The sequence below is a fragment of the Planktothrix prolifica NIVA-CYA 540 genome, assembly GCF_963864145.1.
Lineage (GTDB): Bacteria > Cyanobacteriota > Cyanobacteriia > Cyanobacteriales > Microcoleaceae > Planktothrix > Planktothrix agardhii.
The window spans coordinates 2686971-2737068 of record NZ_CAWLTW010000001.1 but is presented as its reverse complement, the minus strand read 5'-3'; the positions used below and the strand labels follow the sequence as shown (position 1 = coordinate 2737068).

The 50098-nt window shown below is 38.5% G+C and carries 45 protein-coding genes and 4 pseudogenes; 15 read left to right on the top strand and 34 right to left on the bottom strand.

The features are described from left to right. Positions 1-194: 194 nt before the first annotated feature. The 3 genes from pyrR to AC559H_RS12490 all read right to left on the bottom strand — a co-directional run bounded on the left by pyrR (position 195) and on the right by AC559H_RS12490 (position 2288). Complete coding sequence (pyrR, locus tag AC559H_RS12500) at positions 195-734, bottom strand: bifunctional pyr operon transcriptional regulator/uracil phosphoribosyltransferase PyrR (RefSeq protein WP_026785894.1); 540 nt, start codon at positions 732-734, stop codon at positions 195-197. Between the two features lie 48 nt (positions 735-782). Further along, entirely contained in the window at positions 783-1781 is a 999-nt protein-coding gene (cbiB, locus tag AC559H_RS12495; protein WP_026795653.1) for an adenosylcobinamide-phosphate synthase CbiB, read from the bottom strand. 63 nt (positions 1782-1844) lie between these two features. Beyond that, positions 1845-2288, bottom strand: coding sequence for an Rrf2 family transcriptional regulator (locus AC559H_RS12490; protein ID WP_026795654.1), 444 nt, complete (start codon positions 2286-2288; stop codon positions 1845-1847). Between the two features lie 467 nt (positions 2289-2755). On the opposite strand from AC559H_RS12490, the gene AC559H_RS12485 reads away from it, so the two are divergent. Beyond that, positions 2756-3157 carry an AbrB family transcriptional regulator gene (locus AC559H_RS12485; RefSeq protein WP_026785897.1) on the top strand — a complete coding sequence of 134 codons (402 nt, stop codon included), beginning with the start codon at positions 2756-2758 and terminating at the stop codon, positions 3155-3157. 210 nt (positions 3158-3367) lie between these two features. Next, complete coding sequence (locus tag AC559H_RS12480) at positions 3368-5296, top strand: serine/threonine-protein kinase (protein ID WP_026795655.1); 1929 nt, start codon at positions 3368-3370, stop codon at positions 5294-5296. 66 nt (positions 5297-5362) lie between these two features. On the opposite strand, the gene AC559H_RS12475 is transcribed toward AC559H_RS12480, so the two are convergent. From AC559H_RS12475 to AC559H_RS12460, 4 genes are all read right to left on the bottom strand, one after another. After that, a complete protein-coding gene (locus tag AC559H_RS12475; protein ID WP_026795656.1) occupies positions 5363-6145 on the bottom strand; it encodes an ABC transporter permease in 783 nt (260 codons plus the stop codon). A gap of 102 nt (positions 6146-6247) precedes the next feature. Continuing rightward, positions 6248-7378, bottom strand: a complete 1131-nt coding sequence (locus tag AC559H_RS12470) for a histidinol-phosphate transaminase (protein WP_026795657.1) — start codon at positions 7376-7378, stop codon at positions 6248-6250. 194 nt (positions 7379-7572) lie between these two features. Then, entirely contained in the window at positions 7573-7848 is a 276-nt protein-coding gene (locus AC559H_RS12465) for an Rpn/YhgA-type helix-turn-helix domain-containing protein (RefSeq protein ID WP_071783044.1), read from the bottom strand. A gap of 62 nt (positions 7849-7910) precedes the next feature. Further along, positions 7911-8783: an Rpn family recombination-promoting nuclease/putative transposase gene (locus AC559H_RS12460; protein WP_026795659.1), complete on the bottom strand. Its 873-nt coding sequence runs from the start codon at positions 8781-8783 to the stop codon at positions 7911-7913. Between the two features lie 116 nt (positions 8784-8899). On the opposite strand from AC559H_RS12460, the pseudogene AC559H_RS12455 reads away from it, so the two are divergent. Together AC559H_RS12455 and AC559H_RS12450 are read left to right on the top strand one after the other, a co-directional pair. Continuing rightward, positions 8900-9151, top strand: a pseudogene (locus AC559H_RS12455) (type II toxin-antitoxin system RelE/ParE family toxin); the annotation flags it as partial. Next, the gene (locus AC559H_RS12450) at positions 9135-9488 is read left to right on the top strand and encodes a helix-turn-helix domain-containing transcriptional regulator (protein WP_036833529.1); all 354 of its coding nucleotides are present in this window, start codon (positions 9135-9137) and stop codon (positions 9486-9488) included. The pseudogene AC559H_RS12455 and the gene AC559H_RS12450, both read left to right, overlap by 17 nt. A gap of 49 nt (positions 9489-9537) precedes the next feature. Here AC559H_RS12450 and AC559H_RS12445 read toward each other — a convergent pair whose 3' ends face one another. Then, positions 9538-10380, bottom strand: a complete 843-nt coding sequence (locus tag AC559H_RS12445) for a Tab2/Atab2 family RNA-binding protein (protein ID WP_026795661.1) — start codon at positions 10378-10380, stop codon at positions 9538-9540. A gap of 201 nt (positions 10381-10581) precedes the next feature. Here AC559H_RS12445 and AC559H_RS12440 point away from each other — a divergent pair, with 201 nt between their 5' ends. The 3 genes from AC559H_RS12440 to AC559H_RS12430 all read left to right on the top strand — a co-directional run bounded on the left by AC559H_RS12440 (position 10582) and on the right by AC559H_RS12430 (position 15206). Beyond that, positions 10582-11865: a valine--pyruvate transaminase gene (locus AC559H_RS12440; RefSeq protein ID WP_026795662.1), complete on the top strand. Its 1284-nt coding sequence runs from the start codon at positions 10582-10584 to the stop codon at positions 11863-11865. A gap of 90 nt (positions 11866-11955) precedes the next feature. Then, entirely contained in the window at positions 11956-12420 is a 465-nt protein-coding gene (locus tag AC559H_RS12435) for a hypothetical protein (RefSeq protein WP_026795663.1), read from the top strand. Then, complete coding sequence (locus tag AC559H_RS12430; RefSeq protein WP_026795664.1) at positions 12420-15206, top strand: ParA family protein; 2787 nt, start codon at positions 12420-12422, stop codon at positions 15204-15206. Before AC559H_RS12435 ends, AC559H_RS12430 begins: the two co-directional genes overlap by 1 nt. Before the next feature lie 44 nt (positions 15207-15250). Here AC559H_RS12430 and AC559H_RS12425 read toward each other — a convergent pair whose 3' ends face one another. The 11 genes from AC559H_RS12425 to AC559H_RS12375 form a co-directional block, all read right to left on the bottom strand. After that, on the bottom strand, positions 15251-17536 hold the full coding sequence (locus AC559H_RS12425; RefSeq protein WP_026795665.1) for a caspase family protein: 2286 nt from the start codon (positions 17534-17536) through the stop codon (positions 15251-15253). Between the two features lie 165 nt (positions 17537-17701). Continuing rightward, positions 17702-18877 (bottom strand): sulfate adenylyltransferase, encoded by a 1176-nt coding sequence (sat, locus tag AC559H_RS12420; RefSeq protein ID WP_026795666.1) that lies wholly within the window; start codon positions 18875-18877, stop codon positions 17702-17704. Between the two features lie 153 nt (positions 18878-19030). Next, entirely contained in the window at positions 19031-20275 is a 1245-nt protein-coding gene (gene fabF, locus AC559H_RS12415; protein ID WP_026785908.1) for a beta-ketoacyl-ACP synthase II, read from the bottom strand. Positions 20276-20336: 61 nt separating this feature from the next. After that, on the bottom strand, positions 20337-20561 hold the full coding sequence (locus AC559H_RS12410) for a hypothetical protein (protein WP_026785909.1): 225 nt from the start codon (positions 20559-20561) through the stop codon (positions 20337-20339). A gap of 136 nt (positions 20562-20697) precedes the next feature. Further along, on the bottom strand, positions 20698-20991 hold the full coding sequence (locus AC559H_RS12405; RefSeq protein ID WP_036833536.1) for a hypothetical protein: 294 nt from the start codon (positions 20989-20991) through the stop codon (positions 20698-20700). Further along, positions 20985-21596 (bottom strand): RRXRR domain-containing protein, encoded by a 612-nt coding sequence (locus AC559H_RS12400; protein WP_237746360.1) that lies wholly within the window; start codon positions 21594-21596, stop codon positions 20985-20987. The genes AC559H_RS12405 and AC559H_RS12400 overlap by 7 nt, the downstream gene beginning before the upstream one ends. A 198-nt stretch (positions 21597-21794) precedes the next feature. Then, a complete protein-coding gene (locus AC559H_RS12395) occupies positions 21795-22040 on the bottom strand; it encodes an acyl carrier protein (protein WP_026785910.1) in 246 nt (81 codons plus the stop codon). A gap of 364 nt (positions 22041-22404) precedes the next feature. Next, complete coding sequence (locus AC559H_RS12390) at positions 22405-22875, bottom strand: hypothetical protein (protein WP_026795667.1); 471 nt, start codon at positions 22873-22875, stop codon at positions 22405-22407. Beyond that, positions 22850-24073 (bottom strand): urease accessory protein UreH domain-containing protein, encoded by a 1224-nt coding sequence (locus AC559H_RS12385; protein ID WP_330949767.1) that lies wholly within the window; start codon positions 24071-24073, stop codon positions 22850-22852. The genes AC559H_RS12390 and AC559H_RS12385 overlap by 26 nt, the downstream gene beginning before the upstream one ends. 8 nt (positions 24074-24081) lie before the next feature. Next, complete coding sequence (locus AC559H_RS12380) at positions 24082-24801, bottom strand: class I SAM-dependent methyltransferase (protein WP_026795669.1); 720 nt, start codon at positions 24799-24801, stop codon at positions 24082-24084. A 92-nt stretch (positions 24802-24893) separates the two neighbouring features. Next, complete coding sequence (locus tag AC559H_RS12375; protein ID WP_026785914.1) at positions 24894-25091, bottom strand: hypothetical protein; 198 nt, start codon at positions 25089-25091, stop codon at positions 24894-24896. 229 nt (positions 25092-25320) lie between these two features. On the opposite strand from AC559H_RS12375, the gene AC559H_RS12370 reads away from it, so the two are divergent. Further along, positions 25321-27852, top strand: coding sequence for a mannose-1-phosphate guanyltransferase (locus AC559H_RS12370; RefSeq protein ID WP_026795670.1), 2532 nt, complete (start codon positions 25321-25323; stop codon positions 27850-27852). Here AC559H_RS12370 and AC559H_RS12365 read toward each other — a convergent pair. From AC559H_RS12365 to AC559H_RS12350, 4 genes and pseudogenes are all read right to left on the bottom strand, one after another. Further along, positions 27849-28697: an RNA-guided endonuclease InsQ/TnpB family protein gene (locus AC559H_RS12365; RefSeq protein ID WP_237746359.1), complete on the bottom strand. Its 849-nt coding sequence runs from the start codon at positions 28695-28697 to the stop codon at positions 27849-27851. The two genes, AC559H_RS12370 and AC559H_RS12365, sit on opposite strands and share 4 nt — an antisense overlap. A gap of 25 nt (positions 28698-28722) precedes the next feature. Then, positions 28723-29028 (bottom strand): annotated as a pseudogene (locus tag AC559H_RS12360) (transposase family protein); the annotation flags it as partial. 330 nt (positions 29029-29358) lie between these two features. Further along, positions 29359-30159 (bottom strand): annotated as a pseudogene (locus tag AC559H_RS12355) (ISAs1-like element ISPlr1 family transposase); the annotation flags it as partial. A 29-nt stretch (positions 30160-30188) separates the two neighbouring features. Next, positions 30189-30581, bottom strand: a pseudogene (locus tag AC559H_RS12350) (transposase); the annotation flags it as partial. A 232-nt stretch (positions 30582-30813) separates the two neighbouring features. Here AC559H_RS12350 and AC559H_RS12345 point away from each other — a divergent pair. The 5 genes from AC559H_RS12345 (at position 30814) to AC559H_RS12325 (ending at position 36765) form a co-directional block, all read left to right on the top strand. Then, positions 30814-31422 (top strand): single-stranded DNA-binding protein, encoded by a 609-nt coding sequence (locus AC559H_RS12345; RefSeq protein WP_026798185.1) that lies wholly within the window; start codon positions 30814-30816, stop codon positions 31420-31422. Positions 31423-31878: 456 nt separating this feature from the next. After that, positions 31879-32190: an RNA-binding regulator gene (gene rbp, locus AC559H_RS12340; RefSeq protein ID WP_026785916.1), complete on the top strand. Its 312-nt coding sequence runs from the start codon at positions 31879-31881 to the stop codon at positions 32188-32190. A gap of 370 nt (positions 32191-32560) precedes the next feature. Then, positions 32561-32908, top strand: a complete 348-nt coding sequence (gene rbp / locus AC559H_RS12335) for an RNA-binding regulator (RefSeq protein ID WP_026795672.1) — start codon at positions 32561-32563, stop codon at positions 32906-32908. A gap of 378 nt (positions 32909-33286) precedes the next feature. Further along, positions 33287-33619: an RNA-binding regulator gene (rbp, locus tag AC559H_RS12330; RefSeq protein ID WP_026795673.1), complete on the top strand. Its 333-nt coding sequence runs from the start codon at positions 33287-33289 to the stop codon at positions 33617-33619. 329 nt (positions 33620-33948) lie between these two features. Beyond that, a complete protein-coding gene (locus AC559H_RS12325; protein WP_026795674.1) occupies positions 33949-36765 on the top strand; it encodes a TIGR02921 family PEP-CTERM protein in 2817 nt (938 codons plus the stop codon). Positions 36766-36803: 38 nt separating this feature from the next. On the opposite strand, the gene AC559H_RS12320 is transcribed toward AC559H_RS12325, so the two are convergent. Continuing rightward, a complete protein-coding gene (locus AC559H_RS12320; protein ID WP_026795675.1) occupies positions 36804-37511 on the bottom strand; it encodes a hypothetical protein in 708 nt (235 codons plus the stop codon). A 235-nt stretch (positions 37512-37746) separates the two neighbouring features. Further along, complete coding sequence (locus AC559H_RS12315; RefSeq protein ID WP_051319810.1) at positions 37747-38406, bottom strand: hypothetical protein; 660 nt, start codon at positions 38404-38406, stop codon at positions 37747-37749. Positions 38407-38615: 209 nt separating this feature from the next. On the opposite strand from AC559H_RS12315, the gene AC559H_RS12310 reads away from it, so the two are divergent. Further along, positions 38616-39230 carry a Uma2 family endonuclease gene (locus tag AC559H_RS12310; protein ID WP_026795676.1) on the top strand — a complete coding sequence of 205 codons (615 nt, stop codon included), beginning with the start codon at positions 38616-38618 and terminating at the stop codon, positions 39228-39230. Between the two features lie 24 nt (positions 39231-39254). On the opposite strand, the gene AC559H_RS12305 is transcribed toward AC559H_RS12310, so the two are convergent. The 9 genes from AC559H_RS12305 to AC559H_RS12265 all read right to left on the bottom strand — a co-directional run bounded on the left by AC559H_RS12305 (position 39255) and on the right by AC559H_RS12265 (position 48920). Beyond that, positions 39255-42797 carry a DEAD/DEAH box helicase family protein gene (locus AC559H_RS12305; protein WP_026795677.1) on the bottom strand — a complete coding sequence of 1181 codons (3543 nt, stop codon included), beginning with the start codon at positions 42795-42797 and terminating at the stop codon, positions 39255-39257. Positions 42798-42872: 75 nt separating this feature from the next. Continuing rightward, positions 42873-43019 (bottom strand): hypothetical protein, encoded by a 147-nt coding sequence (locus AC559H_RS12300; protein ID WP_155806178.1) that lies wholly within the window; start codon positions 43017-43019, stop codon positions 42873-42875. A gap of 37 nt (positions 43020-43056) precedes the next feature. Next, positions 43057-43374 carry a DUF2281 domain-containing protein gene (locus AC559H_RS12295; protein ID WP_202806336.1) on the bottom strand — a complete coding sequence of 106 codons (318 nt, stop codon included), beginning with the start codon at positions 43372-43374 and terminating at the stop codon, positions 43057-43059. 82 nt (positions 43375-43456) lie between these two features. Then, complete coding sequence (locus AC559H_RS12290) at positions 43457-44641, bottom strand: restriction endonuclease subunit S (protein WP_036833774.1); 1185 nt, start codon at positions 44639-44641, stop codon at positions 43457-43459. Between the two features lie 17 nt (positions 44642-44658). Further along, the gene (locus AC559H_RS12285; protein ID WP_026795679.1) at positions 44659-45069 is read right to left on the bottom strand and encodes a type II toxin-antitoxin system VapC family toxin; all 411 of its coding nucleotides are present in this window, start codon (positions 45067-45069) and stop codon (positions 44659-44661) included. A gap of 3 nt (positions 45070-45072) precedes the next feature. Further along, a complete protein-coding gene (locus tag AC559H_RS12280; protein ID WP_026795680.1) occupies positions 45073-45306 on the bottom strand; it encodes a hypothetical protein in 234 nt (77 codons plus the stop codon). Positions 45307-45417: 111 nt separating this feature from the next. After that, positions 45418-45750: a nucleotidyltransferase family protein gene (locus tag AC559H_RS12275; protein ID WP_026795681.1), complete on the bottom strand. Its 333-nt coding sequence runs from the start codon at positions 45748-45750 to the stop codon at positions 45418-45420. A 61-nt stretch (positions 45751-45811) separates the two neighbouring features. Further along, positions 45812-47323, bottom strand: a complete 1512-nt coding sequence (locus AC559H_RS12270) for a type I restriction-modification system subunit M (RefSeq protein WP_026795682.1) — start codon at positions 47321-47323, stop codon at positions 45812-45814. 124 nt (positions 47324-47447) lie between these two features. Continuing rightward, a complete protein-coding gene (locus AC559H_RS12265) occupies positions 47448-48920 on the bottom strand; it encodes a DUF3370 domain-containing protein (RefSeq protein WP_026785936.1) in 1473 nt (490 codons plus the stop codon). 41 nt (positions 48921-48961) lie between these two features. Here AC559H_RS12265 and alaS point away from each other — a divergent pair. After that, positions 48962-50098: alanine--tRNA ligase (alaS, locus tag AC559H_RS12260; RefSeq protein ID WP_040957878.1), on the top strand; the 1137-nt coding region annotated here is incomplete at its 3' end.

Below are 50098 nucleotides of genomic sequence, written 5' to 3'. Positions count from 1 at the left end.
CGGGGGTTTGGGGGGGCTGTTCTATATTAAAAAAATTTGTTGTTGCTGCTAAAGCCCTGACTAAGAGCGCTGAAGCGCAACAACTACTAAGAGAGCTCAAGCGCAACAACAAATATGGAGCGCTCAAGCGCAACAACTACTAAGAGCGCTGAAGCGCAACAACGGCGGAATAACGTTTTTTTCGGAGATTTTTTCTAAGAAATCGGAGATAATAATTCAACGGCATCCCGCCCATCCAGATCTTCTAAATAGACCTTCACCTGTTCTTCCTTGGCGGTGGGGAGCTTTTTACCTGTAAAATCAGGATGAATCGGAAGTTGGCGATGGCCGCGATCCACCAGAACCGCTAACCCAATGGTTTCAGGACGTCCATAATCGATCACCGCGTTCAGAGCCGCCCGAATTGTTCTGCCTTTATAAATCACATCATCCACTAAAACCACGGTTTTTCCTGTCAAGTCAAAGGGAATCTTAGTTTTTTCTGGAGTTCGCATTCCCACTTGGTCTAAATCATCTCGATAAAACGTAATATCTAATGCCCCCACCGGAACCCGCAACTGTTCCAAGACTTCAATTTGATTAGCCAAAAGTTCCGCTAATAGAACCCCACGGGTATAGATTCCGAGTAAAACTATATTGTCTAAATTCCCATATTTTTCAACAATTTGTGAAGCCATCCGGGTGACGGTTCGTCGGATTTCAGCCGCAGACAGAATTTCAACAATTTTTGTCATTTTAGATTAAAAATTAACAATCTTGATTTTTTTTTAAGCACTTAGGGATTAATTTCCCATGTTGAAAAGGATAAATCCCCCTGTAAATAATCCTAACGTGATTAAAAAACTATATCGAGTCAGTTGTAATGCTTGTTTAATGGTAGTTGATGTAATCGGTTGTTGAGGATCTCCCAAGAAAGGTTTCTGTTTAATCACCCCCCGATAGGAATTTTCTCCCCCTACTTGTACCCCCAGGGCGGCGGCATAAGCGCATTCACTCCATCCCGCATTGGGACTCGGATCAAAAACAGCATCCCGTTGACAAATGCTGAAAACATAACCAGGTTTTCCTGATAATATAGCGATCATGATCACCGTTAATCGACAGGGAAGCCAAGTTAAAACATCCTCTAATTTGGCACTAAACCATCCTATATCCCCATAGGGTGCTTCTCGATAACCGACCATAGAATCGAGGGTACTAGCGGCTTTGTAGGCAAAAGTAAGAGGGACACTACCGACCCCAGGTAATACCGCACCAATTAAGGCATAAAATAAAGGAGCCATGACGCCATCGGTGGCATTTTCTGTGACGGTTTCTAAAACCGCTCTAAGGATTTCTGACTCCGATAGGGTTTCGGTATCTCGACCTACATAACGACTTAATCGTTGACGAGCCGTAACTAAATCTCCTTGATCAATCCAATATAAAACATCCTCGGCGGAATCCCTTAAACTCCGACCCGCAAAACAACTGGCCAGGAGAATACTTTCTACCGCAATGGTCAAAATTTCAGGCCCCGAAAATTTGACAACTAGCACCCGTACCCCCTCTCTAATTAACGCCACTGTCAAAGCACTACCCAATACCACAATTAGGGTCAGAAATACCCCCGCCACCCGCAGAATTCTCGGTTGATCAAAGTATTTAAAGAAAATTTGAGTATAGTAAGTGATTATCCACCCCATCACCTGCACCGGATGTAACCAATTTTTGGGATCTCCAATCAGATAATCACCCACAGCAGCAATCAATATAATGATTAGGGAATTAAAATCCGTCATGGACAATTGATAAATAGAAAAGGACAATCAATCTGGAACTCAACTTCTAGGGTGCAAAATTCCCTAAACCACAAAACTTGTTTCTTCCCCCTGGGCGGCTTGCCAACTGCGAGCATCATAATAGAGATCTTCGAGGGAAATCCCATAGAGTGCCTCTTTCAGCTTTTGGTGTAACCGATTCCATAGGGTAAAAGTTACCCAGTCTTCTGCTTGTTCAATATCCGCTTGATGGCGGGGTAAAGGTTCAATAGTTTCTCCCACTGCTTCTAATATTTGTCCTAGGGAGATTTGGGCTGGAGATTTTGCCAATTGATAGCCTCCTTGAGCACCTCGAACTGATTCAACTAACCCCGATCGTCGCATCTCGATCAGGAGTTTTTCCAGATAGGGTGCAGGAATATTTTGACGTCGTGCGATCGCATTCACAGAAGTCGGCTCCATCCCCCGTTGTAAGGATAGATCAAGCAAGGCTTTAACGCTATAGTGTCCCCGTGTCGTTAACTTCATTCTGGGTAATAAAATAGATAACTTGGCAATGGAGTTTTAAAGGCTAAAGATGGTCTTGAGGTGATTCTACCAAGTTGAGCATACCTAAACGGAATTCACCACAACTCTAACCGATCGCGCAGCAAGATCCCCCTCAAGAGTTTAGTCTGGAGTTGATAACTTCTGATCAGTCTGAACAGGAGATTTTGGGATTTAAAGGGGAGTTTGAGTTGATGCGATAGGGATTAATACTATTCCCGAAAAGCTGATAGCTGAACCCGATCCTGAGTTGTTGGATGTCCCACCCTTCCACTCAACTGCTTGACTTGAATTAGATCTGATAAAAAATTTAAAAAATAGGTGAATAATTTCCTTAATTAGTGTAATATAGTTTCTCAAGCAAGGATCTAGCTAAACAATCTGGGTGATAGATCACCCACCCACGATAAAAGTCAAGACCTTTTGTAAAACATTTACAGGCACAGTTAATGGTTAAAAAGAAAAGTTCTGATCCTCAACCTCAGCCTCTAACTGGGGAAGCTTTACTCGATAAAGTCAAAGGACTTGAACATCTGAGCAAAGAGGAAAAGGCTAGAGAATGTGGTTACTACACCCTAACTAAGAATAATGTTGAGCGTGTCAACATGATGAAATTCCTCAATGCTTTAATTGATGCTGAGGGAATTGAGTTAGATGGCAAACAACAAGGAAACGGCCGGGGTGGACGCTCTGCTAGTTATAGAATTAGTGTGCAATCAAATGGAAACTTGTTGATTGGTGCAGCCTATACAAAACAAATGGATTTAACGGCTGGCGATGAGTTTGAAATTTCTCTCGGACGTAAGCATATTCACCTCAAACAAGTTGAAGTTGGAGACGACGAAGAATAATCCCAGGGATATTGTTTTTAATAAATCCTGAGACTAAATTTGAACGTAAAAACCCTTTAGACTGGCAATGGCTATTTTTGAGTCGCTGCCAGCTATTCTTGTATTAAAATAACCACAAAGGTACTAAGACACAAAGAAAGATGATCAAGGGGACTATTACGGATCTAATGGCATACTCTACAATTGGATGGGAATACTAGAAGTTTTTCTATGGCTTATTGTTTGAATTCCGAATGTGCTCAACCCTATAATTCTGATCAGAGTCAATTTTGTTTAACCTGTGGAAATAAACTACGGTTAAAAGACCGATATCAAGCTATTGATATCATTGGACAAGGGGGATTTGGCAAAACATTTTTAGCCGTTGATGACGATAAACCTTCTAAACCGCGCTGTGTCATTAAACAATTTTTTCCCCAATCTCAAGATGCTGATACCTGGCAAAAAGCATCGGAATTATTTGCACAAGAGGCAATTAGGTTAGATGAATTAGGTAAACACCCTCACATTCCTGAGCTTTTAGCTTATATTACGATTAATCAACAACAATTTTTAATCCAAGAATTCATAGAAGGGGAAAATTTAGCTAAAATTCTAGTTCAGGAAGGGGCATTTAATTCAACTCAGATTCAATATCTTTTAATCTGTTTACTTCCTCTATTAGATTTTATCCATCATAAAAATGTAATTCACAGGGATATTAAACCCGCTAATATTATTCGTCGTCCTAATGGAACGTTTGTTTTAGTGGATTTTGGTTCGGCTAAATTTACCCAAAAAACCGCATTTACCGTCACCGGAACAATTATCGGCACTTCTGATTATATTGCCCCCGAACAGGCGAAGGGAAAGGGTATTTTTGCCAGTGATATTTATAGTTTAGGAGTGACTTGTCTGCATTTATTAACCCAAGTGGAACCGATAGATTTATTTGATGATGAGGAGGGAATTTGGGTTTGGCGAGAACATTTAAAACATCCGGTGAGTGAGGAATTAGGGTTGATTTTGGATAAAATGATTGAAAGTGCCATTAAACGACGCTATCAGTCAGCTAGGGATATTTTAACAGATTTAAACAATTATTTATCTAATTTTGGGGAAGTATTAGCAATTGATAATTTAGAGATATCAGAAAGCGATAATTTAGGAATATTAGAAAGCGAGACGCTTGCACTACCTTTGAATCATCAAGCTCAAAACTGGCAATGTGTTAAAACATTAATTGCCCATACTTGGGTAATTTATGGGGTTGCAATTACTCCTGATGGTAAAAATATTGTGAGTTGTAGTGAAGACCAAACCATAAAAATTTGGAATTTAAAAACAGGAGAATTAGAGAAAACTTTAATAGGACATACGGGAGCAGTCAGAGCAATTGCTATTAGTTCTGATGGTCAAATGATTGTTAGTGGAAGTTATGATAAAACGGTGAGACTTTGGAGTTTAGAGACTAGAGAAGAAATTAGTATTTTAACTAAAAGTCTTAATGGTATTTTTACAGCATTAGCTATTCAATCTAATAATAAAAATAATCTTGCCTTATTAACTAATGATAAAGAAGTAAGAGGTCGTAAAATCTATGAAAATATTTATATTATATTTCAGAAATTGGGTGAAAAATCATTGTTAGTAACCAATAAGTGGAATGATACAAAAGATGAACAAGCAATAATTTTCGCTCCTATTGGTAACACTGTAGCAAGTAGCTATTTTAGCAGTATAGCAATATGGAATATTCAGACCAGAAAACTCACGCGCTTAATTAAAGGACACTCAGATAATGTTTTATCTCTTGCTTTTACTGTCGATACTCAAATATTAGCAAGTGGAAGCGAAGATAATACGATTAAAATTTGGCAACCGGGAACAGGAAATATTATCAGAACATTAGAAGGACATACAGGAAGTGTACATTCTGTTGCTATTACTTCAGATAATAAAATATTAGTCAGTGGGAGTGAAGACCAAACGATTAAACTATGGGAAATAGAAACAGGAGAAGAAATTTGTACCTTAACCGGACATACAGGTATTATTTATTCCATTGCCATTAGTCCCGATAATCAAACAATAGTTAGCGGGAGTCAAGATGGAACAATTAAAATATGGCGTCCGTTGTTGCGCTTAAGCGCATCTTAAAGAGGCGTTCACGCCTCACTACTAAGGCGCTTACCTCTACTTGGTAAGTTTCAATCGTACTTAAAATTAACTCGATGCACTGGTATAAAATTTTAAGGCAAATTGCCAAAATCTAGCCGAAATAAATAATAATCCCAGGGCTAAAAATCCTGAACCCATCACCCAGGATATATTAGTTCTTCCTAGTATTGATTCTGCTGGAATTGTTGTTAAAAAAGCTACAGGAATAATAAAGGTAAAAAAGAAACGATAAGCCATAGGATAAGCCACCATTGGATATCTTCCGGCTTCTAATAATCCCTGCAATACTTCCGTCACATTATAAATTTTCACAAACCAAATACTGGTCGCGCCCAAGATAAACCATAAACTATATAAACTCATCATACCAAAAGATAAAGGTAATAAACTTGCTAAATAATCTCTCCAGGTTAAGCCTAGTTTACTCCCTTGATAAGCAACAATTGAACACCCAAAAATTAGGTCAGGTGTTCCCCAAGGCGACACCATACGAGTCGATAGCCAAAATTGACTACTCAGGGGTTTAAGTAATACAAAATCTAAGGTTCCATCTTGAACATGAGTCACAATTCTGTTTAAATTGGGAACTAATATTGTGGTTGAAAATCCTTGTAATATTGTAAATATTCCCAAAACAACTAAGGCTTCTTCCCAACTCCATCCTTCAAAACTGTAACCCGTTCTATAAAATAAAAATAGGCTAAAAATACTGCCAATTAAACTTCCTAAACTTGTGATAGCAGAAATCAGAAAGTTAATCCGATATTCTAGTTCTGCTGCGATCGCAGTTTCCCAAAATAACATTAAAATCTTAAAATAGCGTTGCATAATTAATACAAAATCAACAATAAATTCATTGTAGGGGCGGGTTCACCCAAATGTTAAACTAATCACATTAATCTGTATAAACCCACCCCAACTCATTGTTTACTATAGAATAGAAAATAATCGTTTAATGGTACGTTGATTTTCGTCAGGACGACCAACGGTAATTCTTAGTCCTCCTCCGGTGTGACGAACTAATGTTCCTTTGGTTTTTAATTGCTGCATAATTTGGTTTAAGGCTTGATCAGAATTTTGTTCATCAGTGAGTCTAATATAAATAAAATTAGCATCACTTCGCCAAATTTTTAATTGTTTATTTTCAGTTAAAGCATTAATTAAATTAGTCCTTTCCGCTAAAATTTCAGGGATAACTGTGAGTAAATCTTGACGGTTATTTAAGGCTAATAAAGCGGCGGTTTGTGTGAAACTGGGAAGGTTATAGGGAAGCCTAACTTTTTCTAAAGCGGTGATTAATTCAGGATGGGCGATCGCATATCCAACCCGCAAGGAAGCTAAACGAAATGCCTTAGAAAATGTGCGTAAAATCACCCAATTGGGATGCTGTTTTAACTCCTCAACTACGCTGGTTTGACTAAACTCAAAATAGGCTTCATCAATTACCACTAAAATCTGTTCTGGTAACTGACGCAACCAGTCTAATTCATTATCCGTTAAAGCATTAGCTGTAGGGGAATTAGGATGAACTACAAATACAACTCGAATCGGAGGGTTTTGTGTTGTTTCAATCGCAGTTTTAGCCGCGTTTAAATCCATCTCAAAGGTATCTTTATCCCGTCCTATACTAACAACCGAAATCCCCAAAGTTTGGGCAATAATTCCATACATTGAAAAGGTAGGATTAGCCACTAAAATTGAGCCTTCTCCCCCTAAACAAGTGGCAATTAAGATAGATCGAATTAACTCGTCTGACCCATTACCAACGGAAATTTGCTCAGGATTGACAAAGGCTTCAGAATTAGAAATAATCTCGTTAATATAATTAGCGATCGCTATTTTTAAAGGAAAATGACTCCCATCAGGATAACGATTAGTTTCAATTTCATGTTGATATGTCCAAGCCAGCTTTTGTTTTAATTCTTCAGGTAAATCATAGGGACATTCATTAGTATCTAAACGGTCTAATATTTGAGTCTCGATCGGACTGCCAGAATTCCCTCCTGGGTGGGGAGCATAGGCTTGAAGTTGGTTGAGATCGTTGCGAAGAAAAGACAGCATGGTGTTGAGGTAATCGTAATTTTTTCTGAAGTTTAGACAAAATCTATTATCCCTTAATTTAGACTAAAATAACATCCAAAAAACAATATTTTTAGATGTCATTTTAGCTGAACTATTCGTTATCCTGATTCAAGAAAATAAATTTGCATTTTGTTCACCTCCATTCATTAATCATTAATACTGTTAAAGCTAATTTACAAAGATTGAATCTTTTCAAGACTTAATCCAGTTACCTGAACAACTTGCTCTAAACTCAAACCTATTCGCAATAAATTTAAAGCAATTTCTTCCTTCGCTTCCTGTTTCCCTTCCAATTTTGCTTCCAATCTCCCTTCCAATCTCCCTTCTTGTAGAATTTCTTGATAGATGACAGAATTTCGCATGAGATTACTCCTTAAAAGTCTTTTTACGGTATCTTTATTTAAAACTAAACCCGCCAAAATTGCCGAAGCAGCAAGGAGATTATTCAAAAATCGGGTTTCTTGAACAATACATAAATTCTCGATATCACTGACCCCAATACTAAAGCATTTTACAAAGATTGAATCTCTTCAACACTTAATCCAGTTACCTGAACAACTTGCTCTAAACTCAAACCTATTCGCAATAAATTTAAAGCAATTTCTTCCTTTGCTTCCAATTTTCCTTCTAGTTTTCCTTCTAGTTTTCCTTCTAGTTTTCCTTCTAGTTTTCCTTCTAGTTTTCCTTCCAATTTACCTTCTAACTTTCCTTCTAATTTACCTTCTAGTTTTCCTTCCAATTTTCCTTCCAATTTTCCTTCTTGTAGAATTTCTTGATAAATGACTGAATTTCGCATAAGATCACTCCTTAAAAGTCTTTTCACTGTATCTTTATTTAAAACTAAACCCGCCAAAATTGCCGAAGCAGCAACAAGATTACTTTGAACTTGTTGATCAGTAATTCCCTCAATTACTTCAGCAACTTGACTTAATATCATGGTCGGATCATCGGTCTGACTCAGTACCGCAAAAGGTAACAATCCCGTTACATTCAAAAACTGTTCCGGCGGTTGTTCCCAAAGACGAATCACCTCAAACTGATGAAACGTATTCTCCAGACGAAAACTATTTTCTTGGACTAAAAGAGAATTAGTTCGACCCAGATAAATCACCACCTGACGCATGACTTTGTTGGGAAAACGACGATAGACCCTTACTCGATAATCTAACATCCTAAAGGGGATTTTTGCATCAGGTTCGGTTTGAAATTCTGTGTGCAGAACCAGATCATCCGATTGCAGTAAGATTAAAGAATCAGCCCGAATTGGTTCCAATGATAACTCTTGGGGACTCAACTCAGTTAACGCAACGGTAGAACCCAACAACCAACTTGCCAAATCTTCAGAAAAATTTTCTGCAAGAAACTTGCAAATACTGTCAAACACCCCTAATTATTCCTCCCCAATGATCTGACATATTCATTTTACAATGAACAATTTATAATATAAAGGGAAAAGTGATTTTTCTAATTAAATCTATAGATTCTTAAGAAAGGAAAGGAAAAGCAATTATCAAATCCAGGCTTAAACGAGTTGTACAAGGAAACTTGGGAGATTATCGTTCTGTAGGTGAAGGAGTATATGAGTTAAGAATTCAGTTTGGTTCGGGTTATCGAATTTATTTTTGTCAGTTCGGTGTAACGATTATTTTACTCCTTTGTGGTGGAGATAAAAGCACTCAAGAAGAAGATATTCGCACCGCTAAAACTTACTGGGAAGACTATAGGAGGCGGTTTAATGCAATCTCTAACTAGAAATTATCAAGACTATTTAATTGAATCTCTCAAAGATCAATCTGAAGCCGCATTATATCTTTGGGCGATTTTACAAGAAAAAGATCCTGAACCTGAATTATTATTATCTGCCCTTCAAGATGTTGCAATGGCACTAGGACAAGAAAAAATGTCTCCAGAACAACTTCAAGAACATTTATCGCGTTTGAATCAATTTCTCGACCAACCAGGAAGCCAAGCAATTTATCGTTTATCCAGTTGGCTACAATCTTTAGGACTAACTTTAACCGTTATAGTTAATTCTGAACCGAATTCTACATTAGAATCTGTTGCTGAAACTGTAGAAGTTAGACTATAAAATTTTAGAAACCGAGTTTCTTCAAGAAATTCGGTTTCCACTATTAATTTTATTTTTTTATTTCTCCTTTTAATAGCCAAAAACCAGTAAAAGTTATCCCAGAATCATCCGGTTGAACTAATAGAAAATGTAATCCTTTTGCTAACTGTTTTCTGACTTCAAAGGTTTTAGCAGAATCCATAACTTCCGCATCTTCAAAGGTTGCCATCACCCAACGATCAACCAAACCCGATTCTAGGATTAATCCATTAGGAGAACCCGGAATATAATTGAAAGCAAAGGGTCGAATTTCCTCTAGCCATCGGGCTAATTGCATTGATTTTTTACCTCCATTAATAATAATCCCAGGAATCGTTACTACAGAAGCTAACCCTATATTTAGGGGTAAAAAATTATCTGGAATTTGTACAATTGGAATCGGACGGTCGGCAAAAAATTCTTGTAAATTTCCGGCAGAAATACTTGCAAATTTCCAACTATCACCCCATAATTTATCGGGTAATGGTAAAGGTGGCATTTGTTCTAATTTCACAGGATTATAGGGTTCTCCTGTATAATATTCTGACTGAGAATATTGTGTTGAACGTTCAGTTAACCATTGTTTTAATGCCTTGGTATTTCGACAGGGTTCTACTACAATTCCTAATCCTTTGCCAGCCGTTTCTAATAAACTTAAAGACTGGGGACGAAACACTTGGATTTTATCAGGTTTTTGAGTAACAATTACTTGTTGCAACTGTTCTATTAACCAAGTTGAATTTGCTTGCGACTGAGGACACATCGCTATAAACTCAACCTGGCGAGTTTCGTCACAGACTAACAACTCCCATAGGGGTTGTCCGCTTCCATCCTTGAGGGGACGACGATAAAAATCAGCTTGCCAAATTACCATAGACACAAAAAATCCTAATATTCTGGTTGAAAACTATTCTATATTTTCAATTCTAAGGTTAAGATTGATCAAATGAGGATTAACCGATGTCAGATTCCACCACTAAAGTTGTGGGTATCGGATTTCGGGTTATAATTATAGCTCCTACCTACTATCTCCTAATTATAGGGGGATGATGTTAATTAATTTGGTTATAAAACTATGAATCCTGCTTTGACACAATTTGGCGAACGGATGTCTCATTTAACGGGAGTTCGTGCGATTATGAAAGATATTATTGAAACTTTAAGATTAGGAAAAGGCAAAGATTTTATTAATTTAAGTGCAGGAAATCCGGTAATTTTGCCCGAAGTTGAACAACTTTGGCGAGATTGTACCGCAGAATTACTATCAAGTCCTGAATATGGGGAAGTCGTTTGTCGGTATGGTTCTAGTCAGGGATATCAACCGTTTATTGATGTCATTGTTGAGGATTTTAATTCTCGTTACGGGTTAAATTTAACCGACCGCAATGTATTAATTACCCCCGGAAGTCAATCAATTTATTTCTATGCTACCAATGCTTTTGGCGGATATACCACCGATGGTAAATTGAAAAAAATTGTTCTTCCTTTGAGTCCTGATTATACCGGATATGGGGGTGTGAGTTTAATTCCTGAAGCGGTTTTTTCCTATCAACCAAAGTTAGATATTGATGAAATTAATCATCATTTTAAATATCGTCCTGATTTTAGTCAATTAATTATTGATGAAACCACAGGATGTGTTATATTTTCCCGTCCTTGTAATCCCAGTGGTAACGTTTTAACCGAAGAAGAAGTTAAAAAAATTGCCGATTTAGCTGCTAATTTTAACGTTCCCGTATTCATTGATTCTGCATACGCTCCTCCATTTCCCGCGTTGAATTTTACCGAAATGAAACCAGTTTTTGGCGATAATATTATTCATTGTATTAGTTTATCAAAAGCGGGTTTACCAGGGGAAAGATTAGGGATTGCTATTGGCAATGAAAGCACAATTCAAGTATTAGAAGCATTTCAAACCAATATGTGTATTCATTCCCCCCGTTATGGACAAGCAATTGCCGCCCGTGCTATTGGTTCTGGAGCATTATCAGAAATTGCCGCGGAGGTAATTCGTCCCTATTATCAACAGAAATTCACCGTTGTAGAAACCGCATTAAATCAAACTATGCCTAAAAATTTACCCTGGTTTTTACATCGGGGAGAAGGAGCAATTTTTGCCTGGATGTGGTTTAAAGATTTACCGATAACTGACTGGGAATTGTATCAACAGTTAAAAGAAGTGGGGGTAATTGTAGTTCCAGGTAATTCATTTTTTCCCGGTTTACAAGGAGAATGGAGCCATAAAAACCAATGTATTCGGATTAGTTTAACGGCTACGAATGAGGAAATTACAGAAGGGATGAAACGGTTAGCAACTGTTATTGAACAGGTTTATAAACATTCTATTGTTGGTGTTTAGATTATTCAATCTCCCCTGTTAATCAGGGGGGATTATCTATATCAGTCTCAGTTAATTAATTTCTATAATCTAGGGGGTAATAACAGGTTAATGGCTATAGCATTTACCGATAGAGAAATGCAGAGAGCATGGAGAGAAAATAGGTCAGCTTATCGTTGTGAAAATCCTAAAACTAATGCTCATAGGTTACTCTTATTTTACGCTGTCGAATGTGGTTTGAAAGCAATGTATATGAAAAGAACAAGAAAAAATCGTAGTGATTATTGCTACGATGAAAGGTTCAAGCAGGCACAGCATGATATAAATAAGCTGTTAGATTTATTAGCTGCTGGTAATTTAAAGTTACCTAAGTTAATGTTTATATCAGAGATAAAAGATGATAAAAATAAATATGAGAAAAGACAATTAAATCTAGGTCAAATTAATCAAATGTGGCGTTATGGTGGTAAACTAGAAAATTGGGGTAATGAAAGCCAACAACAAAGCTCAACAGATGAAGATTTAGAAGAAAAGTTGTTAAACATCTGTAAATTTATTGAACAGGAGATTAACTGATGAAATTCATGAGATTATTGACCTGGTTTGATGTGCAAAGGGTGATTCGTCGAGAAACAAGTTACGGGAGTCAATTACCTAATGGAGTTGTCAGAATTAATTGTTTTTCAGATGCTTTAGAGATTGGTATTATTAATCCTGAATGTCAACCTCAAATTAATACTATTTTAAAAGAATGGTTTGGGGATTGGTATCAAGAGGAACAATTTATTATTCAGCTTGATATAGGTGATTCTACATTACCTGTAGAATTTAGTGTAGAAGATAACTTTTATCAAAAAAATATTGTTGTTCGTCCATTTTGGGAAGAAATTGCTTATCTTGAAAGTGACCCCGAAGTAATAGCAGAAAGATCGAAATCTGTTCATCTTCCTGAAAAATATGAAACTCCTCCCAGTTTAATTGCATTCTATTCTTTCAAAGGTGGAGTGGGAAGAACTCTACACTTAGCTGCCCATCTTTTTGCCTTGTTAGAAAGAGCTAAAGAAATAGATAAAGCAATTACGATATTAGTCATTGATGCCGATTTAGAAGCTCCGGGTTTGACCTATTGGAATCGTGCCCAAAAACAACAACCTACTCTTTCATTTATTGATTTTTTAGAATCCTATCATTATTCTCCAATCGACCGAGAACAAACCCTTTCATTTTTAGCAAAAGAAATCAAAAAATCTTCTAAATCCGAAGGAAAGTCAACGGTATATTTCTTACCTGCTTGTCTGAATGATCATCAACTTTTAGATACACCCATTCTTCCTGAACAATTAGTCAGAACTCTTGATGGAACTTGGGAATGTGGAAATGCGCTGCATGGTTTAGGTGATGCTGTTGGTGCAGATTATATTTTTATTGATCTCAGAGCAGGTTTGAGTGAAATATCGAGTCCGATTATTTTTGATCCTAGAATTCAGCGTTTTATTATAACAACAATTACAGAACAATCAATAAGCGGTACAAGTTTAGTGCTTGAACAAATTGGTCGCGTAGCACCGTCAGAGAATAGTATAAATGATCAACAATATTATGATCCATCTTTAATTATTACTATGCTGACGCCAGAACTCAAACAATTACCAGCTTTTGAGGATGCTTTAGTGAGATTTCAGTCTGCTTATATACAATCTGAAGCAGATAATTTGTATTCGACAAGACTACAAATCAAAGAAACTTATTTTGCCCAGGAATTACTTTATATTAATAATTGGGAAGAAGCACGAGCAAAACTCAGCCCAACTCCAGTCATGAAAGTGGCTTTTGAGTGGGCTAATGAACAGTTGTATGAGCAAGAAAATCAGGACTTAAATTCAGGAATAACTAATCAATCTGATCCCTTATCAGAAGTTCAGAAACTTATGCAAATCTGCGAGAAGTACGAATATGCTGAAAATGGTGAAGGGGAAGATTTATTAGTGACAGAACCTTTAAAAAATTTAGCAACTCAGTTTCAGGATGACTTACCCCGTGTTGTATCAATTGGTGCTAAAGGGGCGGGTAAAACCTTTAATTATATTCAGTTATCCCGCTTTAAATATTGGGAAAATTTTTTACAAAAGATTTTACAAAAGATTGATCCTTCCCAACCATTAAGAACTTCAAAAACCTATATTTTCCCTCTGCTAGAATCAAGAAAACTGAAAGATCAGGCAAAAAATATTATCAATGAAGCTAGAAATGAAGTTCAAATGGTGATTGGTGACCAGCAGAGCTTTCAATCTTCAGATTGTGTAGATAGAATCAAAAAAGCAATTTCTCATAACTCAGCTTGGAGTGAACCGGAATGGACAGAATTTTGGATTAAAGAGATGGCAAGAGTGATCGGGATTAATGTTGATCAAACCAGTTCTCTTAGTCTTTCTACAATCAATAATGAATTGAAAGATAAATCATTGAAAATCATTTTTCTATTTGATGGATTAGAAGATATTTTTTCTGATATTGCCTCTAATTCTCAACAGAACATTGCGTTAAAGTCTTTGATTGAAGATTTACCTAATAAGCTGTCTGAAATTCGACAATCTAATTTAGGCGTGATCATTTTCTTACGACGAGATTTCCTCCGTTATACGATTACTCAAAATTCAGGACAGTTTGAAAATCTTTACCGTTCTTATGATTTATATTGGAATCAAGATTCTTTTCTAAAGTTGGTTTTTTGGCTTTGCACTCAATCCAAAATAATTGGTGCAGAGCAAATTAATATAGAAAGTTTGAGCCAACAAGAGTTGATAGAAAAACTACAAGATTTATGGGGTAAAAGGTTAGGTTCTGATCACTCTAAAGCAACTTATTCCTATTCTTGGATATTTGCTGCTTTAACAGATTTTAATGGCAGATTGCAAGCTAGAGATATTGTCCGATTTTTGTATAATGCGGCAAAAATTACAGTGGAACAAGCCAATAATATTCAATTTGAAAAATGGTCTACTAGCCGACTTTTACCGCCCCAATCAATCCTTAAAGCCTTAAAACCCTGTAGTGAAAAGAAAGTAGAGGAAGCCAAAGAAGAATATCCAGAGTTTGAAAAATGGGTTGAGACACTACGACAATATTCTGTTGAACTACGCAGCATTCCTTTTTCTGTAGAACAGTTTCGTATGGAACCGACAACCGTTAGAATATTAGAGGACATGGGAGTGATTTATGAAGATAAAGAAAAAGAAGATATAGCTCGTTTTTATATGCCGGAAATCTTTCGAGAAGTCTTAGGTTTTTCCTTTTCCGGCACAGGAGCGCTTCTCCGTGTGTTAGCTTTAAAGAGAAGAGTATTAGGACGGGGTATTATATAAAGCTGGATAATTTCAACGCTAATTTAGATAATTTTTTGTTAATTCTATCCTACAACCCGATAAACAAAATTAAACGTTGCCCAACTATTAATATCCAGGGCTAAATCATCGGTGATAATTCCCATTTTTTCTAAGGTTGGTTGACTACCTCTATTCAAATCTTGTAAAATTGCATCCACAATATTCAAAGGATTAGAAACTCGATTAAATTTTAAAATACCTTCATTTTTATTAATATTTCTATCTGAAATTTCTAATGTTTCTAAAAAGGGATTATGACTTAAAATAACGTGAGTTTCTACTAATCCGGTTGACCCTTTGACCATTTCTCCGATCATTTCTGTGGAAGAATTTCCGCTATAAATGTTAGCGGTTGGTAAACTCAAGGATTTACCGGGCGCAATTTGTTGTTGTTGGGGGTCAAAACCTGAATTAAAAATATAAGTTTCTCCTTCACTATTCATAGAAAACACTAGGAAATAAACCGGAAATTCCCCTTGATTTTGGAGTTGATATTGTAAACGACTTCCTAGAGGGACTGTGATAATGCCGATATTTTCTGAAGCGTTAATCAGGGGTTGATTTGAACTCGATTGAGAATTAATATTATTATTATTTTCTGGATTAATAGTATTAAAAATTCCTGTGGTTTTTCGTTTAATTAAAACTTGAGATTGGGGGGCTAATAAATTTAAAGATGCTCTTACTTTTAAATTCGAGGAACGTTCATTTTCTGTTAATCTTAATAACTTAATTGCTAACCGGGTTTTCAGTTGGGGAATTAACCGATGTATCGCAACTTTTACCGCTTCTCCTCCTTCGCCAACGGTATCAGGAAGTAAGACTAAACCCTTAGAAAATAACCCATATCTGCCCTGAAATAAAGGGGATAAGGGTGCGTTCAATGTTTGGGCAATAGTGGTATCGGTAACGCGACTAAGAACATAATCCGCAGGTTGATCACCTGCTACAATTGCCATCCGAGGAGAATCGGAAAAGGTGCTAGTTGCATCAACTCGTTCAATTCGAGATAATTTCGGATCTAAGGCAATTTTTAAATCAATTTTTCGAGGTAAAATTCTAATTAATTCTTGCACTTTTTGTCCGATTTTTAATCCTAAAAATGACGTTGAATTATTATTTTTTATTTGGGCTTTGGCATTTAATCCAGTGCGAGAACGCAATTGTAAATAGATAGGATTTTCTAAAGAATTAGAATCTGATATAATCGTTAATACACTATTTAAACTATAGGAATCTAACACAAAAGCTGGCAAACCAGTTAATAAAATTTTGGCTGTTTTGCCATTATCTTCAACTCCGGTAATTACACCATCAACCGGAGGAGAATTAACCCATAAATTCCCTAAAGAAAATTCCGATTCAGTTTTAGAATTAGACGCGGTTAATGTGCGGCGCAGTTGGGGTTGTTGAGATGATCCCACAATTTGTTCAACTTCTCCCGCAACCCGACGGATTTGATCTGATAAATTCCGGGGTGAACTTGCCCCCCAGAGGGTTTGGGTTAAGATATAAGTGAATAATCCTGCATTAAAGCCATCCCATCGAGCTTCTGTGGCGATTTGGGATGGTTTAGATGCGGATAAAACTATCCCTGGTAAACCGGATTTTCGTTGTTCTAATTCTTGACGGGAAATGCTTAAGCTAGATAATAGTTGATTTTGTAAATCTAATTCTGCGGGATTAATTTCAACGGTGTTTGGACTGGGAATAGCGCGAATTTTTAGAGTCCCTTGTTGATGATATCCTGGATAAATAAAGCTGGTATCTAAAATAGTAATTATGTTAGAAGTTTTTAGCGATCGCAATAATAACCACAAGGTATCTTCTAAAATATCATTAACAGTTTCCGTTTCTGATAAAGCAATATCAACAGGAAGATAAGAATGCTGAATTTGAGATGAATTAGAAACCAAATTATACCGAGGGATACAACTCCCATAACCACTAAAATGAAACAGCGCTAAATCTCCCATTTTAGCCTGTTCAATTAAATGGGAAATAAATGCCGATTCAATTTGATTTCTAGTAGCTGCTTCATTTGTTAACGTGACAATATCATCGGGCTGAAAACCGAATTTATAAATTAACAAATTCCGTTGCAATTCCACATCCGTTAAACAGCCTTGCAACGGTTCTTGAATGCGATTTGTAGTTGGATATTGATTAATTCCAACTAATAGGGCTAACTTCCGTCGGGCTGGCTGTGCCAAGGCTTGATCAGAACGATAATACAGTCTTTGATTAATCCCCAGTGCCGCCAGCAGTAAGCCAGCCCGTTGTAAAAATTCCCGTCGTTTTAGTCCCATTACCAAAAATCAGTAATCAGTAATCAGTAATCAGTTATCAGTGTTTAGAATTGCCACGGCGCATCTGGAACCGTTATCAGTTATTAGGTAATAATTTAAAAACAGCTAATTCACTATTAACTATAATATCAACTATTACACTGATAACTGATAATTAATAACTGACTACTGATTATTTGTTTTCATTGCTTTAATTAATTCATTAGCAACTTCCGGGCGGGAAAATTCCGGGGGTGGCAGTTCTCCCCGACGGAGTAATTCTCGTACCTTAGTTCCCGATAAATGAACTCGCTGTTCCGGCGAACTGGGACTGGTTTTACTGGTTGCCATTCCTTCAGTCACCTTACAGTAAAAAGCGTGTTCAAACATCATCGGAGTAATACCTAATTCTCCGGGTTCAAACTCATTGAAAATATATTGAGCATCGTAAGTGCCATAATAATCACCCACCCCGGCATGATCCCGACCCACAATAAAATGAGTACAGCCATAATTTTTCCGCACCAGCGCATGAAAAATCGCTTCCCGGGGGCCAGCATAACGCATTGCAGCCGGATTAATTGCTAAAATCACCCGTTGTTTAGGATAGTAATGATCAATCAAAATTTCATAACAGCGCATCCGCACATCCGCCGGGATATCATCGGATTTTGTCGCCCCGACTAAGGGATGCAAAAACAATCCATCAACGGTTTCTAAAGCACATTTTTGGATATATTCATGGGCGCGATGGATGGGGTTTCGGGTTTGAAATCCGACAATAGTTTTCCAGCCTTTTTCTCTAAATATTGCCCTAGATTCTGCCGGGTCAATTTGATATTTCGGGAAGTAGGGATGGGATTGACGCTCTAATAACCACACTGGGCCAGCGAGATTAATTCCCCCTTGATCGTAAACTACTTTTACCCCAGGATGTTTTTCATCCGTGGTACGGTAGACTTTCAGGGCTTCGGTTTCCTTGTCGTAGGAATATTTTTCGGTCAGTTCCAAAATCCCAACAAAATCACCTGTAGGGGAATCTAAACGCACCAAACCTCCTTCTTTTAGGTTCGAGGCGACCTCCTCCGATACAGACAAAGTAATCGGAATTGACCAGGGTAAACCATTACTCAGGTGCATTTGGTCAACAACGGTTTTATAGTCCGCCTGTTCCATAAACCCAGTTAGGGGACTAAAACCCCCAATAGCGATTAGTTCTAAATCAGAAAGCGATCGCTCATCCAACTGAACTCGGGGTAAATGTTCTCCTTTGTCCAAAAATTCCCGTCGTTGGTCAGGAGTTGCAATACGATTAATTAGATGTCCACCGTGGGGAGCAATGGCGTCTAGTGATTGACTCAAGGATAACCTCTCTAAGCTAACTAAAAAATTGACAATTATTCAATTTTCTTTATTTTCTATACTACTAGGATTTGTTGACATCCTCCACTCCCCAAAGGCGAGTGGATTTTTCACTACGCCACAAGGGTGGCTGAATTCGTAAAAATTGCCAGATCACGGTTGAAACTTTTTAAATACTAAGGTCACATTATGACCGCCAAATCCAAAGGAATTGGATAAAGCCACATTCACAACTTGGGCGCGACTCCGATGAGGAACATAATCCAAATCACATTCGGGATCTGGATTATCCAAATTAATTGTCGGAGGAACCCGATCCTCTGCAATGGCCATCGCCGTCGCCACCGCTTCAATACCTCCCGATCCGCCTAATAAGTGACCGGTCATGGATTTAGTCGAACTTACCGCGATTTTGTAAGCACTCTCGCCTAATACCCGTTTAATGGCGGCGGTTTCCGTCGAGTCGTTGGCCGAGGTACTGGTTCCATGGGCATTAATATAACTAATTTGTTCCGGGGTAATTCCGGCATCCTTCATCGCCAAGGAAATAGCTCTACTAGCCCCTTCTCCCCCAGGAACAGGGGAGGTGATATGGTAGGCATCACAGGTCATCCCATAACCCACCATTTCCGCATAAATCCGAGCGCCACGACTTAAAGCACAGTCTAATTCTTCTAAGAGTAAAATTCCGGCTCCCTCTCCCATCACAAATCCATCTCGATCCCGATCAAAGGGACGACAGGCTATTAGGGGTTTATCATTGCGAGTAGAAAGCGCCCGGGCTGCTGCAAATCCAGCCACCGATAACGGGGTAACAGCCGCCTCTGTACCGCCACAAATCATCGCTTGAGCATAGCCCCGTTGAATTAAACGAAAGGCATCGCCCACGGAATTTGACCCGGCTGCACAGGCGGTCACGGAACAGGAGTTTGGCCCCTTTGCCCCGGTATGAATAGCCGTGAGTCCGGCCGCCATGTTAGCAATCATCATCGGGATCATAAATGGACTACAGCGATCGGGGCCACGAGTTAAATAGATCTCTTGCTGATCTTCGAGTACCTTCAGTCCGCCAATACCTGTGCCAATAATGACACCCACCTGTTCTGCATTTAAGTCATTAATCACGAATCCGGCATCAGAAACAGCTTGTTGACTAGCCGCTACCGCAAACTGAGCGAAGCGATCCATCCGCTTGGCTTCCTTGCGCGAGATATAATCACAGGGGTCAAATCCCTTTACCTCACCCGCAATCCGACAATCGTGCTTTGAGGCATCAAATCGGGTAATTGGGCCAATTCCATTGCGTCCGTTAATTAACCCGTCCCAATATTCAGCCTTGGTATTTCCAAGCGGAGTAATTGCCCCTAAACCTGTTACAACAACGCGCTTAAAATTCATCGAAAAACTGGGTTTGAAACCCCGTCCTTTAGCGAAGCGAAGGACGGCTTTACACAATCTTCTAAGTAACAATCAACCCGTTAGAACGGCGAATTAACTGTACTTTACTAGAAGCAATCTGCCCTAACCGTTTCCAGTTAGCATCGCTAACAGATACTTGTCTTTCGGTATCACCACTGACGTAGCTAACACCCTTGGGAGATTTAACCAAATCACCCTTGCGAAATCCATGACGAGTTGTAGAACCCCCATACTTACGACGCACTCCGCCTTTGGCCGGGAGCATTATAGCAGTCGCCAGACCTATTAGGACAAAGAGTGATGCAGCAAAGCTAGACGGTGAAGTCTTTTCCTCCGGTGTTCCCTCCCCCCCTAGCCTGCCGTGCACGGGGGGTTTGGGGGGGCTGTTCCGGTGTTCCCTGCTATAAGTGAAGTTGGCGACGAGAAAAAGGGGGTTTGCGAATCACTCGGAATTGGGCAGTTGTGATCACAACATCACCAAACCAATTAGCACCATCAGTTTTTGCTGTGTGATATTGGCGATACTCGACAAAAGCTGTTGCTGCAATAGCGACACCATCAACCGCATGAGTATTGAATTCAGGCTTAGATTTGTCTGTTTTGTTCTTTGTTAGCCCCAAATATTTACGAGTTGATGCGGTTTGATAACCTTCAATCCTAACTACTGGCGCAAACTTTTCTAATTGGCTTAACATCCATTTTTGTCCCACCCCCCTAGCCCCCCGTGTACGGGGGTTTGGGGGGGTGAGAAGCCTTTACCAGATTTAGCTCGTTTACGTCCACTGGTTAAGTCAACATCGGCTTTTACATACTCGTATCTAATTTCTGCAACTGGGTAAATTCTGAATAATTCGGAAACTATTCTCAATTCCAATTGGCGATTAGCACGAATTGATGGAGGCAGTTTACCTTGGCGACGATTATTAAAGCGTTTTTGGCGATGGTTGCGTTTCGAGAACTCAATCTTCCGGTTGATCCTTCTTCCTCTGCGACCTCGACGCATTAATCGTCTTATATCCATGCGTTCACGGACTGTCTGAAACGGTAAAATTAGATGGGCTGTATACAGTGTAAACTTAGCTGATTGAACACCAATCCCAGAGAATTTCTTGCCAGGATCAATCCCAATCACAAGATTTTGGGTTGTGTATCCACTGGGTTCAATTGTGAGTTGAACATAAAATTGCCCACAGTCTGACCAGCGTTTAACTGCTTTTCCAGATTCAATCCACTTCCTCGCTCTTGCGGGTGTGGTTGGCATTAATGGCTTGTTGTTTTGATCAACTACTGGGATTCGCATTTTGGTATAACCCAATTTCTTGTTTTAGTCTCTTCGCTCAACTCAATTAAGATGTCTTGGCTTTACCCAACAACAGCAGTTAAATTAAAATGGGTTAGGATTGCCTAGTTCAGACAGTCGGATGCAGCAAAGTTTCTGCGGGACTGACAAACGGCTAATCCTCTGCTTTTTCTGTTGATTTTAAATCAGTTTAAAAGATTAAGCTGATGCTGGGACGTTGTTTTCGATGTAGTCTACAACCTCTTGAACGGTTAGAATCTTTTCGGCATCTTCATCGGGAATTTCGATACTAAATTCTTCTTCTAATGACATAACCAGTTCTACTATATCCAGAGAATCAGCACCTAAATCATCGGTGAAGCTGGCATTTGGAACAACTTTATCTTCTTCAACATCTAATTGTTCTTTAACAATTTTCTTCACTTTGTCAAACGTATCACTCATGTCCTATTTTTCCTTATTGGGATGTCGCGTATACCATTTTATCTGAAAGGTGGATCACCGCAGCAACGATCTTCTAACTTTTTCGAGTTGCAGACATCGGGTTTCGGAGGTCGGCTGTGGGCCAATGCCAAACATAATCATTATTAACCCGTAGAGGCGGATTCTGTAAAAATTTATGCTTTTCACAAACAACCTTCAAAAACCCGCCCCACCCCACCCTTGATCTTCCAAAAATTATCTATTCTGGGGAGTTAAATTAAAAGTAGTTAATTAAATTAAGATGGGCGGGTTTAGGTAGATTGTTTGTGAGTAGGAAAGGTTAACTCGAACCCGCCCCTACCTGGTGAGAAAATTCGGTTAAAATTTATCTAACCGTGACAGAATAACTGGTTTTGAAAGGTTTAAAATCCTGATTATTTTTAGCAGTTCCTTTCAATTCTAATTGATAAATTCCTGCTTGGGGAAATATAACTTCTGTTCCGGGGATACCCTGATATTTTTCCGCAGCAATAGCTTTTAATTGGGGCTGCATTAATGGTTGAGTATTTGATGACCGAGGTTCTCGATAAATCGCCAATTGACAATTACATTCAGATAGGGGAATAATTTTTCCGCCGCGACGAGTTAATGCAAACCAAATCCTGGCTTTTTCTCCTGATCGGGGATTATGATTAGGTTCTAGGTGGAATGTTACCGCCACATCTCCAGACACCTCTACTTCATGGGCAATAGCCGGGTTAGAATAGGATAATTTTTCTAGGGGTTGAACACAGAGGAATGTTCCAATAATTAATAATAATTTTAAAGACTTATTTTTGCTTAAGGGGCGCAACATAAAATTTTTCTAATCCCAATAGTGACCAAATAGGAAGATACCTAATCAATAATACCATTAAAGTTACAATAATAAAAATAAAACCTCTTAATTGATCAAAAAATGTTAGATCAAATCTACCAAAATAATTAGAACCAATTAACAGAGCATGAATCACTATAAAAATTAATGCGGGTACGGCTAATAAATGAATTTTTCGCCAAACTATTCCTAAATAATTTTGAATATGATCAAAACTGGTAATAGTCGCAGGAATCATCAATAATAATGCTAATCCCCCCGCTATTATTCCTAGTTGATGTTGGGGAATCATAAATTCAAAAGCAGTTAAATTCCATTGAAATGTATGATCCAACATTTGTACCGTATGAACAATTGCTAATACAAAAGCTCCGACTCCTAAAAAGCGTCTATATTTTAAAGGTTGCGACCAGATGCGACTAATGGGACGGGCAATTAAGGCGAACATTAAACTAATTAAAGAACCATATCCCGTATAATCAACATGGTTTCCGGTTCTTAATAGGGTTAAAATTCCAATTAATAAAGTAATCCATCCCCCCATTCTAAAAAGTTGACTTCGGCGGTCGGCGGTGAATTTTCCGGTTAATAATCCCACCCCTAACATGGTCGGAAAAGTTCCGATTCCAAAGGCTAACATAGTTAGCATTCCTAACCCTAAATTTCCTGTTTCTGCGGCTTTAATTTGGGCTGTGTAGAGAAAACCACAGGGAATTAAACCCCAAATTAATCCCAATAAAATTGGAGTAAAAAAATGATTTTGTAAAGATAGATTTACCATCCATTTACTCAGGTGATCATGTAAATTTTTAGGAGATAAAGGATGGATAATTGGGAAACGACGAAAGACGGTAGGATTAATTTGAGCTAATCCTAAAATAATCAATAGAATTCCAGTAAAAATCGCCATCCCTTGGCGAAAAATACTGCCAATTCCTGCCATTTGTCCCCCAGCAATTAAAACCGAACCCAACCCGCCAATCATCGCCCCAATTAAGGCATAACTAAGAATCCGGCCGAAATTTAATAATAGGTGAAATTGCCAGGGAATTTTGCCAGGGGAGAGGGATTCATCGGAAACAGAAAAAGCAACGGTTAAGGGGCCGCACATTCCCAAACAGTGACCAAAACTTCCGAGAAATCCTAATGCACCAATTAACAATAGGTCAATGATCATGATTCCGTTTAAAAGCGGATTTTATAGAGTTGAAACAAGGTTCCGGGCTGACGTTTTAAAATTTTAGCTCCCGTTTCTTTAATGATTTTTTCCCAATTTTCTAGGGTTTCCAAGAAAACTTCTGTACCTAAATAGGTTTCTAAAATTGCCCAATCTTCGGCTAATTCAGCATCGGGAATCAGAACATCAAAAACAAAATCTCCCCCAGGTTTAACTACCCGCTTGACTTCTTTTAAAACCAATTCCCAATAACTGATCGGATAGTAACAACTCCATCCAGTGGCGATCGCTAAATCAAACTGATTTGCCTCATATTGTAATTTATGACCGGGGGCTAAAGTTACTCCTTTAAACAGTTTAGAATTTAACTGTGGCCCTCGAATATTCAGGGCGTCCTTAGCCACCGTACTAATTTCTTGACCATAAAATAAAGCTCCCCAATCTCGCCAAGGATAAATTAGAAAACTGACCCCACAACCAATATCTAAACAGTGCTGATTTTTCTGCGGTTTGGCAATTTCCCAAAAGGGAGAAGTGATTTTTTCTGATAAAGTTCCAGCTATGCGATCGCGAAAAATTGCCATCGTTTCAACCTCTGGGGGTAAATCAAAAGATCCCCCTTGATATTCTTGATTAAAACGATTAGCAATCAAAGCGATCGCCCTTTCCAAAGGGTCGGAACTCACAGATAAATTGAAAAAACCCGATGAATTAGAAGATTTAGCCATTCATTGTAAGATGTGTGAAGAAAACCTCTAGGTTTGGAGACCAAACCGCCACAATCAAAGATTATGACATCGGCGCGAATTGCTATATCAGTCTATTTTGAGCCTTTCAATGCTTTTTTAAAGTTTTTCCGATAGGAAGGATTAAATACAAACAAAACTGGCCATAACAGGGAGAAGATCAGACGGTTTTGGAAACTGCGGTTGAAGTTGGTATTTTCAAACCCCGTCCAAAATTTCCAGATTCCACCCGCATAAATAACGACTAATACTAGGGTAATTAGGGAATTCATGTCTGAAATATTTTATACCTAAAGGATGATAGACACAGTAAACATAGGTCTATTCTAGCAGTTAATCTTAGAGAATGGTGATTGGGGTTGACATAGGTTAAAAGGGAAGCAATTCCATAGGAAATTTGCTATTCTATATATTGAGAAGGTTTTTAATTATAAACCTAGCTGTGATCAAATCCGAAAAACACCGGATCACCAAATCAAGCTAAATCAATCAGGAGGATATATGCGAGCAGTGCTAATGGCGGGTGGATCGGGAACACGACTAAGACCGTTAACCTGCGATCTACCTAAACCGATGGTACCCATACTCAATCGTCCGATTGCTGAACATATTATCAATCTCCTCAAACAACATAATATTACAGAAGTGATCGCCACATTGCATTATCTTCCCGATGTGATGCGAGAATATTTTCATGATGGCAGTCATTTAGGGGTACAAATCACTTATGCGGTGGAAGAAGATCAACCCCTGGGAACCGCAGGTTGTGTCAAAAATATTGCCGAACTTTTAGATAAAACCTTTTTAGTAATTAGTGGAGATAGTGTTACGGATTTTGATTTAACTGCCGCGATCGAATTTCATCAGCAGAAACAATCCAAAGCCACCTTGATTTTAACCCGAATGCCCAACCCCATTGAATTTGGTGTGGTCATTACCGACGAAAATCATCGAATTAATCGCTTTTTAGAAAAACCCGCCGCCAGTGAAGTTTTCTCCGATACGGTGAATACCGGAACCTATATTTTAGAACCAGAAGTTTTAGAGTATCTTCCCTTTGATCAAGAATGTGATTTTTCCCAAGATTTATTTCCCTTACTCCTAGAAAAAGGGATACCCATGTATGGGTTTATTGCTAATAATTATTGGTGTGATATTGGTCATTTAGACATCTATCGAGAAGCCCATTATGACGCCTTAATGGGGAAAGTGAAACTGAAAATTGCCTATCCCGAACGTTCTCCGGGTCTGTGGATTGGAGAAAATACCTTTATTGATGAAACCGCCGTGATCGAAACCCCGGTTTTGATTGGTCGGAATTGTCGCATTGGGGCGAGGGCACAAATTGAAGCCGGAAGCGTGATTGGCGATAATATCACCATCGGGGCCGATGCCAATATCAAACGGCCAATTATTTGGAATGGGGCGATTATTGGGGATGATGCCCATTTACGGGCCTGTGTAATTGCCCGGGGTGCGCGGGTGGGACGTCGTGCCCATGTCCTCGAAGGGGCGGTGGTGGGCTCTTTATCCAGTGTCGGGGAAGAAGCCCAAATTAGTCCGGGGGTGCGGGTCTGGCCAAGTAAAAAAATCGAATCCGGGGCTACCCTGAATATTAATTTAATTTGGGGGAATACGGCCCAACGCAATTTATTCGGTCAACGGGGGGTGCAAGGATTAGCAAATATTGATATTACCCCGGAATTTGCGGTTAAATTGGGGGCGGCTTTTGGGTCAACTTTAAAACCCGGTTCTTTGGTAGCAGTTTCCCGGGATCAACGGCCGATTTCTCGGATGGTGACTCGTTCTTTAGTGGCGGGTTTAATGTCCGTTGGGGTGAATATTATTAACTTAGATGCCACCGCCATTCCCATCACTCGCACGGCTATTCCTACTTTAAATGTAGCGGGGGGAATTCACGTTCGCCTTTCCCCAGAACGGGCAGACTATTTATTAATTGAATTTTTGGATAATAAAGGAATTAGTATTACCAAAACCAAGGAGAAAAAAATTGAAGGGGCTTATTTCAAGGAAGATTTGAGACGGGCGCAAATTCCTGAAATTGGTAACGTCAGTTATACAGTTGATTTATTAGATATTTATAGTGCCAGTTTTAGTAAACATATCAATAGTGAAATTTTACGCTACAGTAACGCCAAGGTAGTTATTGACTATGTTTATGCGGTTTCTGGGGCAATTTTACCCCAACTTTTAGCTAAATTTGGCTGTGATGCGGTGGTTTTAAATGCTAGTTTAAATCATACCGCTTTATCGGTTCCTGAACGAGAAAATTTACTCGATCAATTAGGGCGAGTTGTAGAAGCGCTACGGGCTAATTTTGGAGCCCAGGTTTATGCCAATGGGGAACAATTTATGTTAGTAGATGAAACCGGAAGTCCCATTCGAGGGGAATTTTTAACCTCTTTGATGGTGAATATGGTCTTAACTTCCCATCCCCGCAGTACCATCGTAGTTCCGGTGCATACATCTTCGGCCGTCGAACAAATTGCCCGTCGTTACGATGCTAAAGTCATCCGTACCAAGGCAAACCCAACGGCCTTAATGGAAGCTTGTCACCGCAATCCTAACGTAGTTTTAGGTGGCAGTGGCGATATGGGATTTATCTTTCCCCAACTGCATCCCGGGTTTGATGCGATGTTTTCCATTGCTAAAATTATTGAACTGTTAACCAGCCAAGAGCGCTCACTAACCCAAGTACGGGCGGATTTACCCCATGTCGTCCATCGTCGCTATACCGTGCGTTGTCCTTGGACAATTAAAGGAGCATTAATGCGGCATTTAGTCGAAACCCATTCCCCCGACAACCTAGAATTAATTGATGGAGTCAAATTAATTAACTACCAAGATGATAACTGGGTTCTGGTTTTACCCGATGCGGGAGAGCCGCAGGTTCATATTTTTGCCAATAGTGTTGATCGAGATTGGGTTGATACGACCCTGCGAGAATATCGCAATTTAGTTCACGATTTTGTGAATCAATCCCAAGGGATGGATCACCGCGAAGATATTTAGGGTAAAAAATTAATCAAAAACCGTTTAAATTTTCCATTGACACTCTCACCGTCTGAAGACACGCTCGATTCTAACTTCAACCTGGACACTTGCTCGACCAGACTTTCATCAAGAGGAGTAGAGGTTTCCAGTCCATTAGCGTTACTTTGGGGATGCCCTCCCCTAGCTTGTTTACCAAGATTTAGAATATTAATTGCAGCATTTGTATCTCTATGCAATTCACATCCACAATTACAAATATGGGTGCGGGTTGATAGAGATTTTTTCACTATTACCCCACAATTACTACATTTTTGTGAAGTGTAATGGGGTGCAACCGGAATGGCTAACTTATCAAATTTAGCTGCAAAATATTCTATCCATTTTCTCAATAAATACCAGCTAAAATCACTAATTGATTTAGCTAAACAATGGTTTTTAACCATATTTCTAACACTTAAATCTTCATAGACTACTAAGTCGTTAGACTTGCATACGTTACGCGCAATTCTCTTTGCGTGTTCATTCCGTTGTCTACTTACTTTTAAGTGTTTTTTTGCATAAACTTTTCTAGCTTTCCGTCTACCGGATGAACCTTTAACTTTCTTATAGATTTGTTTTTGAGATTGCTTAATTGATTGTTCAGCTTTTCTCAAAAACTTAGGATTAACTTCTTGATATCCATTGGAGTCTGTGTAAAACGACTCAATACCAACATCAAGACCTATTTCCTTTCCAGTTTTAGGTTGAATATCGGTGACATTAATATTCAGACAAAACTGTGCGTAATATCCATCGGCACGACGAATTAAACGCACCCGTTTTATGTCTTTAACATTGTATGTTTGGATATCCCATTTACCCAATAATTTAACTTTACCCCCCCCAAACCTTTAATTTAGGAGAATTCTCTCTTGACCATTCTTTTACTATTTTGCTTAAATCCTTCTCGTCTACTCCTCTCATCACCCTCCTTATTGTTGAATAAGATGGCATTCCTTGGCTATAGATATTGAATGTTCTTTTCAGGATAACTTCGTTGGCTTTGACAAAATATTCCATCTCTCGATATCCTTGATGCCCTGACATCACCCCTAAAACTACTACTAATAGCACTTCCCATAAACTATACCTTTTTCCCTGATTTTTTCGGAAATCCTTGACTTCTTTTAAATTTTCTATTAAACTTGTTAGCATCTTTATTTTAGAAAAAAATGGTGATCGCTCTCCATTTTATCAGGTGGCGATCGCTCTTTCTTTACTCTTTTTCACCTGACTTTGAAACAGCCCTGAGGGCTGTTTCATGTTTGAAAATTATAGCCTACTTTTGGGTCATAATTCTCAAACATGATAGCTATTTTCCGAATAATTAATATTTCATATAATTGCTATATTAATATTAATTATAGGAGGTATTATCTAAGCAGCATAAATATTCTTATTCCCTATGGAGTAAGACTTACATTCCCGATTTTTATCTATTTTTCCTAAATTAATTGCTCTATTTTTTCATTTTTAACTTTCGGATTAAGAGATAGCCACTAATTTCTCCCAATGATTTCCTAACCACCTTCTTCCCTCTGTTATTGACAAAAATCCTAAACCTCTGAAAATATTCAATCCTAGGGTGTTGAGCAGTGCCCAATTAGTCGCGGCTTGTACTTGATGAATTTTCATACTATCCTCTTTAAATAACACATCTTTTACCCAATGAACTTGATTCTCAATCCCCCAATGCCCTTTAATTTTTTTGGAAAAAAAATCCGCCTTTTCCCAGATACTACTTATATAATAAACCGTTTCTCTATAAGGCTTTTTTCCTCTGTATCCCCACCTTTCTACCTGAATTATACTTTGAATATGTTCCCAAGGGCTTTCAATTTTTATCGAATTTTTAAACACTGATACCCGACGAGTTATTTCTCGTCCATGACCCCTCTCTTTTTGAGTATCTATACTTTCAGCTTTCGTCGTTTTTGTAATTTTTTCAATTTGATTATACAGTTTGATTTGATTCTTTTTAACCGCGATTAAATAATCGTTTTCACTCTCGATAATCTTTCGGACTGTGGTGACATTACAATGTAACGCATCCGCAGTTATTAACTTTCCTTTTAGACCACATTCTTCTATTATCCCTTGGGCTACAGCTTGTTCTGAACCGGTTTTACTCTCGAACTTTTCCGTCGCTAATACTAATCCGGTTTCTTGACTAAATAGAGATACCATTATTACCATGTTTTGCTGCTGATTGCCTGGGTCTTTTACCGTACTTCTTAAACTTTTTCCATCTATTGCTAATCCCTCTATTCCCGTGCACGGGGGGTTTGGGGCGGGGGGGCTAGGGGGGGGTCATTTTTATCGGTAAAGGTAATCTGTCTTTTGGTTGGGTGTAATTTCCATCCCGATGTTTTATATTCAACGGAACGGCAATCTTTTTGGAATTTGGGATATCCTTTTTTGCCGGAAATGTTTTTCTTACAATTGTCGTAAAAACGACTAATGGCAGACCATCCTCGCTCGGCGGCGGATTGGACTGCCATTGAATTTAAGTCGGCAACAAAGGGGAATTCATTTCTAAGAGTTGTAGAATATTTATTTAAGGCAAATCTATCAATCTTTAATTCTCTTGAATTATCCATCCAATATCTAATTGCTTTATTGCGAATGAATTGGGTAGTACGAATAGCTTCGTCAATCGCCTTGTATTGATCGGATTTACCTTTAACTTTGTATTCCAGAACTATCATGAAAATCTCCTTTTTTCGACCTAATGCTATGTTAACATAAATTATGAGAATATTCACGGGGAATAAATTCCCCTGAGTCGCTTTTCATCTGGTGGTCTGAAGACACTGAGTTTTCAAGCTCCCAGACTTATGTTATAAAAATGTCATGATTGAAAAAACTCAACTTTTGGGGAGAGTTTCATGAATAGCAAGGGAGAACACTCCCACGGCAAACAAATTTATTGATCAAAAAATGAACAGTATTATTCTAATGGCGGAGATCATTCAAGATCCGCAACTTCGTTATACCCCCGATAATCAAATTGCCCTTACTGAAATGTTGGTTCAGTTTCCCGGACTACGGGATGTCGATCCGCCCGCCACTTTAAAAGTAATCGCATGGGGAAATTTCGCGCAGGAAGTTCACGAAAAATATCATCAAGGAGATCAAATTATTATCGAAGGTCGTTTGGGAATGAATACCATTGAACGACAGGAAGGATTTAAGGAAAAGCGGGCAGAACTGACTGCCCAACGGATTTATCCGGCACAAATGGATCTTTCCAGACCCACCCAAACTTTCGATCCCGCCACCCCGACTCAAAACAAAGTGGTTCCCTTGGGCTCACGTCGCGCCAGCACTTCTGCCCCGACTGCCGACGAACCCCAAGAATCCCGTCGTCCCCCGACTAATTCCGCCCCCCCTAGAACAACTGCCCCCGATGAACCCGATAACCCCGATTACGATCCGATTCCGTTTATGCGACCTGTCCCATTCCAAACAATTAAGATGGGATTGACTGACTTTTGGGAATTAGAAATGAATTGTCCCCGGGTTGGGTTTGAAAGTCGAAAATTTTAACTGAAGTTGTGTAGAAACAATCACGCCCCGTGCTTTTAAGCCGGGGTGAAAAAAGTAAAAAGTTGGTTTAAAACGAGCTTCTCTGCCCTTGGAGGGGATGTAAGACCAAAATCTTCGGGACGTAAAAAATCCATGAAGTCCGAGGCAGTCCCCATTGAATTGGGAAGCCTACACTGTACCATCAGGTCAGTGTAGGTAGTTCACAATATGTAACAATCGGATCGGAGCCTAGATAGGATTCAGTTTAAGCACAATCAAGTCATGAAAATTAAGTCTACCAAAAGATAGATACAGCATTTCCCAAAAAGAATGTTATGATTCTCAAAGGATTAGATATCGGTAGCCTAGTTTGCTACGGCATCAGGAATATTTTCGCTCTTTAGTGTAAGTTCTACCCGCTTGCCTCCGAATTCCAATCTCCGCACACCCCTTGATTTTTGACTGAAAAGGTAATTAATGACGATTTATGTAGGCAATCTGTCTTACGACGTAACAGAAACCGACCTCACTCAAGTGTTTGGTGAATATGGTTCCGTTACAGATGTTCAAATTCCCATTGACCGGGAAACCCAAAGAAAACGGGGTTTTGGCTTCATCAAAATGGCAACGGATGACGAAGAAACCAAAGCAATTGGTGAACTCGATTCAGCAGAATGGATGGGTCGAGTCCTGAAGGTGAATAAAGCCAGACCCAGAGAAGATCGCAAGCCTTCTGATCATTCTGGTGGTGGCTGGGGAAATAACAGAAATAGCTCACGAAGCTACTAAAATTTGACTTCTCTTCTGCCCTGTAATTTTTTAGAGTGAAAGTTGTCAGTGCAAGACATTAAAACCCACTCCCGGACTGGGAAAAAATTTACGCTTGAGGAGCTTGCGGCAAGGACAAGGATAGCAGAATGAATGCTTATATTTGTACTAAAAGTAGTCCTCAGTGGAGAAAAAATTCCCAGACGAATCCCCAGGATTGTTACAGGAGTGTAAGTGCCTGTTTTTCAACAGGTTGTGCTAAAGTAATCAGTGAGAGTAAAATTCGGTTGTAGCTTTTGTTTGTAGTCTTGATGGGCATTTCCCGTTTGGTTTGGACAGGCTTCTCTCCGAAATTCTAACCTCCGCACTATTTTGATTTTGGAGATACCCTATGTCTATTTATGTCGGCAATCTTTCTTATGAAGTTACTGAAGAAGATCTAAAAGAGGTCTTTAAAGAGTACGGTGAGGTTAAACGAGTTCAACTTCCTAAAGACCGTGAAACAGGAAAAGTCAGAGGCTTTGCTTTTGTGGAAATGGAAACTGAAGCGGAAGAAGACCAAGCCATTCAAGAGCTTGATGGAGCCGATTGGATGGGTCGAACCATGAAAGTGAACAAAGCCAAACCTAAAGAAGACCGAGGACCAGGTGTTGGTGGTCGTTCCGCCTATGGTGGTGGCGGTGGCGGTGGTCGCGGTGGTGGCGGTGGCGGTGGCGGTGGTCGCGGTTCTCGCTACTAAGTTGCTTTTTAACCCCTTCGATTAGTATTGACTTTGAGGGTCTCCTTGATTTCATCTCAATAAAAAGGCTTAGGTCGCGATACCTGAGCTTTTTTATTGGTTAGGTCGTAATATCTAGGCTTTTTGATTTGAGATTGGTTGAGGTTGCTAGATCAGGCTGAATCCCAAGATTAAAAGGTTCCTTAGTAAAGTCAAAATTTTGGTAATTGTTGCAGAATTGTCAATTTAGTTAAAAATAGGTTATACTAGAGTGGTTAATGAGAGTAAAATTCGGTTGTAGCTTTTGTTTGTAGTCTTGATGGGCATTTCCCGTTTGGTTTGGACAGGCTTCTCTCCGAAATTCTAACCTCCGCACTATTTTGATTTTGGAGATACCCTATGTCTATTTATGTCGGCAATCTTTCTTATGAAGTTAAAGAAGAAGATCTAAAAGAGGTCTTTAAAGAGTACGGTAATGTTAAACGGGTTCAACTCCCTACAGATCGTGAAACAGGTCGAGTGCGCGGCTTTGCTTTTGTGGAAATGGAAAATGACACAGAAGAAACAGCAGCTATTCAAGCACTAGATGGAGCGGAATGGATGGGTCGAGACTTGAAAGTTAACAAAGCCAAACCTAAAGAAGACCGACCGCCGGGTGGTGGTCGCAGTGGCGGTGGCGGTCGCGGTGGCTATGGTGGCGGTGGCGGTGGCGGTGGTCGTGGTCGCTATTAAATGGCTTTTTGACCCCTTGGATTAGGACTGATTCCCAGGATATCCTCGATTTCATCTAAATAAGGAAAGCTTAGGTAATCATACCTGAGCTTTTTTTATAATTTCTGTTTTTACAATTCAGTAATCGGTGATAGCTCAATTGTAGAGAGTTATATAGCAGTTGCCGCATCTATTAGGACATTCTTGAAAGCTAAAAGCTGCTCATAGTAAGTATTTACCTATAGCGAGATTGCCTATTCCCTATTGCCTCCTGCTATACTTGATGATAGAGTGGCTGCGATAGTTTTCGGTTGAATCTTCTACCTTGATACATAGCCTAATCGGGTAATATGAATATAACTAAAACCGTTCATGCCCTGTTCGGATTAATTTTTTGGTTGTGGAATATCACGTTCCTCACCGTTGTTTATATTTGGATTTTACCTTTTCTAGCAATTTTTCTGGTCTTAGCGACCTTTGCTGGAGAAATCGAACTAGAATTTACTCTAACCATCCTGGCTTTAATTGCAATTCCCACCGTTTGCGTGATTATTGCAAATAGGAATTTTCGTCAAAGACCTGTAGAGTTAATCCGGTTATTTTATGGTTTAGAAGCACCGCTATTTTTATTCTGTCTGGTAAGATTATTTATTCTGCGGGAAATGACCCCGGCTAGTCGTTTCGTATTAAGCACTATTTTAATTTGTATTACTGCCTTTTTTATAGAATTAGTCTGGGGATATTTAGGAGAAAAACAGCATAAAACATCTCGAATTTTATCGGGAATACAATTAGCTGTCCATAGCCTGATGTTATTGGTCGGATTTTATTTAGGAATTATTCTGCTATATTATGCAGTTCCGGCTGCTGTTGTTCTGTTAAGACAGTTTTTTTCATTTCAGTGGTTAGAATATTTGTGGTGGGATTTAACTCATAATTTCTTGTTAGGTTTTGCTGTGATGACGATTCTTTGCGCCGGAACAGCAACATTATTTTTAGGAATGCCTTCGGCTTTAGTTGCTCTTTATGTTCATTCAGGACAACGAATTTTAGGCAAATTTTCAGCCCAATATGGTCGGACTCGCACCGTCCAAATCTCATTAGGAGTTGTAACCCTTTGGACTGTATTATTAATTAGTTTTCTGCGTCAACCTCAATTTTTAGCCTTTCAAAAGTTAGAAAATATTCCCCAAACCGAACCCCAAAAACAAGAATTATTAGCCCAATCTCAATCTATTCGTAGAGGATTAGTTAACGCCTATTTATCCCCATATCGTTATTTAGGAGCAGTTAAAGATAGTAATTCTATTGAGGCAATGTATAAAGATGTTTTTAATTTACCTCAACCTCTTTTAGATAGTCTTCAAAATAGTTATAATCAACTGATCTCTCCCTTTCTTTATCAAGGAGATTTAGATAAGGATGTGGATAAAGCTGAGAAACTATATGCTAATTTTTTTGATGCTCCCATTGAAAAAGGAGAACGTCTGGCGATTCAACACGCGCTTAAATCTACAGTTATTTTAGATGATGCTAAAGCTGGTTTATTGAATATTAATCAGAAAAAAGTTTGGTTAGCAAAACAAGAGGTTACTGTTCAAGAACAGGGAGACTGGGGAGAAGTTGAAATTCACGAAATTTACCAAAATCAAACTAAGGATGTAGAGGAGATTTTTTACTCTTTCACCTTACCTGAAACCGCCGTAATTACGGGACTTTGGTTAGGAGATACGAATAATAAAGCCAGCCGTTTTCCCTTTACGGTTTCTCCGAGGGGTGCGGCGCAAAAAGTATATAATTCTCAGGTTAAACGGGAACGTCCCGTTGACCCAGCATTGTTAGAACAGGTGGGAACCCAACATTATCGACTGCGTGCATTTCCGATTCCACCGAAATCATTTTCTTGGGTTAGAAATAATCTTAATCCTCCCGCAGAATTGCATCTGTGGTTAACTTATAAAGTCATGGTTCAAGGTAATCAATGGCCGTTGCCTAAATTGGGAGAAAAACGTAATATTTTCTGGACAAAAGCCACGGAAAGAATTAGAAATCAAAAATTAATTAAAGGATTTGAAAAGGATTGGTTAGAGGCTAATTTACCCGCTTCTCAACATCCAATTCAATCCCATCAAGTCAGTTTAGATGATTATAAAATTACGGTTCAACCCTTAGCTGAAAAAGATTATATATTACCCCAAAATCAACGATTTGCGATTATTTTAGATACCTCTCGAAGTATGGAAACCCATAAACAGGAATTAGTGAAAACCTTAGATTGGTTTAAGACTAATATTCTGACCCAAAATCAGGCGGATTTATTTGTAACAGCAACGGCGGGAAATCAACCCCAATTTATGAATGATTTGCCACGGTTTCAGGTGAATCAAAAAGTCTTTTATGGAACTTTACAAATTAAAGAAATGCTGCGCCAGTTTATACAGTTGCGAGGAAATGAAGCCTACGACGGAATTGTATTAATTAGTGATGAAGGAAGTTATGAATTATCGGAAGATAAAACCGAGGTTCCCCAGCTTTCTATTCCTCTATGGATTGTGCATTTGGGTTCCCTGGCTGGTGCTTATGAAGATGGAACTTTAAAGATGATTCAACATAGTGGGGGCGGGGTTTCAACTGATATTTCTGAAGTGATGAAACGGGTGGCGACAACGGAACAATTAACCCAAAAATTGGCAGGTTCAACTCAACCCAAGTTAGGAAAAAATCAAGAAAAACCCCAGGTTTTAACCGTGGCGGATGGCTATGCTTGGTTAATGGAAAAAACGACGGAAAAAGCTCAAAAATCCCAGGGGTTTGAACAAATTGCAGCGCGATTATTAGTTCGGGGATTAAGTCAGAAAAACCCTGAACAACAATTAGCTAAATTAGATGCTATTCATGCGATCGCCAAGACCTATAATATTGTTACCCCCTATTCTTCGATGATTGTTCTAGTGAATGATGAACAACGTCAAGCCTTGAAAGACGCAGAAGCCTCTAAGGATCGATTTAATCGTCAAATAGAGGATGGTAAAGAACAGTTAAATAAACCGAATAATCCACTTAAAGCTGCTAGTGTTCCTGAACCTGGAATGACAATTGGTTTAGGGGTTATTGCCCTGTTTATTGTTGTTCAATCTCAAAGAAATAAAACTAAAAATTGGTTTTGATATTTTAATTAAATGATTAAATTAAAACCGATTTCTCTTTAAACCCCAGGAAAATCATTCCGAATTTGCTGTAAAGCTCGATAGAATTTTTTACGACGAACCCATGCCACATAACCCGCAAAACGACAATTTCCCTCCGGGTCAATCAAAAACACATGATCAACTTCTACTAAGTTTTTCCAAACATTGATTTTTATATTATTCTTTAATGTAATGTAGGGGGTTGAATATCCTACATTTTGGAAATGGGTAGGATTCATACCCTTGATTTTTTGTAATCTGTTTATAATATCTTCGATGGTGGTATCAGTGGTGGTACCAGTGGTGGTACCAGTGGTGTTACCAGTGGTTGGGGTTGGGGTTGGGGTTGGGGTTGGGGTGGGAGTGGGAGCACGTTCAATATTGAGTTCAATTTTAGCAACGGTATATTCACCAGAACCGAAAATCTCACCGCCACTTTTATTATAAGTTCCTCGTAACTTTCCATCAATATAAAGTTCAAAACGTCCACACCAATCTTGACCAAATAACCCTCTGATAATTCGTTCTTTTAGACTGTAAGTTTTAATCATAAAATTCAATAAATTAACTCCTTCTTGCAAAGCAGAAGAAATATTAATTTTTTTCCCCGTCATCAAGGAAAAATAATGTTCATTCACCAGAATATAGGCTTCATCCCGACCTTCAATTAAGCGAACTTCGATGAAACTGGTATTCAGGGCCGAAAGTTGGATCATAGGTTTCATAATTCACCTCAATTGTAGGGTGTGTAAGCGCAGTGCAGGCATCAGCTAACACTTATTATAATATTACCTATTTTAACCTATCACGGCAAGGGAGAGAAAACAAAGGTCACGCCCTGAAAGAAATTATCAGGAAAAGGTAAGTCTTCAGCTTAAGTATTGTAATGTTTTGTTTAAAAATTGCAACTTTGGGTTGAGATTGGTTCTCGGATTAGATGAAATTAATGGAGATCGCTCTTTAAACCCCAGAAAAATCATTCTGAATTTGCTGTAAAGTTTGATAGAATTTTTGAGCATGAATCCATCCCACATAACCCGCAAAACAACAATTTCCTGAAGAATCAAGGACAAAGACATGATCAACCCCTGCCAAGTTTTTCCACATATTAATCTTAAATTTATTCTTTAGGAGAATATAAGCAGTAGAATATTGAACATCCCCAGAATTAGCTAGGGTCATCCCTGGAATATTTTGTAAACGATTAATAATTTCTAAAAGTTCTTTTTGAGTCGTATCAGGCTTATCTTTGCTGGGATCACGATTAATATTGAGTTCAATTTTAGCAACGGTATATTCACGAGAACCGAGAATCTCACCGCCACTTTGATTATAAGTTCCTCGTAATTTTCCATCAATATAAAGTTCAAAACGTCCACACCAATCTTGACCAAATAACCCTCTGAGAATTCGTTCTTTAAGCGGATAGGTCTTAATCATCAAGTTTAATAAATTAACCCCTTCTTGTAAGCTAGAAGTAGAAGAAATATTAAGTTTTTGCCCCGTCACTAAGGAAAAATAATCTTCATTCACCCAAATACACGCCTCATCCCGACCTTCAATTAAGCGAATTTCGATTGAACGGGGATTCAGGGCCGAAAGTTTAATAACAGATTCCATAATTCACCTCAATTGTAGGGTTTGTAAGCGGAACGCAGACATCAGCTAACACTTATTTTAATATTACCTATTTTAACCGATCACGGCAAGGGATCGAGGACGCTCCTACCTTGTGCTTTTCTAAACAGGTCGATTTTATGCTAAAATATAAATGCTTATTATTTTTTTAAATGACTACTAACTCGGATTTATTGCAATTGATATAAATTATGGTTCAATCCTTACCAAAACCAACAAATTTTGCTGAATTTATCCAGTGGAAACCGGACAATAAACGCTATGAACTCCATCAAGGAGCAATTATTGAAATGCCACAACCGACGGGAGAACATGAAAATATTGTGGGTTTTTTAGCTGAAAAATTGACTTTAGAATATGTGCGCCTCCATCTTTCTTATTCTATTCCGAAAACGGCACTGGTTAAATCAGCTTCAAGTGAGTCGGCTTATTCGCCAGATATCTTATTATTGGATCGTTCTAATTTAGTGAATGAACCTTTTTGGAAGAAATATTCTACTGTAACTTTGGGTAAGTCTATTCCTTTAGTGATTGAAGTCGTTAGCACTAATTGGCGGGATGATTATTATAAAAAATATGGGGAGTACGAAGATATTGGAATCGTTGAATATTGGATTGTAGATTATCTAGCCCTGGGTGCTCGTAAATTTATTGGTAATCCCAAAAAACCGACTATTTCTGTTTACTTTTTAGTCGATGGAGAATACCAAGTTAATCAATTTCAAGAAAATGAGTGCATTCAGTCCTTGGTTTTTCCAGAGTTAAGTTTAACGGCCGAACAAATATTTCAAGCTGGAGTTATTTAATATAATAAAAACCTAGTCTTTCAATCAAGCAGAGTAAAAACTTGTTTCTATCGGTTGATCAAAAGAGCGAATTATGGTAATAATATTATTAGCATCCTCATTGTTAAAAACTCCATCTAATCCTGCGGTGTGAATATCAGTAAAAGGGGATTCATACAAACGAGAGGGCTTCATAACCCCACGTTGGGTTAACCAGTTAATAATTTGTTCAATAAAACGAATTTGATTAGCATTGAGATTGTTATTTTCCAAATATTTACTAAAGGCTTGTTTGGCGGTGTTTCTGTCTAAACCCACCAATTCCAACATAAAACTTTTCAGGTTAATATTTTTACCATATACTAACTCGAATTTATCCCTAGATTCTAGCGCCTCTGAGGTAAATAACATCTTTTCTAATTCCTGTAAATCAGTGTCAGTTAGAGGTAGATTTCTCTTTAACTTAGCGATCGCAATATGATCTTGATGGGCTAAAATATAGCTTTCTACTCTTTTTTTGTATTGATAGGGGCTGAAACCTGTTTGACGGTTAGGTACTTCTAAGATTTCTAAATCCCCTAATTCATCCTCAAAATCAGTATAGATAATGATTTCATCCCGTTGATCAATTAACACCATTAAATCTCGGAAATTTAGCCGCATTTCTTCTACTAAATAAACCGTCACATCTTGCCACCATCTTTCTGTCTGTACTTGTTCAATTAAATTCAATTTATCCTTAACAATAGGGATGGTTTTTTTAGTTTCTAAACGGGTTAATAAATCCCTGATTTGATCCCGTAATCTTTCAAAATTTGGGCTATTTTTGAGGATAGCTAACTGAATTTTCAGACACAGCAGATCAAAGTTTTTAATCCGAGGATTTTCTACGGGTAAAGTATTGGGGAGGGGGATCAGGGTATTAACAATAACTTGCCGATCTTCTGGGTTTAAATTCTGCCATTTTTCCCGTTGACGGAAAGTTAAAACGGTTTCTAAGTAACGACGCACTAGAAAATTATTTTCTTCCATACTGGCAACGTGCTGATGTAATTCATCTAGTATTTTTTCCTTGAGATTATCGGTTTTAACGACAGTATAGGACGCTTGAGACTCTTTAACTCGATTTTGAGGGTTATTCACAAGGGTTGTAGTTTCTGCGGTATTTAAACAGTCCCATAACTCTAATTTTGCCTTTAAAAGTCGAGTTTGTAATGATTCAGCCGGGGATTGTTCTTTTTCGGTTATTTCTTGATTAAAATAGGTAAAATTATCGCATAGGTCAAATATCAAAAATTCCGTTTTATCCTTGCCAAATCCGAATAAATTAGGGCATAAACGAGTGCCTCTGCCGATCATTTGATTGAATTTTACCTCTGAGTAAACGGGTTTAAAAAACATTAAATTTACCACTTCTGGCACATCTACCCCCGTGTCTAACATATCCACAGAAATAGCTATCATTGGCTCTTTTTCCGCTTCTGAGAAGTCATCAAGCAGACTTTGAGCATAATTGTTATAGCTGTCGATAACACGGGCAAATTTGCCTTTATATTGGGGATAGTTATAGTTAAATCTTTCTTCGATAAATTGGGCGTGTTGATGATTTCGGGCGAAAATAATAGTTTTGCCCAGGCGATCGCCCTGATGGATTTTTAAACCCCAATCCATAAGAATTTCTAAGGCTTTATCCACCGTATCAATATTAAATAACCAACCGTTGAGGGCGGCGGCGTTAATTTCCTTGGGTATTTCCCCAGTTTCTTCGTTATAGAATTTTTCTTCATATTCTAATTTTTCTTCTGGGGTAAGATCGGCATATTTCACCCCACTACGGAGAAATTTAAACGGTACATTGATACCCGTCGGCGGCACTAAATAGCCATCGGCGATCGCATCTTGTAATTCATAGGCAAACGTGGGATTACCCGCTTCTAATTCAAAAATGCGGTAGGTGTCTCGGTTAATTTCGTTTCTGGGGGTGGCGGTTAAACCGATTAACAAAGCATCGAAATAGGTAAAGAGGGCTTGATATTTTTGGTAAATACTGCGATGGGCTTCATCTATAATAATTAAGTCGAAATAACCGACTCCAAACAGGCGATTAATTTCATCTTTTTTTTGCTCCCCCCTAGTTTCCCTTACTAAGGTTTGATCCCCCCTAACCCCCCTAACCCCCCTTACCAAGGGGGGAATGTCGTTGTCGTTGTTGATGCGATTCATCATAGTTTTGTAGGTGGAGAGGATGATATCAGCACCGCTTACGTCTTTTTCTTGGGTTAAGTCTATGGCCGTGGCGTGGGGTAAGTGTTTCTGAATCGCTCTTTTAGCTTGGGTAATTAAAGAGGTGCGGTCAGCCAAAAACAAGACTCTTTTAATCGAATTAGCTCTAGTTAATATATCAACAAGGGCGATCACTGTTCTGGTTTTCCCTGTGCCTGTTGCCATGACGAGCAAGGCTTTCCGGGCTTTTTTGTTAAAGGTTTCTGTGACTCGTTTCAGGGCTTCTATTTGGTAGCTTCTCCCGGCTATTTCTTGATTGGGTAAAACGATCTCAAAGGGTTTGCGGTGACTGCGGCGATAAATTATCCTTTGTAATTCATCTTTTTTTAAGAAGCCTTCCACCAGGCGCGGGGGATAGTTGCCATCATCCCAGAGATAGGTTTGATAGCCGTTAGTGTAGAAAATAATCGGGCGTTGATTAAATTGTTTTTCTAAACAGTCAGCATAAAGTTGGGCCTGTCGTTTACCTAGATTTGCGTCTTTTTGGGTACGTTTAGCTTCAATAACAGCAAGGGGTAAGCCGTTATCATCCCATAATACATAATCAATATAGCCTTTACCTGTGGGGTTAACAGCTTCGGGCATTCCGGTGATTTCATATTCGGTAAAATGGGGTTGAGTTAAATCCCAACCCATTTCTTTAAGTAATACATCAATTAAGTATTTACGGGTATCGGTTTCGTTATAGTCATGGTGATCTTTAACGTTACTATTTGCCTGTTTGAGTTGACTAATTTCTGCTTTAATTTGGTTATATTCTGCTTCTGTTTGTTGCTGGGTTTTTTGGGCAATTCTTGCTATTTCTTGAGCTTGGGATAATTCTTGCTCTAGTTTTTGCAGTTGGGCAAGGGTTTTTTGATCACTTCTAACCTTTTCCTGAGTAGAAGCGGGGGGAATATATTGGAGTTGAGGCAGGTTTTTACCGTTGGGGGAATAGTAGCGACAAAGCCAATAGAGAAAATGGAATAATTCTTGAGTAATATAATCTGCGTCTTTTTCGCTGATTTTTTCGTTACTGTGGGCGGCACGGTTGCCCATTTTGTGGATGATACGAACTTTGGGGAAAAGGTTAGGAGGTAGGTTATCTTTGAATGTTTGTTCGTGGATTAATGCCCCTAAATTATTATCGTAGGGTAGTTTTAAATAGGGGTCATGATCATATAGCCAGATAACGGCTTGCTCAAGGGTATAACGGGCATAGAAGCAACAAGCACGGCTATCGGTTAGGGCGAGGGTTTCGACACGGGTGGCACTTTCGTAGATTTCGGGAAAGTCGGGTTTTAAAAAGTCAAAGTTGGATGACATGGCGATGTTTCTGGTTTAGTTTGAGGAAACAATAATGCACTTATGATTACATTGACATCTATAACTATTCTAATGTTATTCATTCTCGTTTAATATTTCCTCTAATATTTCAGAAGTTAACCCATTGGATTGAGCTTCTTCACTAGCTTGATCCATTAATCTACTTAGGTTATCACTAGCTTTAGCTTTTCTCTTGATTTTTTCTATCTCTAAATTAGTCATATTCTCCGATATTTTAATGATGATATTTTTCATGTCTTTAAAAGTTTATAGTAGTTTTGTCTAAGTTATTAGAAGCGTCAGTTATCCCACTGTTAACGGGATTTTTCCCTAACCCAAAAATCGGATCTTCATCGGACGTATACTCCTCAAATTCGGGTAAAGGTTGATCAAAATCGGGACTCATTTTAATCAAGCCTTTAGCACCACCACGATGACGACGTTTGGGTTGAGTAATTTTGGTTAATTGATAAAGGGGTTGATTATTTTGGGTAATGATTACAGTATTATTTTCTAAGGTTAATGTTTCCAAAATTGCTGGATTTTCTTGGATTTGTTTAAGTTCAATTTGCATCATGTTAAAGTTAAAAATAAACAACTAGATTGAGATTAGCATAATTATAACAGATTTAAACAGAATTTGTTTGGGTTTTATTCATCTATAATTCACCTTTGAATGCTTTTTGCAATAAGGAGTTAAATAAATTTTCTGATTCTTGTAAGAAAAATTGTTTTTTCGCTATTAATTTTATTAAATAACGTAATTGTTTATCAAAATTATCTTGAATGTTTTTAGGCGGTAAAATAACTGGAATTGTTTTTATTTGCTCTTGTCCAATAGTTGACATTGTTACTGTATTAGACTTAGATATTATGACTTTTCTCATCCCTTCAGTTCTTAATAAATAGTTTAAAAAAATACTATTAATCTTAGATTGATTAGGGCTAACTCGAATAAGATGACACTCAAATAAAGCTGAGTCATCTTCATCATCAAAAACATTATTATAACCAATACCTTCGAGTTTTAAAGATGAACGACAAAAAAGTATATCTCCTTTTTTTAATCCGAATTTTTTAATTTCTTGCTCTGTAGGATCAAGAGAAATACTATTTTTAGTATTTAATATAGAATCCCTAAAAAGTTCTTTCACCCAAATAACAGGAATTTTACCTCCATATTCATCATTTTTTCTAAATATTCCATTGTTAGGTTTTCCTATAATTAATTTTCCTAATTCAACAACCTCCCAACCTTTAGGATTAATAACAGGATCGCCGAACATATCGAGAAAGATGGATTTTTGCAGTTGTTCGGTAAGGGCGATCGCATCTTTCCTTTTCCTGATAATTTCGTCTGCTTTATCCAATATATTCGCTATTCTACGTTGAGATGCGATCGGGGGTAAGGGGATTTCTAAGTTCCTTAACACCTTTAAAGAGACAAATTTTTGTGTTCCTCCTTTTGTCTCTCTTTCTAATTGCTTTTTGACAATTGAAGATTCAAGGAGATATTTAAAAAATCTTGGATCAACAGGACTATTTTGAAGCTTAAAAAGTGCAACATTTTTTATAGAAAATTCTTGATCAACATCAACAATAACAGGATTGCCTATAGTTCCTATCATTGCTAATAAAATATCCCCTTTATCAACTTTTGAACGTTTATTAATCTCAATATAATCTTCAGCAGAAATATATGAAACTTCTGAAAAATCAATTGATCCATTTTTGAGATTTTTTGATGTGATTAATGGATAACCAACATTTACATACTTTGGGGTGTCATGAGTTCCATCTCTAATATCTATAACGTCTTGACATTTTACAACTTTCCATTCCATACTGACATCTCCTTTAATTAAATTAATAGACGAATAAACCCCGCCTGTTCAAAATGCTTGTCAGTAGTAAAAGCCTCCGTGATATTTTCCCGTTGCATAATCACAAAACTAATACAATCCGTTAACCCCCAATCCTTATCCTGTCTTGATTCATATAAAGCTAATCCTTGATTGAATAAATTTTTTTCTAAAGGGATGATTGATATTGATTCTAAATCCCTAATGATATTGACAAATCTAGTAAATTTAGAACGCCAATAAACACTACATAGAGCATCACCTAATTCTAAAATTACAAAATCTGTCGTTACCCACAGATAACGATTTTGATTTAAAAATAATTCTATCTCCTTAGCTTTTTTATGCCATGTATCCGAGTTATTTAATAATGCTAAAAAAGCGGAAGTATCCACAAAAACTTTTTTCATTAATTAATTTTCCCGTTTAGGAGTGCCGTGAATATAGTGATCATGTTGTTCAGCTAAATCAGTAATCCCAGTCTCAATTTGACATTCATCTAATATTTGGGAAAGTTTATCCCAATCAGAATCATGATCAACCTTTTTTTTGTCTTGACTACGACTTTTTAACAACTCATAAAATTCCTGTAATTCCTGAGTTGATAAATGATCCAATTCCGCCTTAATTAACTGCTTAATATTCATAAAAAAATTGATTACCCCTGCAATTGAATCAAACTATAGCGATCTTAACATATTATCTAAAATTTATCTCTTTTCTAACGGGGATAGGGGGGAGCTAATTCCTGTAACTGACTAAGGATGTCTTGAATTTGCTAATGAGACATATTCCACCTCCCCTAAAATTGTATCCCGAAGATAGGGACTCAAAGACTCAGGAGTTAAGACATCTACCTTACGCCCAAATAAATCATCAAAGAAAAAGCATAAATCCATAAAATTCATAAAAGTTTTCAACTCCGGCTTAAACTCCACCAACAAATCAATATCACTGTTTTCTGTAGCTTCCCCTCGCCGAAACGAACCAAACAACCCACATCGCCTTACCCCATAACCTTCTAAGGTTTTTTGATGCTTGCGTAATTGCTCAAAAATATCCTCTTTACTGTTTACTACTACAACTTCCATAATATTCCAACCTATAGAATATGGTATTGTTCATTAATTGTTGACTAACATTTGACAGTATTTATACTATACCTAACATTTCCTCTAACACCTCCAAATCCGCCATAATCTCCCCTTCAATTACCTTTAACTTACCTAAAATCAACCCCGGAGACTCATAACTAACTTCCCCATATTCTACCTCCTTATAACGATTGATCGATAAATCATAACCATTTTTAACAATTTCCTCCTTCGCCACAAAAAAAGCCTTACTGCTGCGGTCAATATCTTTGTTTAGATTGCGATCGCGCCACTTAGCAATAATATCAGGAATATCATTTTCCTCCACAGGTTGACGCTTATCATCCAACGATAAACCATCCGCACCCATATCATAAAACCAAACCCCATCCGTACCTCCTACCCCCGTTTTAGTAAACATCAGCACCGCCGTAGAAACCCCAGCATAAGGCTTGAAAACCCCCGAAGGCATGGAGATCACCCCATCTAACTTATGATTTTCTACAAGGGTTTCACGCAGGGTTTTATGGGCATTAGACGAACCAAATAACACCCCATCCGGCACAATTACCGCCCCTCTCCCGCCTTTTTTTAATAACCGCAAAAATAACGCCGCAAACAATAACTCGGTTTTTTTGGTATTAATAATTTTGATTAAATCCTTAGCAATAGTATTGGCTTCTAACGATCCCTTAAAAGGAGGATTAGCTAAAATCAAAGTAAAAGCTTCCGATACTTCTGAATGCTCCTCTGCTAAGGAATCCCTCGCCTCAATTTTCGGATCTTCGATGCCATGTAACATCATATTCATACTGCCAATTCTTAACATGGTCGCATCAAAGTCAAAACCGTGAAACATCTCCTGATTAAAGTGCTTCTGATTAACAGGATTATGCAAAATATAATGACCCTCACTATCTTTTTGTTGACGCAAATATTCTGCCACCGCCACCAAAAAGCCCCCCGTCCCACAAGCGGGATCACAGATTACCTCATGGGCGCTAGGATTCATTAATTCGACGATCATTTTAATAATATGGCGAGGAGTGCGAAACTGTCCATTTGTTCCGGCGGTGGTGAGTTTTGATAACATATATTCATAAAGATCTCCCTGTAAATCTATATAGGTTTTATCTTGAGATTGACTCGCTTGTTGATTGAGTAATTCAAAGATTAGGTCAATTTGTGCTACTACATTTGCTAATAGGGCAGGGTTAGCAATTAAAAATACAGCATCCTTCATGTGTTGGGCATAAGTCCCCCCTTCCTTACCGATAGTTTTGATAAAAGGAAAGGCATAATCCCTGACCGTAACTAACATATCAGCAGATTCTTGATGCTTAAATTCAGACCAACGATAATGATTATTTTCTGGGGTAAAAGTGGGATTTTCTAATGGCCCCCCTAAGCGTTTGATCTTCTTTTCTTGGGCTAATTGTAGGTCATCTAGGCGTTTAATAAACAGTAAATAGGATATTTGTTCGATCACCGACAGGGGGTTACTAATGCCGTTATTCCAAAACGTTGTCCACAATTTATCAACTTTGGATTTTAACTCGCCTGTAATCATTGCTTGAGATCCCTTTATTGGTGCTTATCCTTCCTATTATCAATGATTATCAGACTATTTTAACAACAATCTCCCACCTCGAAATTTTTGGGCTTCTTTCTACCTCTTTTGTACTTGGAGATGATTAATTTAAAGTTTTAATGGTCACAACTTGGGGGGGTGTAGCATCGGGAGGATAACGAAAATCAACTCTAACAAAACGGGAGGATTTCGGGTTTAATTTTAATTGAACTAACGGGTCAACAATTTGCCCTCGACGATGCCATAAATGTATATATTTTACAATATTTTTTCCTTGTTCATCTTCATATCTTAACCTAACTGTGCCTCGAAAAAATGGAAAATCTAAGGGGGGTTGTCGAAAAATTAATCCATTTTTTGATAAATTTTCTTCCTTGAATGGAGTTTCCAAAGTAACTGCTACTGTTTGAGTTTTATCCGTTACATTGAATAGGGGAATCTGTAAATCATAGTGTACTCCATAATTACCATGAGATTGATATGCGGTATCAGGATAACGAACAATTAACGGTGCCGCCTGCACTTGTTTTGTTCCTAATGTTCCCGCTCTAACTGTACTAATAGGAAAAGAAATTCCCTTTCCCCTATCAGGAATAGTCAGAAAATCTTTACCCTCATCCACTAAATCTGCTGCCCATTTTGCCCCTTGTTGAATACCCGCAACCCGACTATAAATTAACTGGCCTCCTATTTGTTCTGGAGGAGTTGGAATTTTATCGCGGGGTTGTGCTAAACTACCATTGTCAAGTAACTGTTGCCATTCTTCCAAAGTAGGCGCACGCTCCTTACCATCGGGTTCTATTTTCGCAAATTGGGCTAAACTAGCCAGATAAATTGAAGCCGGGGGAGAATCATCGGTTTGACCCCGAACTTTCAACCGCATAAAAGTAGAACGCCCATTCACCGGACGTTTTAACCCCTTAACTGGGATAGGCAAATTCATTAACATTTGAGTTTCACCAGGGCCAATTTCCAAGGTTTCAGGAAATTCAACCTGTCGCTTTCCCCTTAACACATCATCCACCGCCCGAATACCAGGCCCGGAATAAATCTCACCGTTAGCATTATCACTCATGGCAGGCTTTTCTTTAAACGGAGCATCAGGCTCCAATAAATAACTTGCTGCTGCCAATACTTCAACGGTAACAGGTTCATTATCAGGATTATGAACAATTAACCCCAAATACAAGGTTTTTAAATCCGGTGGAGTGTGGGTAAAATGATGTGTAAATACCTCAAACTCTCCCGTTAAACGATACTCTAAATGAGCTTCAGGATCACCCCGCCATCCTCCCGGAAAGGTTGAGAGTAAAATTCCTTCCTGTTTCACCCATTCTGGACTATTGCTATTAAACATTAACACCTCATCCAGTTTCCCAGGCAAGGGACGGACTTCATTCTCAGCAATAATTTCCTGGGGTGGTAAGGCATTGGCAAAGGGCAACCGAGGCAGAAGGGTAGGAAACCGTTCAACAATGACAGTTTGCCGAAAACAAATTCCTCCGACCGCCCCCCCCAAGGCAGACAAACTAACAATTAAAATAGGAATTATCCGATGTAAGGTTTGATCTTTCATTTATTCTGAAAGGTTGGTCTAATTTTTTTACCGTGAGTATTATGACTTTTTCTCCCCAGTATTCCACAGGCAGCGAAATTCGGCAAAAGTTTCTCAACTTCTATGCCGAAAAAGAGCATAAAATTCTGCCCAGTGCTTCCCTAGTTCCTGAAGACCCGACGGTGTTGTTAACCATTGCCGGGATGCTACCCTTCAAACCGATATTTCTGGGACAGCGACAACCCGAATTTCCCCGCGCCACCACCTCCCAAAAATGTATCCGTACTAATGATATTGAAAATGTGGGCAGAACGGCCAGACATCATACTTTTTTTGAAATGTTGGGCAATTTCAGTTTTGGAGACTATTTTAAACAACAAGCGATCGCTTGGGGATGGGAAATTTCCACAAAAGTATTTGAGTTACCCCCAGAACGTTTAGTGGTGAGTGTGTTCGAGGAAGATGACGAAGCTTTTGCCATCTGGCGCGATGAAATTGGGGTGTCTCCCCAACGCATTAAACGCATGGGAGAAGCGGACAACTTCTGGAAATCTGGCCCCACTGGCCCATGTGGCCCTTGTTCAGAAATTTATTATGATTTTCACCCGGAACGCGGCGAGGATAATATTGATTTAGAGGATGATTCTCGGTTTATTGAGTTTTATAACTTAGTATTTATGCAATACAACCGAGATAATGATGGTATTTTAACCCCTTTACAAAATAAAAATATTGATACGGGCATGGGGTTAGAACGCATGGCGCAAATTTTACAGCAAGTTCCTAATAATTATGAAACCGATCTGATTTTTCCTATTATTAAAACGGCGGCGGAAATTGCCCAAATAGACTATCAGAAATCCGACGAAAAAACCAAGGTTTCCCTAAAAGTAATTGGGGATCATATTCGGGCGGTTGTGCATTTAATTGCTGATGGAGTTAATGCGTCTAATATTGGCCGGGGTTATATTGTCCGGCGCTTAATTCGGCGGGTAGTTCGTCATGGTCGGTTAATTGGAATTAATCAGGAATTTACCACCCAAGTCGCTGAAACTGCCATTCAATTATCAGAAGCGGTTTATCCTAATGTGCGTCAACGGGAAACCGCAATTAAAGCAGAATTACAAAGAGAAGAAACCCGGTTCTTAGAAACCTTAGAACGGGGTGAAAAACTGTTAGCTGAAATTATTACCAAGGCG

What these genes read in the sequence shown, in the direction of transcription:
- AC559H_RS12380 (WP_026795669.1), bottom strand. Translation starts at nt 24,801, where the DNA reads ATGGCTAAATCTTCTAATTCATCGGGTTTTTTCAATTTATCTGTGAGT.
- AC559H_RS12440 (WP_026795662.1), top strand. Translation starts at nt 10,582, where the DNA reads ATGAATCCTGCTTTGACACAATTTGGCGAACGGATGTCTCATTTAACG.
- AC559H_RS12295 (WP_202806336.1), bottom strand. Translation starts at nt 43,374, where the DNA reads ATGATGCAAATTGAACTTAAACAAATCCAAGAAAATCCAGCAATTTTG.
- AC559H_RS12285 (WP_026795679.1), bottom strand. Translation starts at nt 45,069, where the DNA reads ATGAAAAAAGTTTTTGTGGATACTTCCGCTTTTTTAGCATTATTAAAT.
- fabF (WP_026785908.1), bottom strand. Translation starts at nt 20,275, where the DNA reads ATGAATTTTAAGCGCGTTGTTGTAACAGGTTTAGGGGCAATTACTCCG.
- AC559H_RS12370 (WP_026795670.1), top strand. Translation starts at nt 25,321, where the DNA reads ATGCGAGCAGTGCTAATGGCGGGTGGATCGGGAACACGACTAAGACCG.
- AC559H_RS12400 (WP_237746360.1), bottom strand. Translation starts at nt 21,596, where the DNA reads ATGCGAATCCCAGTAGTTGATCAAAACAACAAGCCATTAATGCCAACC.
- rbp (WP_026785916.1), top strand. Translation starts at nt 31,879, where the DNA reads ATGACGATTTATGTAGGCAATCTGTCTTACGACGTAACAGAAACCGAC.
- AC559H_RS12410 (WP_026785909.1), bottom strand. Translation starts at nt 20,561, where the DNA reads ATGCTCCCGGCCAAAGGCGGAGTGCGTCGTAAGTATGGGGGTTCTACA.
- AC559H_RS12425 (WP_026795665.1), bottom strand. Translation starts at nt 17,536, where the DNA reads ATGGGACTAAAACGACGGGAATTTTTACAACGGGCTGGCTTACTGCTG.
- AC559H_RS12345 (WP_026798185.1), top strand. Translation starts at nt 30,814, where the DNA reads ATGAACAGTATTATTCTAATGGCGGAGATCATTCAAGATCCGCAACTT.
- AC559H_RS12485 (WP_026785897.1), top strand. Translation starts at nt 2,756, where the DNA reads ATGGTTAAAAAGAAAAGTTCTGATCCTCAACCTCAGCCTCTAACTGGG.
- AC559H_RS12275 (WP_026795681.1), bottom strand. Translation starts at nt 45,750, where the DNA reads ATGGAAGTTGTAGTAGTAAACAGTAAAGAGGATATTTTTGAGCAATTA.
- AC559H_RS12300 (WP_155806178.1), bottom strand. Translation starts at nt 43,019, where the DNA reads ATGACTAATTTAGAGATAGAAAAAATCAAGAGAAAAGCTAAAGCTAGT.
- AC559H_RS12270 (WP_026795682.1), bottom strand. Translation starts at nt 47,323, where the DNA reads ATGATTACAGGCGAGTTAAAATCCAAAGTTGATAAATTGTGGACAACG.
- AC559H_RS12435 (WP_026795663.1), top strand. Translation starts at nt 11,956, where the DNA reads ATGGCTATAGCATTTACCGATAGAGAAATGCAGAGAGCATGGAGAGAA.
- AC559H_RS12390 (WP_026795667.1), bottom strand. Translation starts at nt 22,875, where the DNA reads ATGTTGCGCCCCTTAAGCAAAAATAAGTCTTTAAAATTATTATTAATT.
- AC559H_RS12490 (WP_026795654.1), bottom strand. Translation starts at nt 2,288, where the DNA reads ATGAAGTTAACGACACGGGGACACTATAGCGTTAAAGCCTTGCTTGAT.
- rbp (WP_026795672.1), top strand. Translation starts at nt 32,561, where the DNA reads ATGTCTATTTATGTCGGCAATCTTTCTTATGAAGTTACTGAAGAAGAT.
- AC559H_RS12445 (WP_026795661.1), bottom strand. Translation starts at nt 10,380, where the DNA reads ATGGTAATTTGGCAAGCTGATTTTTATCGTCGTCCCCTCAAGGATGGA.
- AC559H_RS12470 (WP_026795657.1), bottom strand. Translation starts at nt 7,378, where the DNA reads ATGCTGTCTTTTCTTCGCAACGATCTCAACCAACTTCAAGCCTATGCT.
- AC559H_RS12315 (WP_051319810.1), bottom strand. Translation starts at nt 38,406, where the DNA reads ATGGAATCTGTTATTAAACTTTCGGCCCTGAATCCCCGTTCAATCGAA.
- AC559H_RS12265 (WP_026785936.1), bottom strand. Translation starts at nt 48,920, where the DNA reads ATGAAAGATCAAACCTTACATCGGATAATTCCTATTTTAATTGTTAGT.
- rbp (WP_026795673.1), top strand. Translation starts at nt 33,287, where the DNA reads ATGTCTATTTATGTCGGCAATCTTTCTTATGAAGTTAAAGAAGAAGAT.
- AC559H_RS12325 (WP_026795674.1), top strand. Translation starts at nt 33,949, where the DNA reads ATGAATATAACTAAAACCGTTCATGCCCTGTTCGGATTAATTTTTTGG.
- AC559H_RS12290 (WP_036833774.1), bottom strand. Translation starts at nt 44,641, where the DNA reads ATGGAATGGAAAGTTGTAAAATGTCAAGACGTTATAGATATTAGAGAT.
- AC559H_RS12310 (WP_026795676.1), top strand. Translation starts at nt 38,616, where the DNA reads ATGGTTCAATCCTTACCAAAACCAACAAATTTTGCTGAATTTATCCAG.
- AC559H_RS12475 (WP_026795656.1), bottom strand. Translation starts at nt 6,145, where the DNA reads ATGCAACGCTATTTTAAGATTTTAATGTTATTTTGGGAAACTGCGATC.
- AC559H_RS12450 (WP_036833529.1), top strand. Translation starts at nt 9,135, where the DNA reads ATGCAATCTCTAACTAGAAATTATCAAGACTATTTAATTGAATCTCTC.
- cbiB (WP_026795653.1), bottom strand. Translation starts at nt 1,781, where the DNA reads ATGACGGATTTTAATTCCCTAATCATTATATTGATTGCTGCTGTGGGT.
- AC559H_RS12280 (WP_026795680.1), bottom strand. Translation starts at nt 45,306, where the DNA reads ATGAATATTAAGCAGTTAATTAAGGCGGAATTGGATCATTTATCAACT.
- AC559H_RS12385 (WP_330949767.1), bottom strand. Translation starts at nt 24,073, where the DNA reads ATGATCATTGACCTATTGTTAATTGGTGCATTAGGATTTCTCGGAAGT.
- AC559H_RS12375 (WP_026785914.1), bottom strand. Translation starts at nt 25,091, where the DNA reads ATGAATTCCCTAATTACCCTAGTATTAGTCGTTATTTATGCGGGTGGA.
- AC559H_RS12430 (WP_026795664.1), top strand. Translation starts at nt 12,420, where the DNA reads ATGAAATTCATGAGATTATTGACCTGGTTTGATGTGCAAAGGGTGATT.
- pyrR (WP_026785894.1), bottom strand. Translation starts at nt 734, where the DNA reads ATGACAAAAATTGTTGAAATTCTGTCTGCGGCTGAAATCCGACGAACC.
- AC559H_RS12320 (WP_026795675.1), bottom strand. Translation starts at nt 37,511, where the DNA reads ATGAAACCTATGATCCAACTTTCGGCCCTGAATACCAGTTTCATCGAA.
- AC559H_RS12480 (WP_026795655.1), top strand. Translation starts at nt 3,368, where the DNA reads ATGGCTTATTGTTTGAATTCCGAATGTGCTCAACCCTATAATTCTGAT.
- AC559H_RS12305 (WP_026795677.1), bottom strand. Translation starts at nt 42,797, where the DNA reads ATGTCATCCAACTTTGACTTTTTAAAACCCGACTTTCCCGAAATCTAC.
- AC559H_RS12405 (WP_036833536.1), bottom strand. Translation starts at nt 20,991, where the DNA reads ATGTTAAGCCAATTAGAAAAGTTTGCGCCAGTAGTTAGGATTGAAGGT.
- AC559H_RS12395 (WP_026785910.1), bottom strand. Translation starts at nt 22,040, where the DNA reads ATGAGTGATACGTTTGACAAAGTGAAGAAAATTGTTAAAGAACAATTA.